The following is a 56349-nucleotide window of genomic DNA, read 5'->3' on the forward strand; positions in this document are numbered from 1 at the left end:
CAGGCCGATCTTGACGCCTGGCTCGTCCACCACAACACCGAACGACCCCATCTCGGATATCGCAACATGGGGCGCAGACCCATCGAAACTATCATGTCATTCGTTAGCCAAGAAGGTTAAGAAGACACCTGATGGAACAGGGGAACGCGGCGTGAAGTGAGGAAATCATGGCTGTCTCGGCGGCCGTGCATGATGCTTGACATAGTATGTCATAGGTACTTCCAGATAATCTGCGAGCGCGATTATTTTGAAGGGATGCTCAAATGGCAGCCGGGGAAGTTAAGACATCACCGCTTCTGGACTATTGCGCGGACGCAGTAGCTGCTCTCAGCGCCCAGTACGATATGACGAAGGTCTTGGGGTACAACGCAACCATGGGGGCCGCCCGAGAGAGTTTGATCCAGAATTTTCTGGTCGACCATCTTCCTGAAATGACAAGTGTGGTCAGCGGGGTGATCGTGGATGCAAAAGGAAATCGCTCGAAACAGCAGGACATAGTTCTGATGTTGAAATCGATGCCGCGGTTGCGCTTCGCGAGCGGCGATGACCTGATATTTCAGGAAGGTGCAGTCGCAACATTTGAGATTAAGACTTCAATTGACACTTCGGGAGTCATCAACAAAATTGGCGAGAATATTCAAAGCGTACGAACTTTGAGTTCTACCTCGTTGGAAGGTGTGAGAATAGGCGATCTTTCGTGGCACCACGACCGCATACTTACTGCCGTCCTCACCTATAACGGCACAGAACTTTCGACGATCGAGGAATGGCTGCATAGTGTTCCTATAACCGATAGACCTGACCTTTACCTCGATCTTTCAAAGGGGATTTTGCTGAAGAACGATGGGTCCTTCGCTCCGGTCGAGCAAAACGACTCCGAATACGTTATCATCGATAGCGCGTCGATCGGACTCGCGCGCTTTCTCACCATATTGGCAAGAATAACGGCTGTAGTTCAGCTACGTGAAGTGAAGTGGGAGGAGTATATCGGCTGATGGATGGTATTCGCCTCCGAGCGTGACTGCGAACCACTGACAGTCCGCATCAATACCAGTAATCGGAAAGCCCCTACAGCGCGATCTTGAGCAGGAGGTCGCGCTGCATCTTCAGTGGTGCGCCGTCGCCGTAGCGCTGGCGCTGCAGGGCGTGGCCAAACAGGTCGCGCGGATCCGCTCGTCAAAACCAGCTGCGAGCATCCGGTCCTCGAAGCTGTGCCGCAGGCCATACATCGTGTGCTCCGGCATGTCTTCGAGCAGGCCTTTCTCCCGCAGGTATTTGCTGACCGTCGCCGAGAGCGTCGCGGAATTGGCCCGGTAGCGGGGGAAGCCGTTCGGGTGTTCCCTGAACGCCTTAAGGCAGACGCCGACGAGCGGGATTTTCCGCCGCGAATGCGCGTTCTTCAACTGGCGGCCGATCGGCTTGATGCTGATATACGGCACCTCGGCATCCAAGACGATGTGCTCCCGCAGCAGGCCTGCCGCCTCGCTCGGCCGATAGCCGGTGTTCACCATGCCGAGAAGGATCCGCGCGCCTCCGGGTTGAGGCCGTCCAGTGCGCCGGGCGCGAGGAGACTGTCGCGGATCCACTCGACCGGGAAGGGGCGGCGGTGTTCCTTGTGGTCATCCGGGATCGCGAGGCCGTCCGTCCTGAACCGCAGTTCCATATCCTCGACGCGTGCGACATGCTTCAGCGTCGAGGTCAGGTGGATGAAGTCCTTGTTGGCGCTGTTGGGGGTGAGGTCGTCCTCCTCCATCTTTTCCAGCCACCAGTTGCGGAAATCTACCAGATCCGCCGTGACGATCGCGCCGACCTCCATGTCGCCCTTGACCTTGATGAAGTTGGCGATGGCCTTCTTGCGCGGGTTCTCCCACCGACGCACCTGATCCGCGCTCTTGCCGCGGATCTTGTTCCTTCGTGACTTCCCAGTATCGCTTCAGCGCCTTGCTGACGGTCAGCTTGGGCGGATTGACGGTGCCAAGCAGCGCGTCGGCCTCCATGAGGTCGGGCTTTCCCGGTTTTGAGGCGGCCTCGACAGCCTCGATACGGGCGAGCAGATCGGCGACGGGCAGGCGGGCGACATCCGATGCCATGAGGTATCGGTGGCCGCGCACGGCCGCCAGCTCCTTCGCCGCCGCGAACCGCGCTTCTGCATCGGCGGTGTCACCGTGCAGCCGCGCTTCCCATGCCTCAATGAGTTCATCCCAGATGCGCGGGGCCTTCTCCTTCGCCACCACCAGGTTGTCGGTCGAGAGCGATATCTTCACGCAAGTCCGGTCAACGACCGCAGCGTAGCGTGTCGGAACGCGCCGGCGCAGGATATACTTTCCGCCTCGAAGGACGATCCCTTCCACGATTCGCGCTGTGCCCTGTTTCGTGACCCGACTGGATGTCTAGGCATTATTCGCCCTGATTGGCCCTGAAGGGCAAGTATACAGTTTGCGACTCTGAATGTATCCCAAATCAGGATAGACCAACGCACCCATCTGATTTTTTATTTTGAAAAGTCTTTTAAAATCAATATGTAGTGGCGATTTAGGGGGCGAAAATATGGCGGACGGGAAGGGATTCGAACCCTCGAGACGGTTCCCCGCCTACACACTTTCCAGGCGTGCGCCTTCGACCACTCGGCCACCCGTCCGGGGCCGGGTTTATCCGTATTTTCGGGGGCAAGACAAGGGGCCAATCCATCGGAAGTGAAAATAATCCGGGGATGAGCCGAGCTTCTGCTGGATCGCTCAGGCGGCAGTGATCCTGCTGTTTCGCAAAGCAATTTTCGACGTGGCCCGAGGCAGGGGGTGAAACTGAAAAGGCCGCCCCGAGGGGGCGGCCATGTGGTCCTGCCTGTCGGAAGGATCAGATCTCGTCGAGGGCTTCGATCGCCTTCTGCAGATCTTCCTTCGACACGTCCTTGTCGGTCACATCGGCACCGCCGACGATGAAATCGACAACCTTGTCTTCAAAGATCGGGGCGCGCAGTTGCTGTTGCATCTGCGGGTTCTGCTGGACGAACTGGAAGAACGCCTGTTCCTGACCCGGATACTGGCGCGCCTGGTTCAGGACGGCCTGGGTGAATTCCGCATCGGTCACCTCGATGTCCTGCTTGCGGCCGAGCTCGGCCAGCAGCAGGCCAAGACGCACACGGCGTTCGGCGAGCTTGTTGTGTTCATCCGACGGTTCGATCGAGCCGTGATTGTGGTCGTGATCTTCCGGATGCTCTTCGTGGTAGAGCTGGTGGGCGATCTGATGGGCTTCCGCCTCGACCAGCGAGGGCGGCAGGTCGAACTTCACCTTGGTGTCCAGCACGTCGAGCAGGTTGCGCTTCAGCACTGCGCGGGCCGCGCCCTTGAATTCCGCTTCCAGACGTTCGGCGATCTGCGCCTTGAGGGCCGCCAGATCGTCGGCGCCGAACTTCTTCGCCAGTTCGTCATCGATCGGGGTGTCGACCGGGGCCTTCACCGCCTTGACCGTGGTCTTGAAGGTCGCTTCCTTGCCGGCAAGGTTCTTGGCGCCGTAGTTTTCCGGGAAGGTCACCTTGACCTCGACCTCGTCGCCCGCCTTGGCGCCGGTGAGCTGGTCCTCGAAGCCCGGGATGAAGGTGTTGGAGCCGAGCACGAGCGGGTAATCCTCGCCCTTGCCGCCCTCGAAGGCTTCGCCGTCGATGAAGCCTTCGAAGTCGATCACGATCTGATCGCCTTCCTTCGACTTGGTGCCCTTCTTGCGGTCCTCGAAGGTCTGCGCGGTCTTGGCGAGGTTCTTCAGCGCGTCCTCGACGGCCGAATCCTCGGCCTTCACGACCAGACGTTCCAGCTTCACATCCGACAGATCGACGTCCGGGATCTCCGGCAGCGCCTCGTAGGAAACGTTGACCACGACGTCATCGCCTTCCTTCCAGGTCTCGCCGCCGTCCATCTCGACCTTCGGCTGAAGGGCAGGGCGGTCGCCCGTCTTTTCGAAATGTTCCTTCATCGCGCCGTCGACGGCTTCCTGCATCGCGTCGCCCAGAACGCGCGCGCCGAAGGTCTTCTTCAGCATCGGCAGCGGCACCTTGCCCTTGCGGAACCCCTTGAGCTCGACCTCGGGCTGGGCTTCCAGAAGTTTCTCGGTGACCTTCGCATCCAGCTCGGAGGCGGGGATGGTGATGGTGTAGCCGCGCTTCAGGCCTTCGTTCAGCGTCTCGGTGACCTGCATGGGGTGTCCTCATAAGCAAGGCGCGCCTGCGGGCGCGCGTCAATCCTGAATTTCAGGCGCCCTTCTATTGTCGCGGGCCCCGGGAGGCAAGGCGAAAAGCGGGCGCGGGCGGTACAAGGCGGGCGAAAGCGCCGTATCCGGCTATATAATATATAGTGTGTGATCCGCATTCCGTAAGGTCACCCCCGCCCGGCGTTCCTGCCGCCGGGGCAACGTTGCCCGGACGACGGGCGGAATTGCACTTTCGGTCAAAATCTGCTGCTGTCCGGATGCGGCGGATGCTGCCGCGGGGAAGAGACGATGCGCCCGGCGCGGCTTGATGACGCAGGCTTCAGGTCGGATTTTCCTTGAACAGGGGATGTATCTTTGGCTGGATTGACAACAGCCAGAGGGGGGCGCAATCCGGCGGGGTCTATCGATCCCGTGCGGGTTGGGTGCGGTTCCAAGTCTGTCAAGGGGGGATGAGATCGAAAACCTGTCACAGATTCCGCGACAACCTGTCGCACGTTGTTCCTTTGGCACGATCCCGGGTGCGGCAGTTGTTGCGTCCTCGCCGGCATTCTGCCATAGCATCGCCATCATGATCACGACCCGGTGTGCCAGTCGCGTGCACCGGGTTGATCCTGCCCCAAGAGGCCCGATTTGTTGAAACTCCCAAAATTCCTCCTGATGCTGCCCGTGGCGGTGTTGCTGGCGGGGTGTCAGTACGACGTGCTGGTCCCCACGGGATGGGTCGGCGCGCAGCAGCGTGACCTCCTGCTCATCTCCGTTCTTCTGATGCTGATCGTGATCATCCCCGTGATGGTCATGGTCGTCTACTTCCCCTGGAAGTATCGCGCGACGCGCAAGGACAATTCGGACTATGAGCCGGATTTCTCCCATTCCACGAAGATCGAGGTCTTCGTCTGGGGCGTGCCGATCCTCATCATCCTGGCGCTCGGCACCTATACCTACATCTATACGCATCGGCTGGATCCCTATCGTCCGCTCGATCACGTCTCGTTCAATGAAGAGCCCCTGCAGATCGAAGCGGTGTCGCTCGACTGGAAATGGCTGTTCATCTATCCGCAATACGGTGTCGCCACGGTCAACGAGATCAAGATGCCCGTCGGCCGTCAGGTCGAATTCCGGCTGACCTCCTCGACGGTGATGAACACCTTCGTGGTGCCGAAGCTGGGCGGGATGATCTATTCGATGACCGGCATGCAGACCAAGCTGCATCTGGTCGCGGACGAACCGGGTGTCTTCGCGGGCCGTTCGGCGCATTATTCGGGTCCGGGCTTCTCGGGCATGTCGTTCAACGCGACCGCGCTCGGCACCCCGGGCGACGAGGCGGGCAACGACGCGCTGTTCAACGACTGGATCGAAGAGGTCCGCGCCCAGGGCACCGACCTGACCGACGAGGCGTTCCTGCAACTCGAGAAACCCTCGATGGCCGATCCGGCGCGTCCCTCGGTGCCGATGCCGGTGACCTATTACCGGACCGTTTCGGACAATCTGTTCGACCGGATCGCCGGCATGTGCGTCGAGCCGGGCAAGGTCTGCATGTCCGAGATGATGATGCAGGACCGCGCAGGCGGCGGCGGCGAGGCGGGCCTCGGCGACAAACACAGATACGAATACGACAGCGAGCGGGCCGTCGATGGTTTCGGCAATGCCATGCCGCCGCAGGCCGCGCCTTTCGCGCCGGCCCGGCACGGCGCCGCCGGGCACGACCATGTTTCCGCTGTCGAAACGGAAGGGCACACCAATGGCCAATGACGCAATCAATCCCTATCTGGGGCCGGTTTCGCCGATTTTCGGCCGGCTGACCTGGGACTGGATCCCGTATCACGAACCGATTCTGATCGGCACCTTCGCCGGTGTCGCGCTCGGCGGTCTCGTGGTGCTCGCACTGATGACCAAATTCCGGCTCTGGGGGCCGTTGTGGCGCGACTGGGTCACCACCGTCGACCACAAGAAGATCGGGATCATGTATATGGTCCTCGGCTTCATCATGTTCGTGCGCGGCTTCGCCGACGCGATCATGATGCGCGCGCAGCAGGCTCTGGCCGCGGGCGGGGCGGAAGGCTATCTGCCGCCGCACCACTTCGACCAGGTCTTCACCGCCCACGGGGTCATCATGATCTTCTTCGTGGCGATGGCCTTCATCACCGGCATCATGAACTTCGTGATGCCAACGCAGATCGGCGCACGAGACGTGGCCTTCCCGTTCCTGAACAACTTCTCGTTCTGGATGACGGTGGCGGGCGCGCTTCTGGTGAACATCTCGCTGTTCATCGGGGAGTTCGCGCGTGTCGGCTGGCTGGCATTCCCACCCTTGTCGGGCAAGGATTTCTCGCCCGGGCCGGGGGTCGACTATTACATCTGGGCGCTGCAGATCGCCGGCGTGGGCACCACGCTGTCCGGCATCAACATGATCACCACGATCTTCAAGATGCGCGCGCCGGGGATGAAGCTGTTCGACATGCCGGTCTTCACCTGGACCACGCTCTGCGCGAACTTCCTGATCGTCGCGGCGTTCCCGGTGCTGACCGCCACGCTCGCGCTGCTGACGCTCGACCGTTATGTGGGCACGCACTTCTTCACCAATGACCTTGGTGGGAACCCGATGATGTATATCAACCTCATCTGGATCTGGGGTCACCCGGAAGTCTACATCCTGATCCTGCCGATCTTCGGCGTCTTCGCCGAAATCGCGCAGACCTTCTCGGGCAAGCCGCTGTTCGGCTACAAGACGATGGTCTGGGCGACGATCTCGATCATGATCCTGTCCTTCCTCGTGTGGCTGCACCACTTCTTCACCATGGGGTCGGGGGCGAACGTCAACACCTTCTTCGGGATCGCGACGATGATCATCGCCGTGCCGACGGGCGTGAAGGTGTTCAACTGGCTGTTCACGATGTACAAGGGGCATGTCCGTTTCGAGGTGCCGATGATGTGGACCATCGCGTTCATCATCACCTTCACCATCGGCGGCATGTCGGGCGTCATGCTGGCGATCCCGCCGGTCGACTTCCAGCTGCACAACACGCTGTTCCTCGTTGCGCACTTCCACAACGTGGCCATCGGCGGCGTGGTGTTCGGCGTCTATGCGGCGGTCGCCTTCTGGTGGCCGAAGGCCTTCGGCTTCAAGCTGGACGACCGCTGGGGTCACCGTTCCTTCTGGCTGTGGGTCATCGGTTTCTATCTGGCCTTCATGCCGCTCTATGCGCTTGGCCTGATGGGCGCCACGCGCCGGGTCAACGCCTATCTGGACATCGGCTGGCAGATCTACTTCGTGGTCGCTGCCGTGGGCGTGGTCTTCATCCTGGCGGGTATCCTGTGCGGCTTCTACGGCATGTTCTATTCGGTCATGCACCGCAAGGAACTGGCCTGCGGTCCGGACCCGTGGAATGCGCGGACGCTCGACTGGGCGACCTCGTCCCCGCCGGCGCCCTACAACTTCCCGCAGACGATCCATGTGCGCGGCCTCGACGAGTTCTGGCGCATGAAGAAAGAGGGCTTCAAGTGGTCGACCCACTATCAGCCGATCCACATGCCGCATTACACCGCGGCGGGGGTTCTGCTGGCGGCGGCAAGCCTGGTCTTCGGCTTCGCCATGGTGTGGTGGATGTGGTGGCTCGCTGCCCTGTCCTTCGTCGCCATCCTGGTGATCGCCATCGGTCATACGTTCAACTACAACCGTGACTACTACATTCCTGCGGAAGAGGTTGCGGAGATCGAAGCCAAGGGAGCAGCCGCATGAGCGTGACCCAGACCACTTCCCTCGGCGGGGCGCACAGCCCCGCCCATGAGGAGCACCATCACGAGAGCCCGACGCCGATCGGCTTCTGGATCTACCTGATGAGCGACTGCATCATCTTCGGGACGCTCTTCGCCACCTATGCGGTGCTCGGCTACAGCTACGCGGGCGGTCCTTCGCCCAAGGACCTGTTCGAACCGGGCTTCGTGCTGATCGAAACCGCGCTGCTGCTGATCTCTTCGGTCACCTTCGGCGTGGCGATGCTGCGGGCCTCGGCCGGGCAGCTCGGGTCGACCGTCAACTGGCTGATCGTCACCGGCCTCTTCGGTGCCGGTTTCATCGCGATGGAAATCTACGAGTTCAACCACCTGATCCATATCGGGGCGGGTCCGGACCGTTCGGCCTTCCTCTCGGCCTTCTTCGCGCTGGTCGGCACGCACGGGCTGCACGTGACCTTCGGTCTCGTCTGGCTGATCACGCTGACGGTTCAGTTGAAGATCCACGGGCTGAACGAGGCGAACATGCGCCGCATGGGCACGCTGAGCATGTTCTGGCACTTCCTCGACCTGATCTGGATCGGGGTGTTCTCCTTCGTCTATCTGGTGAGGATCATCTGATGTCCGATCATTCCAACGCGCATTCGCACGGCACGATGAACCAGCTGATGACCGGCTTCGCCATGGCGGTCGTGCTGACGCTGGTGCCCTTCGCGCTGGTCATGTCGGGCGTCGAGATGGACCGCACGCTGCTGATCGGCATCATCATGGGTCTTGGCGGGGTGCAGGTTATCGTCCACCTCGTCTATTTCCTGCATGTCAACTCGAAGGTCGAGCAGGGCTGGACCCTGACCGCGACGATCTTCGCGGTGGTCATTCTGGGGATCGTTCTGGCGGGCTCGCTCTGGGTCATGCACAACATGAACGCGAACATGCTGCCGATGGACCATGACGCGCTGATGGGCGGCCAAGGCATCGGCCTGTCGCCCGAGGTCGATCATTCGAACATGCCGGGCATGGATCATTCGACCACCGGGAACTGATCGTTCCCGCACGCATCACGAACGGGGCCGGAGCTTCCGGCCCCGTTTTCATGACCGCACCCCGGGGAGGGACCATGACCCATTCGCCGCGCTGGCCGCGCCTTGTGATCGTCACCCTGATCGCCGTGATCGGGATTGCCGGATTTGGCAGTCTCGGCATCTGGCAGGTGAACCGCCTGCACTGGAAGCTGGATCTGATCGCGCGGGTGGACAGCCGCATCCATGCCGATCCGGTTCCCGCGCCCGGCCCGTCGGACTGGCCGGATCTGACGGCCGAGAATGCCGAATACCGCCGGGTGGAGCTGCACGGCACCTTCCTCAATCAGGACGAGGTGCAGATCTACACGCCTTCCGACTGGGGGCCGGGCTACTGGGTGCTGACGCCGCTGCAACGCGAAGACGGCACGATCGTGATGATCAACCGCGGCGTGGTGCCCGAGGCGTTCCGCGATCCCGCCACCCGCCCGGCGCCCGAGGGCGAACAGACCGTCATCGGCCTGCTGCGCATATCGGAAAGCCATGGCTGGCTGTTCTCGCGTCAAAGCGATCCGGCGGCGCGGACATGGTATCGGCGCGACATCGGCTCGATCACCCAGACGCTGGGGCTTGCGAATGCGGCGCCCTATTTCGTCGATCAGGAACTGACCGACCCGCAGGGCTGGCCGCGCGGCGGGCGCACGGTGGTCAGCTTCCGCAACAGCCATCTGAGCTATGCGCTGACCTGGTTCGCGCTGACGGCTCTGGTCCTTGGTGCCTGGGTTCTGGTGATCCGCAGCGAATTGCGCCGCGACGACCGCGCCGAAGAGCCCTGAGCCGGGGGCTCAGCGCTCCTCGTCCGGGCGGGTCAGCGTGACCGGGGCGATCCGCGTCGCGCCACCCATCGGGCGCGGTCCCGGCACGTTGCGCACATGTTCGCGCATCAGCGTCATCGCGCCCGAACCGATGATCAGCACCATGCCCACGAACATCGGCATGTCGACCGTATCGTCCCAGATCAGCCAGCCCAGCAGGATCGCCCAAAGCATCTGGCTGTATTGCGTGGTCGAGATCAGCGCCGCGGGCGCCAGCCGCGCGGCGTGCATCAGCAGGATATTGGCGAAGGCGGCCAGCAGCCCGTAGCCCGCCAGCATCAGCCATTCCACCCCGTCGGGCCAGCGGAACGCCGGGAACGAAACCACCCCGCAGACGATCACCCCGCCCATGATCCCCGCACCGATCAGCGACAGCCGGCGTTCCTCGGGTACCGCCCGATAGGTGACGATCGAGATGGCGCCGGCCAGCCCCGCGAACATCGCGCCCAGATGGCCGATGGTCAGTTCACGAAAGCCGGGCCGCAGCACGATCAGCACGCCGATGAAGCCGATGGTCACCGAAAGCCAGCGCCGGATGCCTACCGGCTCCTTCAGCCAGATCACGGAAAACACCGTCACGAAGGCGGGTTGCAGGAAGATCAGCACGAAGGCCTCGGCCATCGGCAGATGGGTGAAGGCGGTGACCGAGCCGATGATGCCGATCGGATAGGCAAGGAAGCGCAGCAGCCACAGCGGCCGATTGACCGTGTGGAAGATGTCCGAAACCCTGTCGCCCTTGCGCATCACGAAGGGCAGGGCGGTCAGCCCGAAGACCGCCCCGATGAAGGCGGATTCGTAAGGCGGCAGCCGCCCCTCGATCAGCTTCACGCAGGCATCGGAAAAGGAAAAGGCGGCAAAGCTGGCGAAGGCCAGCAATACCCCCGGCAGCACCGTTTCTACGGTGGCGGAAGACGTATCGGGACGGGACATGACGGATCCGGGATCAGGGGAGGGCCGGGGGAGGCCGGCGGTCGTGTGGTGGATTGGGGGAGGTGTCGTGGAGCACGTAATGGCGCGCGGCGGAGGATCCGTCCAGCGGGCACGGATCCTCGGGGATAGGACATGGTGTCGCGGTCGGGCTCAGCGGCCCTTCCAGATCCAGCCGCCGCCAAAGATCCGGCTGCTGTCGGTGTCGTAAAGGACGCAGGCCTGACCGGGGCTGACGCCTTCCTCGGGGGAAAGCAGCTCGACCTCGGCCTCGGTGTCGCTGATCGGGCGCAGGATGGCCTCGCGCGGCGGGCGGGTCGAGCGCACCTTGACCGACAGATGCCATTCCGCGCGCGACATCATCGGCGCATCGCCGAGCCAGTTGATCTCGCGCACCGGGATGATGCGGGTGGACAGCGCCTCCTTGGGCCCAACGACGACACGGCGGTTGTCGGCGTCGAGCTTCACCACATAGAGCGGATCTTCCAGTCCGCCGATGCCAAGGCCACGGCGCTGGCCGATCGTGTAATGGATCACGCCGCGATGCGTGCCCAGCACATTGCCCTGCAGATCGACGATCTCGCCCGGATCGGCGGCGCCGGGGCGGAGCTTTTCGATCACGCTGGCATAGTTGCCGTTCGGCACGAAGCAGATGTCCTGACTGTCGGGCTTGTCGGCGACGGGCAGGCCGTATTTCGCCGCCAGCGCCCGGGTTTCCGCCTTGGACGCCAGATGGCCGAGCGGAAAGCGCAGGAAGCCGAGCTGTTCGCGCGTGGTGGAGAAGAGGAAATAGCTCTGATCGCGGTTCGGATCGGTGGCGCAATGCAGCTCCGGCCCCGCGGCGCCCATCCTGCGCCGGATGTAATGCCCGGTCGCCATGCAATCGGCATCGAGGTCGCGCGCCGTTTCCAGCAGGTCCTTGAACTTCACCCGCTCGTTGCAGCGGATGCAGGGCACCGGCGTCGCGCCCGCCAGATAGGCATCGGCGAATTCCTCGATCACCGCCTCGCGGAAGGTGTTTTCGTAATCGAGCACGTAATGCGGAAAGCCCATGGTTTCCGCCACGCGGCGCGCGTCGTGAATGTCCTGCCCGGCGCAGCAGGCGCCCTTTTTCGCCAGCGCCGCCCCGTGGTCATAAAGCTGCAGGGTGACGCCGACGACATCGTAGCCTTCCTCCTTCAGCATCGCCGCCACGACGGAGCTGTCGACGCCGCCCGACATGGCGACGACGACCCGCGTCTGGCCCGGCGGTTTCGGCAGGCCAAGCGAGTTCAGCGGCGGATCGAGGGGGAAGTCCTTGCTCATCGGAGGCGTCCTTTGTCAGACCCGCAGCAATATATGAAAATGCTATCGACTCTCAAGCCCGCGTTTCATCGCTCGTTAAGTGCCACGCGCGCATTTTGACGCCCACCAGGGGAATTGGGGGTGCGATATGTATCTGAAGAAAGTGGATGGACCAAGGTCCGTGACCTTGCCGGATGGCACGATCCTGACGCGGGCGGACCTGCCTGCGCGGGACACACGGCGTTGGGTGGCCTCGCGCAAGGCGGTGGTGGTGCAGGCGGTGACCCACGGTCTGGTCTCGCGCGACGAGGTTCTGGAACGCTACGGGATCTCGGAAGAGGAATTCGAGCTGTGGACGGAGGCGGTCCGCAAGCATGGAGTTCAGGGCCTGAAAGTCACAGCCATTCAAAAATTCAGGCAACTTTAGGTTGCGTGAATGATTATTTCTGCGAAAGTAACCAGGTATTAACTAATTGCGTCCGAATATAGGGTAATTACCTGATTAACGCGGAGTTCCATTATGCGTATTTTGTTGGTGGAGGACGATCCGACTGTCTCCCGCAGCATCGAGCTGATGCTGACCCATGCAAATCTCAACGTCTATTGCACGGATCTGGGAGAAGAGGGGATAGATCTGGCCAAGCTCTATGACTATGACCTGATCCTTCTGGATCTCAACCTTCCGGATATGAATGGTCTGGAAGTCCTCCGCCAATTGCGTCTGGCGCGTGTGGAAACACCCATCCTGATCCTGACCGGGGCCGACGATACCGAGAACAAAATCAAGGGCTTCGGTTCCGGCGCGGATGATTACATGACCAAGCCCTTCCACCGGGAGGAATTGATCGCCCGGATCCATGCGATCATCCGCCGGTCGAAGGGGCATTCGCAATCCGTCATCCGCACCGGAAAGATCGCGGTGAATGTCGATGCGAAAACCGTTCAGGCCGGTGGAAAGTCGGTTCATCTGACCGGCAAGGAATATCAGATGCTGGAATTGCTGAGCCTGCGCAAGGGCACCACGCTGACCAAGGAAATGTTCCTCAATCATCTCTATGGCGGGATGGATGAACCGGAATTGAAGATCATCGATGTCTTCATCTGCAAGTTGAGAAAGAAATTGTCCGAGGCGACCGAAGGGGACAATTACATCGAGACGGTCTGGGGTCGGGGCTATGTCCTGCGCGATCCCGAGGTGGACGGCCTCGGCCGGCGGATCGCGGCCTCGGCGTGAGCTTGCCCTCTGGACGACCCCTGCGGCTGATCCTATTCCTTTGGAACAGCCGAGGGAGTGCCCATGACCGACAATACCACGCCGACAAACGACCTCGCCGTTGATCCGACCGGCGCGGTGGGCGCCGATGTCTCGCAGGTGACGCGGGAGGCCGTCCCGGCGGAAATGTCGCGGCTCGCCACGGCGATCGAGGCGGCGAACACCGCCTATCACACGCTCGACGCGCCCGAGATTTCGGATTCCGACTATGATTCGCTCAAGCAGCGGCTGATCGCGCTTGAAGCCCGCTTCCCGGATCTTGCCCGTCCGGACAGCCCGACCCGCAAGGTCGGCGCCACCGTCGCCGAGGGTTTCGGCAAGGTCGTGCATGAAGTCCGGATGATGAGCCTTGAAAACGGCTTCTCCGAAGAGGATGTCCGCGATTTCGACGCCCGCGTGCGCAGCTATCTGGGGCTCGGCCCGCAGGATCCGCTGACCTATACCGCCGAGCCGAAGATCGACGGCCTGTCCCTGTCCCTGCGCTATGAAAACGGCCTGCTGGTGCGCGCGGCGACCCGGGGCGACGGCGAGGTGGGCGAGAATGTGACCGAGAACGCCCGCACCATCGCCGACATCCCGCATCGCCTGACCGGCGCGCCCGACCTGCTTGAGGTGCGGGGCGAGGTCTATATGGGCCACGCGGATTTCGAGGCGCTGAACGCCCGGCAGGCCGAAAGGGGCGAAAGAACCTTTGCCAACCCCCGCAACGCCGCCGCCGGGTCGCTGCGCCAGCTTGATCCCAAAGTGACGGCGGGGCGGGCGCTGCGCTTCTTTGCCTATGCCTGGGGGGCGCTGTCCGCGCCGCTCTCCGACACGCAACTGGGCGCGATCGCGCGGTTCCGGGCGCTCGGCTTTTCGACCAATCCGCTGACCGTCCTGTGTTCCGGTCCCGACGAGATGCTGGCCCAGTATCGCGTGATCGAGGAGCAGCGCGCCACGCTCGGCTATGATATCGACGGGGTGGTCTACAAGGTGAACGACCTTGCGCTGCAACGCCGGCTGGGGTTCCGCGCGACCACGCCGCGATGGGCGCTGGCGCATAAATTCCCCGCGCAACTCGCCTGGACCCGCCTTGAAAAGATCGAGATCCAAGTCGGCCGCACCGGCGCGCTCAGCCCCGTGGCCCGGCTGATGCCGGTGACGGTGGGCGGCGTGGTCGTGTCGAACGCGACGCTCCACAACGAGGATTACATCGCCGGGCGCGATTCCCGCGGGGAACAGATCCGCGGCGGCAAGGACATCCGCGAAGGCGACTGGGTGCAGGTCTATCGCGCCGGCGACGTGATCCCCAAGGTCGCCGATGTCGATCTGTCGCGCCGCCCGCCGGATGCCGTGCCCTATGTCTTCCCGACCGAATGCCCGGTCTGCGGATCCGCCGCGATCCGCGAAGAGGGCGATGCCGTGCGCCGCTGCACCGGGGGGCTCAACTGCCGCGCGCAGTCGCTCGAAAAGCTCAAGCATTTCGTCTCCCGCTCGGCCTTCGACATCGAGGGACTGGGGCCGAAGCAGCTTGAGATGTTCTTCGGCGACCCGATCCTGTATATCCGCGAACCCGCCGACATCTTCACCCTTGCCGCCCGCGACGCCGAAACGCCGCTGCGCCAGTTGAAGAACCGCGACGGCTGGGGCGAGAAATCGGCCACCAACCTGTTCCGCGCGATCGAGGACCGCCGCCGCATCCCGCTCAACAAGCTGATCTTCGCGCTTGGCATCCGTCATATCGGCGAAGAGACGGCGAACTTGATTGCCCGCCATTACGGCAACTGGGACGCGTTCATCACCGCCATGCATGCCGCCGACGACCCCGAGGGCGCCGCCTGGACGGAGCTGATGGCGATCGACGGCATCGGCGAAACCACGGCGCGCTCGCTCGTCACCTCGCTCAACCATTCGGTCGACCGGCCGGCGATCGAACGGCTGATGGTGCATGTCACGGCCGAGCCGGTGGCGCAGCGGACGGCCTCGGGCAGCCCGGTTTCCGGGCTGACGATGGTGTTCACCGGCACGCTCGAACGGATGACCCGGGCCGAGGCCAAGGCCCGGGCCGAGGCGCTTGGCGCCAAGGTCGCCGGCTCGGTTTCGGCCAAGACGGATATCGTCGTCGCCGGTCCCGGTGCCGGGTCCAAGGCCAAGAAGGCCGCCGATCTGGGCATCCGCGTGATCGACGAGGACGAATGGCTCGCCCTCGCGGGGGAGACATGAGCGGGCGCCCCGTCCTTCTCTTTCCGCTTTTCGCCGGCGTCGACTCCCTGCCCGGTATCGGCGCGAAGACGGCGCAGGCGCTGGCGCAGGGGGAGATCACGCGCCCCCGCGATCTGGCCCTGACGCTGCCCTACAGCGTGATCGACCGCCGCCCGGTGCGCAGCGTCCGTGGGGTGCAGCCGCCCGCGGTGGTGACGGTGGAGGTCACGGTCCTGTCGCACAGTCCCGCGCGGCGCAAGGGCGGCCCTTCGCGCGTTCTGGTGCAGGATGCCGAGGCGGACTTCGCGCTGATCTTCTTTCACGCGCGCGGCGACTATCTGGAAAAGACCCTGCCGGTGGGGGCGCGCCGGATCGTCTCGGGCCGGATCGAGGCGTTCGAGGGCAGCTTTCAGATGGTCCATCCGGATTATATCCTGCCCCCCGATCAAGCCGCGAGCCTGCCGCGGTTCGAGCCGGTCTACCCCCTGACCGCGGGCGTGACGCAGCGCCTGATGGCGAAGGGGGTCGAGGGGGCTTTGGCGTTGCTGCCCGCGCTGGAGGAATGGATCGACCCGGGGCTGAAGGCGCGCGAACACTGGCCCGACTGGGGCGCGGCGCTGCGGGCCGCCCATGCGCCCGAGGGGCTCGAAGACATCGCCCCCACCGCGCCCGCCCGAACGCGGCTGGCCTATGACGAGCTTTTCGCCCATCAGCTGACCCTCGCGCTGGCCCGCCGGTCCGAGCGGCGGCTGAAGGGGCGGGTGACACGCGGCGACGGGCGGCTGCGGGCGCGGGTTCTGGCGGCGCTGCCCTTCCGTCCGACCGGCGCGCAGGATCGTTCGGTGGCCGAGATCACCGCCGATATGGCGGATGGCCGGCGGATGAACCGGCTGCTTCAGGGCGATGTCGGATCGGGCAAGACGCTGGTGGCGCTGCTCGCGCTGCTGAACGCCGTCGAGGCGGGCGGGCAGGGCGTGATGATGGCCCCGACCGAGATCCTCGCACGTCAGCATCACGAGGGGCTGGCCCCGCTGGCGGAGGCTGCGGGCGTGCGGATCGAGGTGCTGACCGGCCGCGACAAGGGGGCCGAGCGGGCGGCGAAGCTTACCGATCTGGCCGCCGGGCGGATCCATATCCTGATCGGCACCCATGCGGTCTTCCAGAAGGACGTGGAGTTTCACGACCTGCGCCTTGTGGTGATCGACGAACAGCACCGCTTCGGCGTCGCGCAAAGGATGGAGCTGGGTGCCAAGGGCGACAAGGTCGACGTGCTGGTGATGACCGCAACGCCAATCCCGCGCTCGCTCGCGCTGGCGCAATATGGCGACATGGATGTCAGCCTGCTTGACGAAAAGCCGCCGGGGCGCAAGCCGGTGCGCACGGCGCTGATCCCCACCGACCGGCTGGGCGAGGTGGTCGAGCGTCTGCGCGCCGCCGTCGCCGCCGGGCGGCAGGCCTATTGGGTCTGCCCGCTGGTCGAGGAAAGCGAGCGCAGCGACCTCACCTCGGCCGAGGATCGGTTCCGCGCGCTCCGCGCCGCCTTGGGCGAGGGGATCGTCGGGCTGGTCCACGGGCAGATGCCGGTCGCGGAAAAGGACGCAGCGATGGCGGATTTCGTCGCCGGGCGCAGCCGGATTCTGGTGGCGACGACGGTGATCGAGGTGGGGGTGAACGTGCCCAATGCCTCGATCATGGTGATCGAACGGGCCGAGATCTTCGGCCTTGCGCAGTTGCATCAGTTGCGTGGCCGCGTCGGGCGCGGCGCGGCGGAATCGACCTGCCTGCTCCTGTATCAGGCGCCCCTGTCCGAAGGCGGCGCGCGGCGGCTGAAGATCCTGCGCGAGACCGAGGACGGCTTCCGCATCGCCGAGGAAGACCTGTCCATGCGAGGCGCTGGCGATGTGATCGGTACGGCGCAATCCGGCCTGCCGCGCTTTCGCATCGCGGATATCGAGCGTCAGGCGGGCCTGATGGCGATCGCGCAAAGCGACGCCCGCGCGCTGCTGGAACGCGATCCGGGGCTTGAAACCCCGCGCGGCAAGGCGGCGCGGGCGCTGCTGTGGCTGATGGAGCAGGACCGGGCGTTCCGTCTGCTGGACGTCGGTTGAGGGGCCCGCAATTAACGAATCCTAAGATGTTCCTAAAAAGTTCTTGATCGACTCGGGGAATCGTGAGAACAAACTGGCAACAAGCATCACGGAGGTTTCGGAAATGCACAAGGATCTGCCCGCCATTTTCACCCCTCGGCCGGGGAACTTGCTGCACGACGCGCTTGGCGCGCTGTCGATCTGCGTGACCTTCGTCGGTGTTTTGTATCTGCCGGGCCTGTTCTAGGTCCGGGCTCTCTGCCTCGCGCTTTCCGCCGCTCTGTCCCGCGGCCCTGTCCCTGTGAAAGCGCTTCCTGCCGCCATCTTCGGATGGCGGCTTTTTCATGTCCGCTCGAGGGCTTCGAGCGTCGCCTGCGGTGCCAGCAGGATCGAGGCATGGCGGTTCGGAAAATCCTTCGCCGGGGCCAGCGCCGCATAACCCGCGAAGGGCGGCGCGGGGACGGGACCGCCTTGAAGCATCGCCGCGAGTTCGGTGCAGAGCGTGGCGATCTGGTCGCGCGAACAGCCGATCACCGCCTCGCCGAAGATCGCGGCCGAGGCCTGACCGAGCGCGCAGGCCCGCACCGTCTGGCTGAAGGTCGCGATGCGCCCGTCCTGCGTGGTCAGCGCCACGGCCACGGTCGAGCCGCACAGCGGCGAGCGGCGCTGCGCCTGCGCCCCGGGCGCCGCGATCGGATCGGTATGCGGGATCGCCGCCGCCAGCCCGAGGATCCGCTGCGAATAGAGGCCGAAAAGATCGCCGTCGCTCATCTGTATCTCCGCGCTTTTCACCGCTGGCGTGGCGTCATAGATAGGTCCGGTGCAGCCAGGAGGAAACCCCCGATGACATTCGATCCCGCCAGCCTGAACTATGACGCCCACGGCCTGATCCCGGCGATCGCGCAGGATCATGCGACGGGCGAGGTGCTGATGCTCGCGTGGATGAACGCCGAGAGCCTGGCCGAGACCCTGCGCACCGGGCAGGTGACCTACTGGTCCCGTTCGCGGAAGGAGCTTTGGGCAAAGGGGGCGACCTCGGGTCATGTGCAAAGGCTGGTCGAGCTGCGGCTGGATTGCGACCGCGATTGCCTGCTGCTGCGCGTCGATCAGACGGGGCCTGCCTGCCATACGAACCGGCGGAGCTGTTTTTACACCGCGGTGCGGGAGGGCGAGGAGGTCGAGATCCTCAAGCCCATGGCCTGAGTTCTTGCGGAGGGGGCGCAGGGGGCCAGCCCCCTCTTTGCGCTGACGCGCAAATTCACCCCCGGGATATTTATGGAAACACGACGGGCAGACGATGTGAGCGGGGCGCGCTATAGCCCGATCATGCGGCGGATGTCGGCGGGGGTGGCGCCCTCGGCGCGGTAGAGGGCGATGGCGCGGGCGTCGTCGCGTTTGGCGAGCCGCTTGCCGTTTTCGTCGCGGATCAGCGGGTGGTGGTAGTAGACCGGGACGGGCAGGTGCAGGGCGTTCTGCAAGGTGACGTGGATCGCCGTGGCCTCGAACAGATCCTCGCCCCGCACGACATGGGTGACACCCTGTGCCGCGTCATCGAGCACGACCGAGAGGTGGTAGGAGGTTCCCATGTCCCGCCGGGCCAGAACGACATCGCCGACCTCGCGGATCATGTGGTCGCGGGTGATGGTCTGGTGGCCGTGGTGCGCCTCGCCGGTTTCGTCGAAGTGGCAATCCGTCGCGATGCGATCCATGTAAAGGCGCAGGGCGGCGTCGGGCAGCGGCTCGCCGGGGCGCCGCGCGCCGCTGGCGCGGCAGGTGCCGGGATAGACCACCCCGTCGGGGCCGCGCGGGACGCCCTCCTGCGGGGCGGAAACCGCCGCCTCGATGTCGCGGCGGGTGCAGGAGCAGCGGTAGAGCAGGTCCTGTTCCCAAAGCTCGGCGAGGGTCTGGCGGTAGATGTTCAGCCGCTCCGACTGCCGCATCACCGGCCCGTCCCATGTCAGCCCGAGCCAGCGCAGGTCGTCGTAGATCTGCGCCTCCCATTCCGGTTTCGCGCGGGCGCGGTCGATGTCCTCGATCCGCAGCAGAAAGCGCCCACCCGACGCGCGGGCCATGTCATGCGCGCGGATCGCGCTGTAGGCATGACCCAGATGCAGGGGCCCGGTGGGCGAGGGCGCGAACCGGGTGATCACCTCAGCCTTGTCCCGCAAGCCATTGGCTGAACGTCTCTTTGGCGCGATCGGTATAGGCCTTGTAGCGGTCCTTGCGGCCGCGCCGGCCACCCTTTGCCTCGATCGGCGGGAACAGCCCGAAATTCACGTTCATCGGCTGGAAGGTCTTTGCCTCGGCCCCGCCGGTGATGTGATGCACAAGGCTGCCCATGGCGGTGTCCGGTCCCGGCGGGGGCAGGTCGCGCCCCAGAATTTCCGCCGCCGCCATGCGCCCGGCCAGTAGGCCCATCGCCGCGCTTTCGACATAGCCCTCGACCCCGGTGATCTGCCCGGCGAAGCGCAGGTTCGGGCGCGCGCGCAGCCGCATCCGGTCGTCCAGAAGCGTGGGCGAGTTCAGGAAGGTGTTGCGGTGGATCCCGCCAAGCCGCGCGAAACTCGCGTTCTCCAGCCCCGGAATCATTCGGAAAACGGCGGTCTGCGCGCCATATTTCATTTTGGTCTGAAAGCCGACGATATTGTAGAGCGTGCCGAGCGCATTGTCCCGGCGCAGCTGCACCACGGCATAGGGCTTCACGTCGGGCTGATGCGCGTTGGTCAGGCCGATGGGTTTCATCGGGCCGAAACGCAGTGTCTCGCGCCCGCGTTCGGCCATCACCTCGATCGGCAGGCAGCCGTCGAAATAGCCCGCCGTCTCGCCCTCGTGGAAGGCGGTCTTTTCCGCCGCCAGAAGCGCGTCGATGAAGGCCTCATACTGATCCCGGGTCATCGGGCAGTTGAGATAGGCCTTCTGCTCCTCCTCGGTCTCGCCCTTGTCGTAGCGGCTTTGGCGCCAGGCGATGGTCTCGTCGATACTGTCGGCATAGACGATGGGCGCGATGGCGTCGAAGAAGGCGAGGCTTTCGGCCCCCGTCACCGCGCGGATGCTTTCGGCCAGTGCCCCCGAGGTCAGCGGCCCGGTGGCGATGATCCAGTGCCCGTCGGTGGGCAGGTCGGTGATTTCCCCATCGGCGAAGGAGATCAGCGGATGCGACCGCAGGGCGGCGGTGACCGCCTCGGAAAAGGCCTCGCGGTCCACCGCCAGCGCGCCGCCGGCGGGCAGCTGGTGGCGATCCGCCATCTGCATGATGAGCCCGTTCGCCACCCGCATTTCCCAATGCAGCAAGCCCACGGCATTGCGTTCGTCATCGTCCGAGCGGAACGAATTCGAACAGACCATTTCCGCGAAATTTCCGGTCTGATGCGCGAAGGTGCCGACACCCGGACGCATCTCGTGCAGCACCACGGGCACGCCCATCGCGGCCGCCTGCCAGGCGGCCTCCGATCCGGCCATGCCGCCGCCTATGATGTGAAGCGTTTCCATGGGCGGGTGATAGCCTCCCGCCCATGCTGTTGCAATCGGTCCGTAACCCGCGTCAGTAACCGGGCAGGATTTCCTGCAGGCCGCGCCCGCCGAAGGTCACGCCCTGTCCGGGGCCGAAGGTCGCCTTGACGCCAAGCGTCAGGAACACTTCCTTGTCGGAATTCTTCGGATCGGCATAGCCCAGTTCGCCGTTGACCGCGTAGCCGGGGGCGAATTCGTAGCTTGTCGTCGCGCTCAGGCGCGGCATCCCCATATCGGTGTTCAGCGTGTCGAAGCGGCCGCCGACGGTCAGCTGGTTGGTCAACTGGTAATCGCCGCGCAGGCCGACGCCATAGCCGTCTTCCTTCTCGCCGTCGAAATACAGGCCATATCCCTCGACCGCGATCGGGCCGAGCGACTGGCGCGCCTCGAAGCCGTAGAATTCGCCGCCGTTGTCATGGCTCAGCCAGTCCTTGCCGACGAAGCCGCCGATGGCGGTGTCGGGGCCGGCGTGGAAGATGCCGTGGCCGGTGAAGGTCGTGCCCTTCCAGTTGGCGAAGCCGTAGTAGCGCTGCGCCAGATCGCCCTGAAAGGCGAATTGCGGGGTGATGGCGAATTCCAGCGCGCCCCCCAGCGTCGCCTTGTGCGCGTCGCGCGCATCGGCATCGCCGAAGGTGGAATAGTCGAGACCGATCTCGGCACTGGTGATCTCTGCCTGCGCCATGCCGGGAAGCGCAGCCGTGGCGCAGAGCGCCCAAGCAAGAGCCTGTTTCATCGTTTACCTCTTTTGCGGGCCGTCTGATGCGGCTGTTCTGCTCTGCCCGCGGGGCCGGGGCCCCGCGGGCGGTTCTCATTCTTCCTCGCCGTCGTCCTGTTCGGCGATCCGGGCGACCGAGACGACTTCCTCGCCGGGGGCGGTGTTGAAGACCTTCACCCCGCCCGCCGAGCGCGACCGGAAGGAGATGCCATCGACCGGGCAACGGATCGACTGCCCCGTCGAGGTGGCAAGCATGACCTGATCGGTCAGGTCGACCGGGAAAGAGGCGACCAGCGGCCCGCCGCGCATCGATTTCTCGAAGGCGGTGACGCCTTGGCCGCCGCGACCGCGCACCGGATAGTCGTGCGAGGAGGTCAGCTTGCCCAGCCCCTTGGCGGTGATCGTCAGGATCAGGTCCTGCGCCGACAGCATGTCGTCATAGCGCTCGTCCGACAGGGTGCCCTCGGCGACGGGGGCTTCGTCGTCGGTCTCGACCTCTTCGGCCTCATCGGCGCCATGTTCCGCGCGGTAGCGACGGACGAAGGCGGCGCGTTCCCAGGGTTCCGCCTCGAAATGGCGGATGACGGACATCGACACGACCTTGTCGCCCTCGGCCAGCCGCACGCCGCGCACGCCGGTCGAATCGCGGCCCTTGAAGATCCGCACCTCCGGCACCGGGAAGCGGATCGCCCGCCCGCCCGCCATGACCAGCATGATGTCGTCGTCTTCGGTGCACATGCGGGTGTCGACCAGCGTCACCCCCTCGGGCAGCTTCATCGCGATCTTGCCGTTGCGCTTGACGTTGGCGAAATCGGACAGGGCATTGCGGCGCACGTCGCCGTCGGAGGTGGAGAAGAACACCTGATAGCCGTCCCATTCCGCCTCGGGCGCATCGACCGGCATCAGCGAGGCGATGGTGACGCCCTGCGGGATCGGCAGGATGTTGACGATCGCCTTGCCCTTGGACGTGCGCCCCGCCAGCGGCAGACGCCAGCATTTCAGGCTGTAGACCATGCCGTCGGTGGTGAAGAACAACAGCTGCGTATGGGTGTTCGCCACGAAGAGCGTGGTGACCACGTCGTCTTCCTTGGTCTGCATCGACGCAAGGCCCTTGCCGCCGCGCCGCTGCGCGCGGAACTCGATCAGCGGCGTGCGCTTGATGTAGCCGCCCGAGGTGATGGTGACGACCATGTCCTCGCGCTCGATCAGGTCCTCGTCGTCCAGATCGCCGGCCCAGTCGATGATCTCGGTCCGGCGCGGCACGGCGAATTGTTCCTTCACCTCGCGCAGCTCGTCCGAGATGATCGCCATGATCCGTTCGCGCGATCCGAGGATGTCGAGGTAGTCGCGGATCTTGCCGGCCAGTTCGACCAGTTCGTCGGTGACTTCCTGCACGCCCATCGCGGTCAGCCGCTGCAGTCGCAGATCGAGGATCGCGCGCGCCTGCACTTCGGACAGGTTGTAGGTGCCGTCCTCGTTCATCTCGTGCAGCGGATCGTCGATCAGCCGGATGTATTCGGCGATCTCATGCGCGGGCCAGCGCCGCGTCATCAGCTTGTCGCGCGCCTCGGCCGGGTCTTTCGAGGCGCGGATCGTCGCCACCACCTCATCGACGTTCGACACGGCAACGGCAAGGCCGCACAGGATATGGCTGCGCTCGCGCGCCTTGCGCAGCTCGAACGCCGTGCGCCGCGCCACGACTTCTTCGCGGAAGGTGATGAAATGCGTGAGGAAATCGCGCAGCATCAGAGTTTCGGGCTTGCCGCCGTTCAGCGCCAGCATGTTGCAGCCGAAAGAGGTCTGCAGCGAGGTGAAACGGTAAAGCTGGTTCAGCACCACATCGGGCGTCGCGTCGCGCTTGAGTTCGATCACCACGCGCACGCCGACCCGGTCGGATTCGTCGGCGATGTTGGAAATGCCTTCCAGCCGCTTGTCGCGCACCAGTTCGGCCATCTTCTCGATCATCGCCGACTTGTTCACCTGATAGGGGATTTCGTCGACGACGATGGCATGGCGGTCCTTGCGGACCTCTTCGATATGGGTCTTCGCCCGGATCAGGACGGAACCGCGGCCCTCCAGATAGGCCTTGCGCGCGCCCGAGCGGCCCATGATCTGCGCCCCGGTGGGGAAGTCGGGGCCGGGGATGATCTCCATGATCGCCTCGGTCGACATGTCGGGATTGTCGATCAGGGCAAGCGTCGCGTCGATCACCTCGCCAAGGTTGTGCGGCGGGATGTTCGTCGCCATGCCGACGGCGATGCCGCCCGCGCCGTTGACCAGCATGTTCGGGAAACGCGCCGGCAGCACCGTGGGTTCGCGGTCCTTGCCGTCGTAGTTGTCCTGAAAGTCGACGGTATCCTTTTCGATGTCGGCCAGCATGAAGGCGGCGGGCTTGTCCATCCGCACCTCGGTGTAGCGCATGGCCGCCGGGGAATCCCCGTCCATCGAGCCGAAGTTGCCCTGACCGTCCAGAAGCGGCAGCGACATCGAAAAGTCCTGCGCCATCCGCACGAGGGCGTCATAGATCGCCGCGTCGCCATGCGGGTGGTATTTCCCCATCACGTCGCCCACCGGACGCGCCGATTTGCGATAGGGCTTGTCCGAGGTGTTGCCGGTTTCGAACATCGCATAAAGGATGCGCCGGTGCACCGGCTTCAGCCCGTCGCGCAGATCGGGGATCGCGCGGGAAACGATCACGCTCATCGCGTAATCGAGATAGGCAGTCTTCATTTCCTCGGCGATCGAGACGGTCGGTCCGTCATAGGCGGGCCGTTTCGGTCCCTCGTCCAGGGTTTCCGGCGGATCGGGAATGTCGTTCACGCGGTTGCTCGTTTTTTCTGGATATTGTTGTCCCGACTTATAACCCCTCCAACGTCTTGAGCGCAATCGTCAAGGCGGCAGGTGCGGGGGGTGGCGCGGGGTTCAGCGCCGGGCAAGCCAGAAAGCGCGCAGCCACAGCGCCGCGAAGACCAGCGAGAAGAGCGCGTTCAGGTTCGGCATGGTGACGCCGAACATCTGCCAGGCGATCTCGTCGCAGCGGATGACGGGGCTGTTCTGGATATGGGCGAGCAGGTCCGCGGCCGACATCGACCCCACCGGCGCCGCCGTGCAGGTGTCCGGCCCGGCGATCAGGTGCCGCTCGACCAGCGAATGGTAGATGCCCATCCCCGCCGTCACCAGCGCCGCCAGCGCGCCCAGGAGCGCGGTCACCATCGGCAGCCGGAAGATCAGGATCGCCACGCCGAGGATCGCCGCTACCAGATGCGGCCAGCGTTGCAGGATGCACAGATGGCACGGCGCATAGCCGAGCGCCTGAAAGATCAGCGCCCCTACCAGGATCGCGGCCGAGCCGAAGGCTGCGGCGGCGACCAGCAGGCGCGACGAATTCAGGACGGTGACGATCAACGAACGAAGGGTCACGGGATCAGCCTTTCAGGAAATACCATGCGGCGATCAGCACGATCAGGACCGCCCCGGCGATCCAGGCCATGCGCTTTTCGATGAAATGCGCGATGCTGGCGCCGTAGCGCGACAGGAGCCAGCCGAGCCCGTAGAACCGCGCCGACCGCGCGACGATCGCCGACAGGATGAACAGCACGGGATCGAAGCTGATGACACCCGCAAGGATCGTCACCACCTTCATCGGCGGCACATGCGCAAGCCCCGATGTCACCAGCATCGCAAGGATCGCCAGATCGCCGGTGGTGCCCTGCAGCCTCTCGAAGCTGTCCATCTTGCCCATGGCTTCCAGCATCGGCCGCCCGATCATGTCGAAGGCGTAATGGCCCAGAAGCCAGCCGAAGATCCCGCCCAGCACCGAAAACAGCGAGGCGATGAAGGCGTAGTGCCACACCCGGTCGGGCCGCGACAGGCACATCGGCACGAACAGCACATCGGCCGGGATCGGGAAGAACGAGCTTTCGACGAAACTGACGCCGCCGAGCGCCACATCGGCGCGCGGATGTCCCGCGAGGCCCAACGTCCAGTGATAGAGCTTGCGGAACATGCACTTCCCTCCGTTTGCCGTTGCATCGCCTCTTAGGGCGGGCGCGTCAAGCCGATCAGGCCTTTTGCCCGCCGCCCGGGGGCGCTAATCTCGGTTTCGTGAGATCGGATGCCTGTCCGGTTTTTCCAAACACGGAGGATCGGCGATGAAGTGGCAGGGACGGCGCGGCAGCGGCAATATCGAGGACCGGCGCGGGCAGGGCGGCGGCGGCATGCGCATCGGCGGCAGCGCCGGTCTGGGCGTTCTGGCGGTGGTTCTGGTCGGCTGGTTCTTCGGCGTCGACTTGACGCCCCTGCTGACCGGCCAGCAGGACGGGCAGGTGGTGCAGACCTCGGGCGAGCTGACCGAGGAGGACCGCCAGATGGGCGATTTCGTCTCGGTCACGCTGGCCGATACCGAAGAGGTCTGGGCGAACATCTTCGAAACCCAGCTCGGCCGGACCTATACGCCCTCGACGCTGGTGCTTTACAGTCAGGTCACGCCGTCTTCCTGCGGCACCGCCTCGGGCGCGACGGGGCCGTTCTACTGCCCCGAGGACAAGAAGATCTATCTGGACACCGATTTCTTCGCCACCCTGTCGCGGCAACTGGGCGCGCAGGGCGATTTCGCCGCCGCCTATGTCATCGCGCATGAGGTGGGCCACCACGTGCAGGACGAACTCGGCATCCTGTCACAGGTCAACGCCGTCCGCGCCCGCAGCTCCGAAGCCGAAAGCAAAGCGCTTTCCGTGCGGGTCGAGCTGCAGGCGGATTGTTTCGCGGGCGTCTGGGCGCGCCATGCGGCGGAACAGTTCGGCTCGCTCGACGAGGGCGACATCGCCGAGGCGATGAACGCCGCCTCGAAGATCGGCGACGACACGCTGCAACGCAACGCCGGCCGCCGGCCGATGCCCGACAGCTTCACCCACGGCACCTCGGAACAGCGGCAGCGCTGGTTCGCGGCGGGCTTCCGCACCGGCGAGATCGGCTCCTGCGACACGTTCTCGGCGCAAGGTCTGTGAGCCGGGGCGGGAAATTTGCTTTGATTTCTGCAAAACCCGCTTGTAGACAACCCGCATGAGGGGCCAGCCGCCCCAAGACGTTCAGCGGTCCCGTAGCTCAGCTGGATAGAGCAGCCGCCTTCTAAGCGGCTGGTCGGGGGTTCGAGTCCTCCCGGGATCGCCAATGTCTTTTAATGCCAACGCGGCATAAGAATGCACACTTTGGCCGTTTTCATGCACACCCCTGTCAAGTGATATTTTCGAGATCAGAACCGTGGCTGCGCAAGCCGTCCCTAGCGGCCTTGCCACCTGGTCGCCGAACGTCGCTTTGGAGCCCATAGCGGTCATTGGCATGTTGAAGGCAAATTTCCCTGATGCGCTCACACGATGGTAGCCGAGGCAACTTTTAAGGCCATTCTATGTCGATATTTCTGATGAAGTCCTCAAGCCCGGGTTGCTCTTTGCAGTTCTCAAACCGGTCACCAGACTATGTTGATGTGACTATCGAAACCCCAAATCTGCGCGCTATGAAGCGTGTTTTCATCTACGACTACACCTCGTCCGGCGGTTTTGTTGAATATTTTCAGATTCTGGCAGGGCACTCGCGCCGTTGGGAGGGTGAAAAAGCTTGGGAAACGTTAGAGGGAGAACTCCATCTGGGGGCTACCTGCGATGCCTGGGGCCATGTTCAACTGGAGATAGTGCTGCGGGACTACCAACTCGACTGGTCGGTTAGGTGCAGTTTACTCTTCGATTTGGGAATGCTGTCAGAACACGCAAGTGATGCTGCAAGCTTCATGGCTTCGCCACCGAACTGATGACCACTTCGTCCCGCATAGCCACCCCCTCCCAGCATGGAGTGCATGCTTATGCCGTAACGGTATCTGTGTTCAGAACCGATGGCGGCTGTGCAGGTTGCGCCCGTTCACGAAGGCCGCGGCGATCAGCAGGGCCAGGAGGGCGAGGACGCCGCTCCATCCCAGCAGATCCCAGCCCAGCCCGCCAAGCGTTCCGGCGATGCTGGCGCCGACGTAGAACGAGATCTGATACATCGAGGTCGCCTGCGCGCGCGCCGAATGCGCCGTGCGCGCGACATAGCCCGTCGCCGTCGAATGCGCGCCGAAGAAGCCCATCGTGAACAGTAGCGTCCCCACCGCCAGCACCGGGAACGCCGGCGCCGCCGTCAGCGCAAGGCCCAAGGCCATCACCGCGATCGAGGCCAGATGCGCCTTTTGCGCGCCGTAGCGGTCGCTCATCCGTCCGGCAAGGATCGCCGCATAGGTCGCGGGCAGGAACACCAGCGACACCAGCCCCACCGCCGTCTGGCCCAGATGGAACGGCGCGCCCAGCAGGCGGAAGCCGATATAGTTGAAGAAGGTGACGAAGGCCCCCATCAGCAGGAACCCCGCCAGAAAGGCCGTGGGCAGCCCCGGCGTATGCAGGTGCAGCCGGTAGTTTTCCAGCGTCTGCGCAAGGCTCAGCCGCGCCGGGGTGAAATGCCGCGAGGCGGGCAGCCACAGCCACAGCAGCGCCGCCGCGATCAGCGACAGCACCCCGACCGTGGCGACGGGATAGTGCCAGTCCATATGCTCGGCCGCGACGCCGACGCCGACCCGCGAAATCATGCCGCCGACCGAGTTCCCCGCCAGCACCAGCCCGACGGCGCGGCCAAGGCTGTGCGGCGTGACCTCTTCGGCCAGATAGGTCAGGTTGATCGCGGTGATGCCGCCGAGCAGCAGCCCGATCAGCGTGCGGATCACCAGCAGCACATGCCAGTTCGGCGCAAAGGCCAGCGCGATCATCAAAAGCCCGGTGGAGACCATCGAGAACAGCATCACCGGCTTGCGCCCCAGCGAATCCGAGATCGGCCCGGAAAACACCAGCCCCACGGCCAGCGCGATCGTCGTCAGCGTCATGGCAAGGCTGCTCGACGCCGCGCCGATGCCGAAATCGGCGGCCAGCACCGGCAGGATCGGCTGCACGCAATACAGCGCCGAAAACGCGCAGAACCCCGACAGGATGAGCGAGATGCAGACCCGCCAGAATCCGGGCATATCGAAATCGAGCTGCGGCGGGGCGGAGATATTTTCGGCAAGCGACATCGGAGGTCCCGGTCAATGGTGAGTGCCCGGCACATGTATTGCCTGCCGGGCCGTTGCGAAATTATAATGCCGGCATGTCGAGTATATCAGGATTGTATGGACATGGAGCTGCACCGGCTCAGGACATTCGTCGCCGTGGCGGAGATCGGATCGCTCAGCGGGGCGTCTGACGTGCTGCGCATCGCGCAGCCGGCGCTGTCGCGGCAGATCCGTCTGCTGGAGGAAGAGGTGGGCCAGCAGCTCTTCACCCGTTCCCATGCCGGGATGCGGCTGACGCCGGCGGGCGGGGAACTGCTGGGGCGCGTCTCGGGCCTGTTGCGGCAACTGGAACAGAGCCTCGACGAGGTGCGATCCTTCGCGCAGGACCCGGCGGGGGAGGTGACGATCGCCATGGTCCCCACCGTCTGCGCCGTGGTGGCCGAGGCGCTGGTGCGCCGCGTCGCGCGGGAATTGCCGCAGGTGCGGTTGCGGCTGATCGAGGGATATACGAGCCATATCCTCGACTGGCTGCACCAGCGCGAGGTGGACATGGCTGTGATCTACGGCCCGGCCATCGACCTGCATCTGCGGGCGCGGATCCTTGCGACGGATGAGCTGGTGCTGATCGCGGCGGCGGGGCAGGGACCGGCGCCCGGCCCGGTCGCGGTCGCCGATCTGGCGGAAAAGCCGCTGATCCTGCCCGGATCGCAGCACGGGCTGCGGCTGGTGATCGAAAAGGCGGCGGAGGAGCGATCGGGCATCCGGCTGACCATCGCGGTCGAGGCCGGCGCCTTCGCCACCAGTCTGGAACTGGTCGCGGCGGGGCTGGGCTGGACGGTGCTGCCGGGCTCGACCGCGGCGCGGTTCGCCGCCGACGGCCGGTTCGAGATCCGTCCCTTCGCCCCCCGGCTCAGCCGTCAGGTGGTGCTGGCCGAACCGCCCGGCCAGCCCGCCACCCGCGCCATCGAGCGGGTGACGGCCATTCTGTCCGAGGAAACCGAACGCCTGCTGCGCTGATCCCGCTTACAGCCGGGTCTTCAGCCCGGCGAGGATGTGACCGGCCAGCGCCTGATAATCGCCGTCGAAATGGTGGCCGCCGGTAAGGCCGACCATCTCATAGCCGCGATCTGTCAGCTCGTGGCAGGCGTCGTCGTCATCGCCCGCGCCGTAGATGCACTGGACGATCTTTGCGGGCACTTTTTGCAGGTCCTTCGTGGGGTCGTTGGCCGAGCCGCTCGACATGCCGAGCCAGCCCGTCACATGGATCGCATCGTCCCGTTCATGCGACAGCGCCATCAGCGTCATCTGCGACACCGCCGCCTGATCGCGCGCGGGCAGCAGGCTGTAGCTGACGGGCAGGATATCGGCACCGAAGGAATAGCCGATCAGCAGGACATGCTTCACGCCCCATTCGGTCTGGTAGTGGCGGATGATGCGGGACAGGTCGTCCGCCGTGTCCTGCGGTTTCCGCGCGTTCCAGAAATAGCGCAGGGAATCGACGCCGATCACCGGCACGCCCGCCTTTTGCAAGGTGGCGCCGACCTCGCGGTCAATGTCGCGCCAGCCGCCGTCGCCGGAATAGATGATCGCCATCGTATCCTGCGCGGGCTTCGGCACAGCCATTTCGGTGATCGGCAGGTTGAGCGGCCCCTCGGCCTTCTCGATCGCGTCGAGCCGCGCCGAAAGTGCCGCCGTCAGCGCATCCGCGGGCGCGTCGGTCGAAGAGGTGACGGTGATATCCGGGTAATCCTTGGCCAGCGCCGCGACGTGATCCTGCGCCTCCTGCGTCGCGGCGGGGGTGAAGACCACATCGACCGGGTCGTTCAGCTCCCCGGCCGTCAGGCCGTAGGTGGTGCGCCCGCCCGTGGTTTCATGCGGCGCATCGGTGCAGAGCGGCGCGGCCAGTGCGATCGCGGCGGAAGGATCGGCCACCACCGTCGCCTCGATGGTCGAGGCCGGGGTCTGCGCGGCAAACGCCAGCGCCAGCCCGCCGCCGTCGCCCCGCCCGGCGATCAGCGGCAGGTGGTAATCCCCCTCGCCGCCCGCCTGAAGGCGCTTCGACAGTTCCTCGATATCCGCGATGGCATAGGCGCAGGTGTCGTCGTCCGGATGCTTTTCCAGCCCCTTCAGATAGCTGGGCAGATCAAGCCCGACGACGGCCATGCCGCGCCCGGTCAGGGCCTTTGCCTCGGCCTCGTCCGCCGCTCCCCAGCCCTGCGCGTCCGAGATCAGGAAGACCACGCCCCGCGGCTGACCCATCGGGCGGTAGATCTGCGGATCCGCGATCATGCCCGTGTCGAAGCCCGCAGGCGGCACCTGAATATCGGTCGTGCTCTGCGCCGCCGCGCCGGTCGCGGCCATCAGGGCGCACAGCGCCAGCGCGGTCTTGATCTTGCCGGTTCTCATTTTCCGACGACTCCCTTGAGGCCGCCGCCGATCAGCAATGTGACGTCCAGAAGGGCGGCGACGGGTGAAATTCCTCCCCCGACGATCAGATAGCGGGGCTCCCAGTCGGGGTTGTATTTGGCCTTGAAGGCGCGCAGTCCGCGAAAGTTGTAGAACCGCTCGCCGTGGGTGAAGATCGCCTGCCCGAAGTGGTTCCACATCGGGGCCGAGGCATGGGTGGCGAAGCCCGAAAGCGGCGCCATGCCGAGGTTGAAATGCCGGTAGCCGCGCTCTTTCGCTTCGTTCAGCAGGGCGCAGAACAGGAAATCCATCGCGCCGCGCGGGGCGGCGGGGCCGAAGCGCATCAGGTCGACCGTGGCCTCGGCCTTGGTGTCGGTCAGCATCAGCGTGGCGAAGGCGACGATCTCGTCGTTGAAGCGCAGCACGGCGACGGGTTGCGTGGCGACATAGGCGCGGTCGAACCGGCCAAGGGCAAAACCCTTTTCGCGCGCCTCGTGCTGCGCGAGCCAGGCGCCCGAGATCGCCTCCAGCTGATCCAGCACCGGGGGCACCGCCTCGGGGGGCAGGATCTCGATCCGCATCCCCTCGCGTTCGCCCTTGGCCAGCGCGCGGCGCTGTTCGCCCCAGCGGCTGGCCTTCAGGTCCATCTTCGTCAGATCGACCCGCGCCATTTCGCCCAGCTTCAGCGCCCTGAGCCCGACATCGGCATAGGCGGACAGCAGGTCGGGCGGCACCTCGTAGAAGACCGCCTTGCCGCCGGCGGCGCGGGCCGCCTCGACAAAGCGCCAGATCAGTTCGGGCTTGGCATCGTCCGCGCCGATCGGCCCGAAGAGCGAAATCCACGACCGCCCCTGCACCGCATACATGATGAAGGCGCGGCGATCCTCGGAGAACAGCACCGCCTTGTCGCCCATGCGGATCAGGTTGCCGCCGCTTTCGTCCTGCGTCGCGGTGATGGCGACGGCGCGGGCGATGTCCTCGGCCGTGGCGACGGGGGGCCGGGCGCGGGCCGGGCGCAGGAGGCTTGCAAGGCCGATGGCGATGGCGGCGATGGTCAGGCCCATCATCGCGCGCAGGCCGCGCGGCGCCTCTTCGGAAAACTCGAACTGCCACCAGAGTTCCGCGCTGTAGCCGACGTCGCGGTAGACGAAGAACAGCACCGTCAGCGCGGCGACAAGGATCACCGCGATCGCGGCCAGCCATGCGGGGGTCAGCGGCTCGGCCAGCAGCCGGGCGCGCCGGTCGAAGCAGCGCCGGTTGACCGCAAGCCCCGCCACCAGCACCGCCAGCGCCGCCGCCTCATAGGGCGCCAGCGCCTTGGGGATGGTGAAGGCGATGGCGATCAGGCCAAGGATCAGCCCCGCCCACCATGCGCCGTCCAGCCGGTGCACCAACCCGCGCGCCACCACGATGAGCATCAGGCCCAGAAGGCTGGAAAAGAAATGCGCGGCTTCGAGGATCTGGATCGGCACCCATCGGGAAAGCTGGTCCAGATTGGCCTGCGGCGTCGGCAGGACCGAGGAAAACACCAGCATGACCCCGCAGACCAGCGCCAGCATCGCCAGCAGCGGCGGCATCACGGCGGAGGCAAGCTCATGCGTCCAGATCGCCCGGACGCGGCCCCGGTATTCCAGCATCTCGCCCGCCGCCAGCACCGGCACCGCCAGAAACAGCGGCAGCACGTGATAGATCAGCCGGTAAAGCACCAGCGCCCCGATCACCTGATCCGTCGGCACCGGGCCGAGGCCGCCGATGATCACCGCCTCGAACACGCCAAGCCCGGCGGGGACGTGGCTCAGCACGCCAAGCCCGATCGCCACGCAGAACAGCGCCGCGAAGGCGGGCCAGTGCAGGCCCAGATCGCCCGGCAGCAGCACGTAAAGCACGCTGGCCGCCGCCGCCACGTCGAGCGTCGTCAACAGCAGTTGCAACAGGCAGTTCCCGGCCGAGGGCAGGCGGATCCGGGCCGCGCCCGTCACCTCGTCCGCCGTCACCGGGCGGCCGCGCCAGAGCCAGACCAGCGCCCCGGTCACCAGCGCCAGCAGCACCGCCGCCGCAAGGCGCAGCAGGTCGGCGTTCACGTCGATCAGATGGCCGACCTGCCAGGCGAAGACCAGCGTCGACATCCCCGTCAGCACCGCGAGCCCAAGCCCGAAGGCGACGGTCACATAGGCGATGACGCGGGCGATCTCTTCGCCGCTGAGGCCAAGGCGGCTGTAGCCGCGATAACGGATGGCGCCGCCGCTGAGCGGGCCGAAACCGGCGGTATTGCCGACCGCATAGGCGCTGAACGACACCACCGCCACCTGCGGCCACGGCAGGTGCCGGCCGATATGGCGCAGCGCGTTGAGGTCATAGCCGATCAGGCAGGCAAAGCTGACGGCGGTCAGCCCGATCGCCAGCGCGATGCTGGACCACGGCGTGCGGGTCAGCGCCGCCTGCACGGTGGGGTAGTCCACGTCCTGCGTGATGCGGCTGATGGCGATGGCGACGAAGCCGAAGGCCAGCGTCGACAGCAGGCCGATCACCGCGCCGCGGTTCCGGCGCAGGCCCGAGGTCAGGCGGTTGAGGACGGATCCGGCGGCAGGGTGGGATTTGAGGGGAACTTCGGCCAAGGCTATTCATCCGACAAGCAAGCGGCCCGTCATCGGTCCGGTGCGACGGGTCCGGTGCGACGGAAACGGGGAACGATCCACCCGATCGTGCGCTATGTGGCGGTATCGCGGCAAGACGGCAAATCACGACTTGCTCATCGGTGGGGGACGGGGCGTGAACCGGACGGCGCAGCCTTGCCGGAGCACGGAAATCGAATCATTTTCGCCCGGTTGGAGCCCGGCATCTGCCCCGTGACGGGGCCGCGATCCTAGGGTTTTTGGCATCGGCGGAAATTAGCCGATCGCGATCCGCTGCTGGGTGAGGTCAATTGGTATCGAAACGGAAACAACAATGACGGATAAGTCCTGATCAAGGACTATCGTCAACCTATCGAAAACAATAACACCCCCTCCCGCCGAATATGGCGAAGCCTCTGAAAATGGCCGGTTTTCGGCCCGCCCGAACGCGGTTGCGGGCGGGGTTACCAAAGTCCTAACTGCCGTCGTTTGATGGTGAGTTAGGGAAATTTTATAATGAAATTCACTGTTTCTGGTATTTGTCTGGCCGGGTTCATGGCCGTCGGCCCGTTCGGGGCGGCGCAGGCCGCGTCGCTGAGCGCGGTGGAGCTTCTTCAGCAATACAACCTCGTCGTGAAGGGGGACCTGAATTCGATGCAGGAGGTCGAGGGGAACGTCTATGTCGGCGGAAACCTGACCGGCTCGGCCCTGCAGGCCGTCAAGAAAAAGGCACCGGTGCCGGATGCCGGGCTGGCGAATGTGGTGATCCTCGGCAACAACAACGAGGTCACGCTGAACATCAACGATCCGGATGTGACCGTGGTGATCGGCGGCACCAATACGGGCGTCGTCAACGAGGCGGGTACCGTGATCGTCGGCAGCACGCCGGCCGAACTGGTGCCGGACGCGAGCACGGTGTTCTCGACGCTGGACCAATGGTCCACGGATCTCTCGCATCTGGCGACGACCGGCACCTATACCGAGGGCGAGCAGGGCTATACCTTCGGCGCGGGCGTCTACAACATCTCGCTCGATGATTTCCGCAAGATGGCGTTCACATATGATCTCGCCGAGGGCGAAACGATCGTCTTCAATGTTTCGGGCACGGATCTGGCGATCCACAAGAACTGGCCGGGCGTGCCCTTTGAACTGGGCCGGCAGGTCGTGTGGAACTTCTACGAGGCCGAAAACATCTCGATCGACGCAAAGGTGATCGGCTCGGTTCTCGCGCCGAAAGCGACGCTGTCGGGGTTCTCTGGCTCGCTCGAAGGGTCGGTCTTCGCGCTGGCGGTCAACCTGACCAATGGCGAGATCCACCTGCAGCAACCGGACTTCGACATCGACACGCCGGTCGTTCCGGTGCCGGCCACCCTGCCGCTGCTGATCGGCGGTCTCGGCGCGCTGGCGGTGCTGCGCCGTCGCAAGGCGGCCTGACGATTTCCCGCCGGCCCGGAACGTTCCGGGCCGGGGGCATCCTGTTGGCCGGGCTTCCGGCCGGCAGGCATTTCGGGGGATCCGCTCCCCGGCCCCGTTTCCCCCGGACAGGCGCCGCCTCGCGTGCTTGTGGCCGGGGGGCGGGTCGTCTAGAACAGGCCGCAACGGTGACGGCGCAGAGCCGGCCCGGGGGCGGCGGCTTGGCCCCCGACTGCCTGACAGCTGTCCGGGACCGCATCAGGAAAGGCAATCCAGCGCATGAGCCCCGAAACCTCCGTCACCTTCCTTGTCACCCATTCGGGCGGTTTTCATGCCGATGAGCTGCTGTCGAGCGTGATCCTCTCGCGCCTCTTTCCGCAGGCCCGGATCGTGCGCAGCCGGGACGAGGACTGGACCACGCCCGCGCCGGATCGCATCATCTACGACGTGGGCCGCGACTATGATCCGGCCCGGCAGATCTACGATCACCATCAGCGCAACGCCCCGACCCGCAGCGACGGCCGGCCGCTCAGTTCCTTCGGGCTGATCTGGATGCATTACGGGCGCGATTATCTGCGGGCGTCGGGCGTGGCCGAAGCGAATCTGGACGGCATCCATGCCGCCTTCGACGCGGAGTTCGTGCTGCCGGTCGATCTGATGGACAATGGCGCGCTCAGCCCCGCGACGGCGGGGCCGCTGCTGTCCGGGCTGACACTGCCGGTGCTGCTGGAAACCCTGAAACCCGTCTTCGATGAACCCGACCCGGGGGCCGAGGACCGTGCCTTCGGCGCGGCGATGGCCGTCGCCCGCGCCTTTGTCGAGGCGAACATCGCCCGCAAGACCGCCAAGCTGCGGGCCGAGGCGATCGTGCTCGACGCGGTGGCGCGCGCCGGGGAAAGCCGGATCCTCGAATTGCCGATGGGGATGCCGTTCCGCTCCGCCATCGACAAGGCCGGGGCGGATCATCTGCTGTTCGTCGTCAATCCGCGCGACAAGGACTGGAGCCTGTCGGGCATCCGCCGCGCAAACGACGGGTTCGAGCTGCGCGCCGACCTGCCTGTGGCCTGGGCCGGGCTGACGGACGCGGCGCTTGAGGCCGCCTCGGGCGTGCCGGGCGCGCGGTTTTGCCACAACGGCCGGTTCATCGCCGTGGCCGCGACGCGGGAGGCGATCCTGCGCATGGCGGAGCTTGCGGTGGCGGAGGCAGAGGCCGTCGCCGCGGCGGAGGGGCGCGATCCCTGACGGTCAGGGGCGCTTGCCGCTCAACTCCTCGAGGATCGCGCAGTCGGGCTGATCGTCGCCGTGGCATTGCGCGATCAGCGCCCGGAGCTGCGCTTCCAGCGCGCGCAGACGGGCGATCCTGTCCTGCACCGCCGCAAGGTTCTTTTGCGCCAATGCCCGGACCTCGCGGCTGGCGCGGCCGGGATCGGCGTTCAGCGCGGCGAGCCTGCGGCATTCGTCCAACGAAAAGCCCATGTGTCGCGCCTGCGCGATCAGCATCAGCCGGTCCAGATCGGCCGCGGAATAGTCGCGATAGCCGTTTTCCGCCCGAGCGGGGGCGACAAGGCCGATATCCTCATAATAGCGCAGGGTTCTGGCCGGGATCCCGGTCCGCTGCGTGATGTCGCCGATATTCATCTGCGGCCCTCCTTCGTCGATCCGGCCGGAACGGCCTTGACCTTCCACCTGCTGGAAGCATTACCTGACCGGGCGAGGAAACCAAAGGCGGTTATCATGACGTCGCAACACCAGCACCATCATCCCGCAACCCCGGCCGAGGCGGTCACCCGCGATCCGGTCTGCGGCATGACTGTGGACCCGGCCGCGGGCAAGCCTTCGCACGCGTATAACGGGCAGACCTGGCATTTCTGCTGCATGAAGTGTCACGACAAATTCGTGGCCGATCCCGAAAGCTATGCCACGGCGCGCGATCCGGTCTGCGGCATGACCGTCAACCGGGGCACGGCGGCGCATATGCTGAAACACGACGGCGCGCGCCATTATTTCTGTTCGGACCATTGCCTGAAGAAGTTCGAGGCCGATCCGGCGGCCTATCTGGGCGAGGCCGCAAAACCGCAACCCGTCCCCGAGGGCACGATCTACACCTGCCCGATGCACCCGGAAATCCGGCAGGACCATCCGGGCGACTGCCCGATTTGCGGCATGGCGCTGGAACCGCTGCACCCGACCGCCGACAGTGGCCCGAACCCGGAACTGGTCGATTTCCGCCGCCGGTTGTGGCTGATGGCGCCGCTTGCCGCCGCGGTCGCGGTGCTGGAGATGGGCGACCACGTGGGCATCCCCTTCGCCGACTGGATCGGGCATCGCGCCTTCCTCTGGCTGCAATTCGCGCTCTCGACGCCGGTTCTGCTGCTGGCGAAGCCGTTCTTCGTGCGGGGCTGGAAGTCGGTGGTCAACCGCTCGCCCAATATGTGGACGCTGATTTCGCTGGGCACGCTGGCGGCGTGGCTGTTCTCGCTTGTCGGGCTGCTGGCGCCCGGCGTCTTCCCGCCCGCGATGCGCGATCATCATGGCCTGCCGCCGGTGTATTTCGAGGCTGCGGCGATGATCCTCGTCCTCGTGCTGGTCGGCCAGATCATGGAGCTGATGGCGCGCGAGCGCACCGGGGACGCGATCCGGGCGTTGCTCAACCTCGCGCCCCGGACGGCGCGGCGCATCACCGCGACGGGGGAGGAGGACGTGCCCCTCGATCAGGTCGGCACCGGCGACCGGCTGCGGGTGCGGCCGGGTGAATCCGTGCCTGTCGACGGGGTGGTGGCCGAGGGTGGGTCCTCCATCGACGAAAGCATGCTGACGGGGGAATCGCTGCCGGTCGCCAAGGCGGTGGGTGACGAGGTCACCGGCGGTACGCTGAACGGGCAGGGCAGCTTTGTGATGGAGGCCCGCGCCGTCGGCGCCGACAGCACCCTTGCGCGGATCGTCGCGATGGTCGGGCAGGCGCAACGGTCGCGCGCGCCCATTCAGGGGCTGGCCGACCGGGTGGCGATGGTCTTCGTGCCCGCCGTGGTGGCGGTGGCGGTTCTGGCCTTCGTCGGCTGGATGATCTTTGGCCCGTCACCGGCGCTTGGCTATGCGGTGGCGGCGGCGGTATCGGTGCTGATCATCGCCTGCCCCTGCGCGCTGGGCCTGGCGACGCCGATGTCGGTCATGGTGGGCACCGGGCGCGGGGCGCGCGCGGGCGTCCTGATCCGCGACGCCGAGGCGCTGGAGCGTTTCGCCAAGGTCGATACGCTGATCGTCGACAAGACCGGCACGCTGACCGAGGGCAAGCCCGCCCTGACCGATGTGATCGCGCAAGGGGTCACGCAGGACCGGCTGCTGACGCTGGCCGCCGCGCTGGAACGCGGCTCCGAACACCCGCTGGCCGAGGCGATCGTGACCGGCGCGGGCGACGTGCCGAAGCTGGTGCCCGAGGCGTTCGAGGCGGTGACCGGCAAGGGCGTCCGCGCGCGGGTCGAGGGCGCGCGGGTCGCGCTTGGCAATGCGGCGCTGATGGCGGAGGAGGGGGCCGACATCTCGGCCCTGACCGAAACCGCCGAGCGGCTGCAATCCGAGGGCAAGACGGCGATGTTCCTGTCCGTCGACGGGCAGGCGGCGGGGATCGTCGCGGTGGCCGACCGGATCAAGGAAACCACTCCGCAGGCGATCCGCGACCTTCAGGCCGAGGGGCTGCGCATCGTCATGGCGACGGGCGACAGCCCGCGCACCGCGCAGGCGGTGGCGCGGCAGCTTGGGCTTGCCGATGTGCGGGCCGGCGTCTCGCCCGAGGGCAAGGTGGCGATCCTGAACGAGCTGAAGGCAAAGGGCGCCTCGGTCGCGATGGCGGGGGACGGGGTGAACGACGCCCCGGCGCTGGCCTCGGCCGATGTGGGGATCGCGATGGGCACGGGGGCGGATGTGGCGCTGGAAAGCGCCGGGCTGACGCTGGTGAAGGGCGACCTGACCGGCATCCTGCGCGCCCGCCGTCTGGCCGAGGCGGTGATGCGCAACATCCGCGAAAACCTGTTCTTCGCCTTCGTCTACAACGCGGCGGGGGTGCCGATCGCGGCGGGGGTGCTGTATCCGGTCTTCGGGATCCTGCTGTCGCCGGTGATCGCCGCGCTGGCGATGAGCCTCAGCTCCGTCTCGGTGATCGCCAATGCGCTGCGCCTGCGGAATGTGCGGCTGTGAAAAGGGGCCCCTCGGGGCCCCGTCCTGCCGGTTTTCATCAATGTCAGGAAGGGGATGGTGCGGTCGAGAAGACTCGAACTTCCACGGGAGTTACCCCACAGCGACCTCAACGCTGCGCGTCTACCAATTCCGCCACGACCGCATATCTTGGCTTGGTGAAGCGCATTTAGCCGAGCCTTCCGCGAATGAAAAGCGGATTTTTCGCCTTGCGACGATTTTCCCGGTCTTTCCCCGCGCGCAGCCTTTTGCCGCGGGGATCCGGGCTTGAGGGGCGGGGCCGCATGGCCTAGTGATCAACCGTCTGACCGTGCGCAGCAGGAGACAGCCATGCCCGAGTGGATCCGTTCCGACCGTCCCGTTCCCTATCCGGAGGCGCTGGCCTTCATGGAGCGGCGCGTGGCCGAGATCGCGACGGGGCGCGCGGAAGAGGCGATCTGGCTGCTGGAACATCCGCCGCTGTATACCGCGGGCACCTCGGCCCGGGCCGAGGATCTGATCACCCCGGACCGCTTCCCGGTCTATCAGGCCGGGCGGGGCGGGCAATACACCTATCACGGGCCGGGGCAGCGGATCGTCTATGTGATGCTCGACCTCAACCGGCGGGGCAAGGACGTGCGCTGCTTCGTGCGGCATCTGGAAAGCTGGGTGATCCGCACGCTGGCCGAGTTCAACCTGCGCGGCGAGATCCGCGATGGCCGCGTCGGCGTCTGGGTCGCCCGGCCGGACAAGCCCCGCGGGCCGGACGGCACTGTGGCCGAGGACAAGATCGCCGCGATCGGGGTCAAGCTGCGCCGCTGGGTAAGCTTTCACGGGATCTCGATCAACGTCGAGCCGGATCTGGAACATTTCTCCGGCATCGTGCCCTGCGGCATCCACGATCACGGGGTCACCAGCCTTGTCGATCTGGGCCTGCCGGTCGGCATGGGCGATCTGGACGCGGCGCTGGAGCGTGCCTTCGCCGAGGTCTTCGGCGAGGTTACGCCGGGCCTTGCCGGATGCGACCTTCTGCACGCCGGCTGAGAACTCTGAGGATGATGCGATGAAGAACAGCCTTCCTGCCATTCTTGCTGCGCTTGCCTTTGTCGCCGCGCCCGCCCTTGCGGCGGATCCCGAGGCGGGGGAGAAGCTTTTCGTCCGCTGCAAGGCCTGCCATTCCATCACCGCCGCCGACGGCACGGCGATCGTCAGGGGCGGCAAGGTCGGCCCGGATCTGTTCGGGGTGGTCGGGCGGCCGGCCGCCTCGGTCGAGGGATATGCCTACGGAGCGGGGATCCTTGAGGCGAAAGAGGCGGGGCTGGTCTGGGACGAGGCCCTGCTGGCCGAATACCTGCGCGATCCGACGAAATTCATCGACACCCATGGCGGGTCGGGTGCGTCGAAGATGGTGTTCAAGCTGCCGAAAGGCGGCGAGGATATCGCGGCCTATCTGGCCGGGCTGAAATAGCGGCACGCGCCCGCGATCCGGCCGGAAATTCCTCACGACCATATGCGGCAATGCCGCGAACGGCGTCCTGTTCCGCAGAGATCCTGCGGAATACGCGGATTCGGCATATTTGCCTAAATTTTACGCACATTACCCATCTCATGCCCGCTTGCTGCGCGATGAAGGCATACCTTCGCGCGGGATCGGCAAATGACGCAAGAAATGCCTCCGGAACCCTGCGCCGACACGAGAATACCGCGATAATGTGCATGGTCACGAAAAGATCGCCGCCCGATCGTGCCGAATTCGCCAATCGATAAGGCAGGTCAGAAATGCCGGAGCTGTCGCTCATGGGCATTTTTGTGTCGCTTTTCATCGGTCCCGTTTCTGTCTCCCGGGCGGTCCGGTCCTGCGCGGCGGGGCGGGCAATTGTCCGGTTGAAATCGGTGAAATCGGTCGCTTAACTTGCCTCACGGGAAAACGAACCAGAAAATTACGGGGAGCCCGAATTTGGCCACAGCTGCGACCGACGAAGGTTTCGTCGTATTTGATCACGTGCAGAAGAGCTACGACGGCGAAAACCTCGTCGTCAAAGACCTGAATCTCAACATCGGCAAGGGGGAATTCCTGACGATGCTCGGCCCGTCGGGCTCGGGCAAGACGACCTGTCTGATGATGCTCGCGGGATTTGAGACCGCCACGCGCGGCGAGATCCGGTTGAGCGGCGTCGACATCAACCACGTGCCGCCGCACAAGCGCGGCATCGGCATGGTGTTCCAGAATTACGCGCTGTTCCCCCATATGACCGTGGCGGAAAACCTGTCCTTCCCGCTTGAAGTGCGCGGCATGGGCAAGTCCGAACGCGACGCCAAGGTGACCCGCGCGCTCGACATGGTGCAGATGGGCAAGTTCGCCAACCGCCGGCCGGCGCAGATGTCGGGTGGTCAGCAGCAGCGGATCGCGCTGGCGCGGGCTCTGGTCTTCGATCCGGAGCTGGTGCTGATGGACGAACCGCTCGGCGCGCTCGACAAGCAGCTGCGCGAGCATATGCAGTTCGAGATCAAGGGCCTGCACGACCGGCTCGGCATCACCGTGGTCTACGTGACCCACGACCAGGGCGAGGCGCTGACCATGTCGGACCGCGTCGCCGTGTTCAACGACGGGCGGATCCAGCAGCTTGCCCCGCCGGATGAGCTGTATGAACGCCCGAAGAACAGCTTCGTCGCGCAGTTCATCGGCGAGAACAACAAGCTGCCCGGCAAGGTCGAGACCCTCGACGGCGACAAATGCACCGTGCGGCTCCAGACCGGCGAGTTGATTTCCGCCACGCCGGTCAACCTGCGCCATGTCGGGCAGGAGACGCTGGTCTCGATCCGGCCGGAACGGGTGGAATTCAAGCCCGAGATGATGCCCGCCGACGCCTATCAGATCGAGGCCGAGGTGATCGAGGTGATCTACATGGGCGACATCTTCCGCACCCGGATGAAGGTCGCGGGCACCGACGATTTCGTGATGAAATGCCGCAATACGCTTGGCCAGACCCGGCTCAAGGCCGGCCAGAAGCTCAAGATCGGCTGGCATCCGCAGGATGCCCGCGCACTCGACCCCGCATGAGGGACCGCCCTGCGCGCCGGATACAGGCGCGGGGGCGTCAAACAGACTAACAGCACAGGGAGCTGAAATTCATGAAGAAACTTTTCCTCACCACGGCACTGACCTGCAGCACCGCCTTTGCCGCACAGGCAGAGGTGGTGGTCATGAGCTGGGGCGGATCCTACGGCGCCGCGCAGACCGAGGCGCATGTGAAGCCGTTCATGGCCGAAAGCGGGATCAAGACCACGATGATCGATTCCGACAACCCGGCGGTTCCGATCAAGGCGCAGGTCGAGGCGGGCAACGTCACCGTCGATGTCGTCTCGCTCGAATATGCCGATGCGATCCGGCTGTGCGACGAAGGTCTGCTCGAACCGATCGACCCGTCCTCGCTGCCCGCCGGGTCCGACGGCACGCCGGCGATCGACGACTTCCTGCCCGGCGCGATCACCGAATGCGGTGTCTCGACCGACATCTGGTCGAACATCTACGCCTATGACAGCACCAAATTCCCGGATGCGAAGCCCACGACCATCGCCGATTTCTTCGACACCGAGAAGTTCCCCGGCAAGCGCGGCCTGAAGAAGGGCGCCAAGGCGGTTCTGGAAGTCGCGCTGATGGGTGACGGCGTCCCGGCGAGCGAGGTCTACGAGACGCTGAACACCCCGGAAGGCATCGACCGCGCGTTCAAGAAGCTCGACTCGATCAAGAAGGACATCATCTGGTGGGAAGCGGGCGCGCAGGCGCCGCAGCTGCTGGCCGACGGCGAAGTCGTGATGACCACCGCCTACAACGGCCGGATCTTCAACGCCGCGATCGACGAGAACAAGCCCTTCGTCATCGTCTGGGACGGCCAGATCTACGAAAACGAGATGTATTCGATCCCGAAGGGCGCGCCGCATATGGAAGACGCGATGAAGTTCATCGAATACGCGACCTCGACCGAAGGGCTGCGCGCCTCGGCCGAACAGATCTCCTACGGTCCGGCGCGGAAATCGGCGAACCTTGGCGGCGACATCATCTACAAGGACGGCAAGACGGTCATGGGGCCGAACCTGCCGACCTATCCCGCCAACCTGGAAAACGCGCTCGAATCCTCGTTCGAGTTCTGGGTCGACCACGATTCCGAGCTGAACGAACGCTTCAACGCCTGGCTGGCAAGCTGATCCGGCCCGCAAGAAACCCGGTCGGCGGAAGGATCCCGCCGGCCGGGGCGTCGTTTCCGGCCACGCCCGGCAATGATCCGCTGCCGCGCAGCCTTTCAGATGAGGGATCGCATGACTGACGCTTCCGCTCCACTGACCATGAACGCCCCCGCTTCGCTGATCACGGATGACGGCAAGCCGCTCAAGGCCGCGCTTGCAAGCTCGCTTGCCGTGCGGCGGCGCCGGGCGCTGCTTCTGGTCGCCCCGCTTTTCCTGTTCATCTTCGTGACCTTCATCGTGCCGATCGGGCAGATGCTGTTCCAGTCGGTGCACAACGATTCCTTCCGCGCCAACGCGCCGGCGCTGGTCGAATGGTTCGGCCAGAACCCGCAGGGATCCGAACTGGACGAAACCGCCTATGCGGCGCTGGCCTCGGATCTGCGCACCATGCAGCAGAACCGTTCGGCCGGGGTCGCGGGGACGCGGATCAACTATGACGTTCCCGGCACGCGGTCGCTGTTCACCTCGGCGGTGCGGAATGCCGGGCAGCTCGAACCGCCCTACAAGGAGGCGCTGATCGCGCAGGACCGGAAATGGGCCGATCCGAATGTCTGGCGCGCGATGCGCTCGGCCTCGGCCGCCTTCACCGGGGACTTCTTCCTGAACGCCGTCGACCTGACGCGGGATGAGAACGGCAAGATCGTTTCCGTTCCCGAGGGGCAGGCTGTCTACAAGGGGCTGTTCTGGCGCACCATCGTCATGTCGCTGGAAATCACCGCGCTGTGCCTGATCCTCGGTTTTCCGATCGCCTTCCTGCTGTCCTCGGTCAAGATGAAGCATGCGATGCTGCTGATGATTCTCGTGCTGCTGCCGTTCTGGACCTCGCTTCTGGTGCGCACGACCTCGTGGATGGTGCTGCTGCAACAGCAGGGTGTGGTGAACGACATCCTCGTCTGGCTTGGCCTGATACGCAACGACCAGCGGCTGGAGATGATGTATAACGCCACGGGCACGATCATCGCGATGACGCATATCCTGCTGCCCTTCACCATCCTGCCGCTCTATTCGGTGATGAAGACGATCCCGCCCAGCTATGTCCGCGCGGCCCGGTCGCTTGGCGCGACCTCCTGGACGGCGTTCCGCCGGGTCTACCTGCCGCAGACGCTGCCGGGGGTCGGGGCGGGCGGGCTTCTGGTCTTCATCCTGGCGATGGGCTACTACATCACCCCCGCCCTTGTCGGTGGCGCCGACGGGCAGATGATTTCCAACATGATCGCCTTCCACATGCAGAGGTCGCTCAACTGGTCGCTGGCCGCCGCACTTTCGGCGATCCTTCTGGCGATCGTGCTGATCTTCTTCTGGATCTACGACCGCCTCGTCGGCATCGACAAGATGAAGCTGGGCTGAGGAGACACACATGGCACTTCCCGTCTACGCAAGCCCGCTCGAACGTGCCTGGCGCGGCACCTATCTGGCGATCTGCGTGATGATCTTCGTCTTCCTCATGGCGCCGATCCTCATCATCATCCCGCTCAGCTTCAACGCCCAGCCCTATTTCACCTTTTCCAAGGACATGCTGGAGCTGAAGCCCGAAGCCTACAGCCTGCGCTGGTATGACAGCCTGATCACCTTCGGCATGGCAAACCCGGACGCGCCGCGCAACTGGGCCTTCTGGGGGGATTTCTGGCGCAATGCCTCCTGGATGCAGGCGGCCAAGAACTCGGTCATCATCGGCGTCTTCGCGACCCTCGTGTCGACGGTGCTGGGCACGATCGCGGCGCTTGGCCTGACCCGGCCCGAGATGCCCTACCGCAAGCAGATCACCGCGGTGCTGATCTCGCCGATGATCGTGCCGATCATCATTTCGGCGACGGGGATGTTCTTCTTCTATTCGGCGGTGCGGGTCCCGGTGCCCAGCTTTTCGGGCGGTTTCCACATCGAATGGATGCGGCTTGCGGGCTCCTATCTGGGGATCATCCTTGCCCATGCGGCGCTTGGCATTCCCTTCGTCATCATCACCGTCACGGCGACGCTTTCGGGGTTTGACCAGTCGCTGGTGCGCGCGGCGGCAAGCCTCGGGGCCAATCCGCGCACGGCCTTCTTCAAGGTGGTGATGCCGCTGATCCTGCCGGGCGTGGTGTCGGGCGCGCTCTTCGCCTTCGTCACCTCGTTCGATGAGGTCGTGGCCGTGCTGTTCATCGCAAACCACGATCAGCAGACGATCCCGCGGCAGATGTGGAACGGCATCCGCGAACAGATCAGCCCGGCCATTCTGGCGGTGGCGACGATTCTGGTCATCATCTCGGTGCTGCTGCTGACAACGGTGGAGCTGTTGCGCCGCCGCTCGGAACGGCTGCGGGGCGTCACGCCGCAATAAAATACCGCTTCTGCCTTTCGTGTTTCCATAAATATCCCGGGGGTGAGCCCGGAACGGGCGAGGGGGCTGGCCCCCTTGCGACCTCTCAGCCCGCATTTCCATCCCCAAAACGCAAAAGGCCCGCATCGCGCGGGCCTTTTTATCAGCGCGACAGGAAGGCTTCGATCGCCGCCTCGGTCTCTCGCGGCTTTTCGGCGTGAAGCCAGTGGCCCGCGCCGGCGATGCCCTCGTATTCCGCTTGGGGAAACAGCGCCTCGATCGCCGGGCGATAGTCGCGGCGGAGGTAGCGCGACGTCCCCCCATACAGAAACAGCGCCGGCCCGGTGAACGGTCGCGCGCCGGCGGGCAGGGGATCGGGCCAGCCGACGATCCGGCCCATGTTCGCCTGCAGCGCATCAAGGTTCAGCTTCCAGTGCACCGGCCCGTCGCGCAGTTCCAGCGATTGCAGCAGGAAGGCGCGGGTGGCCGGGTCGGGCACGCCGGGGGCAAGGCGGCGGTCGGCCTCGCCGCGGGTGGTGAGATCGTCGATCTTCAGCGCCTTCATCGCCGCGATCAGCACCTCGTTCGTCCCGGTATGCGGGTAGGTGACGGGCGCGATATCGGCGACGATCAGGCGATGCACCAGTTCGGGCCGGGTCAGCGCCAGCATCATCACCGCCTTGCCGCCCATCGAATGGCCGAGCACGTCGAGCGGCCGTCCCTCGGCCTCGATCACCTCCGCCAGATCACTCGCCATCGCCGGATAGCTGTGATCGTCCGACCGGAAACTGTCGCCATGGTTGCGCTGATCGACAGCGATCACCAGCCGCTCGGTCGACAGGTGCTTGGCGACGACCCCCCAGTTGCGGGCGGAGCCGAACAGGCCGGGGACGATCAGCAGGGGCGGGCGGGCGGTATCGGAACCGTGGCGGATGGTGTGCAGCATGGCGCGACGCTAGCGCCGCCGCCGCCGGCTTTCCAGAGGAAGATTGCCTGTCCTGGGCCGTAAGGCTAGGGTCCGCCCGAACGGATGGGGGCGAAGATGCAGTCGACAGGCATTCAGCAGATGACCGCGCAGGTCTTTCGGCTGATGGGCGAGCGGTTGGGCGCGCATGGCGCGACGCTGGCGGACCGGCTGGAACATCGCGGCGGGGCCCTGCCGGCAAAGGTCCGCCGCGCGGCCGAGGTGCTGGCGCAGGCGGAGCAGATGGCGGCCTCGCCCAAGCTCGCGCGGCAGCTGAACGCCGACGAGATCGCCCGGGCGCACCGGACCTGCGTGAAATACCTGAAACGGCTGGGATCGGGCGAGCGCGCGCGGAGCCTTGCGCTGAATGTCGCGGCGACGCTGGTTCTGGGTCTGGTGATCCTTGCGGCGGGGATCATCACGGTGCTGCGGCTGCGCGGCTTCGTCTAGGCGCGGCGCAGGAAGGCCTCGAAGGCGCGCAGGGTCACGTCCGAGACATGGTGTTCCAGCCCCTCGGCATCGATCTCGGCGGTGTCCTGCGGCACGCCGACGGCGACCAGCAGATCGACCACCACCCGGTGCCGCGCCCGCACCCGCGCGGCCAGCGCCGCGCCCGCTTCCGTCAGGAACACGCCGCGATAGGGCCGCGACATCGCCAGCCCCTCGCGCTTGAGCCGCCCGACCGCCTTGATCGCCGTCGGATGGGTCACGCCCATCCGCGCCGCGATGTCGGTGATCCGCGCCTCGCCCAGTTCGGCGATCAGGTCGTCGATCATCTCGGCATAATCTTCCAGCACCGCGACCGATTGCGCCGCCCGCGCCTGATTGAAGCGTTCCGCGCCCTCATGCGGGGCGGGCTGAGTCGTGTCGTCGGTCACGGGGCCTCCTGCAGGCCGGGTCGTCCGGCCCCGGTCTTGTGTCGTGACGCTTTACAGCCTTGGCATTACTTTGAAAATGATAGGTCGCCTTGTCCGATAGTGTGGTCCGTTGACAAAAGTGTAGCCTGGGCTAGTAAACGCTGCGGATGCAGCGGCGGAGCCAGTTGTCCAATGATTCAGGGGTCCATGTCGGGGCGGACACAATCCGCCATGTCTGATGTGCTGACCGGCAAGCGCAAGGGGCGCTTCGCGGCGCTGGTCTTTGCCGGTCCGGCGATCGTCGCCTCGGTCGCCTATATGGATCCCGGCAATTACGCGACGAACATTCAGGCGGGGGCGGGCTACGGCTACACGCTGCTGTGGGTCGTGCTCTGCGCCAATCTGATCGCCATGCTGTTTCAGGCCCTGTCGGCGAAGCTCGGCATCGTCACCGGCAAGAACCTGGCGGAGCTGAGCCGCGACAACCTGCCCCGGCCGCTGGTCTGGGTGATGTGGGCGATATCCGAGATCGCCGCCATGGCCACCGATCTGGCCGAGTTCCTTGGCGGCGCGATCGGGCTGTCGCTGCTGGCGGGGATTCCGCTTCTGTGGGGGATGGTGATCACCGCCGTCGTGACCTACGGGCTGCTGACCTTTGAAAGCTACGGCTTCCGCCCGATGGAGTTGATCATCGGCGCGCTCGTCGGCGTGATCGGCCTGTGCTATCTCGTCGAGGTGCTGATCGCGCCGGTCGACTGGGGCATGGCCGCGGTCGGCATGGTGACGCCGCAGATGCCCGACGCGGGCGCGCTGACCATCGCGGTGGGGATCATCGGCGCGACGGTGATGCCACATGCGATCTACCTGCATTCCGGCCTGACCCAGCACCGCGCCGCGGTGAAGGATGACGCGCAGCGCCGCCGCGTGCTGCATTTCTCGAATGTCGAGGTGGTGCTGGCGCTGGCCGTCGCGGGCATGGTCAATATCGCGATGGTGATGATGGCGGCTTCGGCCTTCCATCAGGGCAATGCCGATGTGGCGGAAATCGAGACCGCCTATCACACGCTGACCCCGCTTCTGGGCGCGGCGGCGGCGGGCGTGTTCCTGGTGTCGCTGATCGCCTCGGGGATTTCGTCCTCGGTGGTGGGGACGATGGCGGGGCAGATGATCATGCAGGGATTTCTGCATTTCAGCGTGCCGATCTGGCTGCGCCGGGCGGTGACGATGGTGCCGGCCTTCGCCGTGGTGCTGGCCGGCGTGAATGCCACCGATGCGCTGGTGATGTCGCAGGTGGTGTTGTCCATCGCGCTACCGGTGCCGATGCTGGCGCTGATCTATTGCATCGGCAATCGCCGGATCATGGGGAATTTCGTCGCCCGCCCCCTGACGCGGATCATCGCCACGATCGCCGCGATGCTGGTGCTGACGCTGAACTTCGTCTTGCTCGCGGCCTTCTTCGGCGTGCCGATCCCGTTCATCGAGGAGTGATGCCCCACGCTTCCCGGAACCGCCCGAAACCCTTCCCCTTCATTCTTCCCCAAATATCCCGGGGGTGAGGCCGAAGGCCGAGGGGGCTGGCCCCCTGCACCCTCTCCACCTGCGCCCGGAGCCCCGACATCCGGACACCGGGTTGCCAGCGGCCGGGCGCGCCGCTACTCCTGAGGCAAACCTGTGGGGGATGACATGGCCAAGATGATCCATTCGATGATCCGCGTGCTGGACGAGGCGCGCTCGCTCGCCTTCTACGACACGGCGTTCGGGCTGAAGATCCGCGAGAGGCTGGAATTTCCGGACTTCACGCTGATCTATCTGGCGAATGACGAAACCACCTTCGAGCTGGAGCTGACGGTCAACAAGGGCCGGACCGAGCCCTATGCTCCGGGGAATGGCTATGGCCATCTGGCGGTCTCGGTCGCGGATCTGGCGGCGGAACATGCGCGGCTGACCGAGGCGGGCCTCGCGCCGCGCAAGATGGTGGATTTCGCCCCGGACGGGCAGGTGATAGCGCGGTTCTTCTTCATCGCCGATCCCGACGGATACCAGATCGAGGTCTTGCAGCGCGGCGGCCGTTACCTTTAGCGCCAGAGCGCGTGGAAATGATGGGTCGGCCCGTGTCCGTGGCCGACCTGCAGCCGGTCCGCGGCGGCGATGGCACCGGCGACATAGGCCTTGGCGGTGGACACCGCCTCGGGCAGGGGCAGGCCGCGCCCAAGCAGCGTCGCCAGCGTCGAGGACAGGGTGCAGCCCGTGCCGTGGGTGTTCTTCGTCGCAAATCGGGGGCCTTCGAACCACCGCGCCCCCTCGGACGTGACCAGCAGGTCGGGGGCGTCGGCTTCCGCCAGATGCCCGCCCTTCAGCAGCACCGCCCCGGGGCCGAGGTCCAGCAGAAGCCGCGCCTGCGCCGCCATCCCGTCGCGGTCCCGCGCCTCGTGCAGGGTCAGAAGATCGGCGGCTTCGGGCAGGTTCGGGGTGATGACGGTGGCGCGCGCCAGCAGGTGATCGCGCAGGGCCGCGACCGCCTCGGATGCCAGCAGCCTGTCCCCGCCTTTGGCCACCATCACCGGATCGAGGACGATGGGCGCCGTCAGACCGTCCAGCGCCGCGACCACCGCCGAGATGATCGCGGCACTGCCCAGCATGCCGATCTTGACGGCGTCGATGCGGATATCGGCGCGGATCGCGGCGATCTGCGCTGTGACCATCTCCGGTGAGACCAGATCGACCGCCCAGACCCCTTGCGTGTTCTGCGCCGTCAGCCCGGTCAGCACCGCCATCGCATAGCCGCCATTGGCCGAGATCGCCTTGATGTCGGCCTGAACGCCCGCGCCGCCCGAAGGGTCGGAGCCGGCGATCGACAGGATGTTGGGGATCATGCGTCCTCCCATTCGCGCAAAAGGGCGCGGGTTGCCGCCTCGGCGTTCGGGGCGCGGGTGATGGCGCTGACGACGGCGACGCCCGCGGCGCCTGCCGCCTTCACCGCCGCCAGATCGCCCGCATGGACACCGCCGATGGCGACGACGGGGCAGGGGGCGGCGGCTACGATCCGGCGCAGACCGTCAAAGCCGATCGGCGCCGCGTGATCGGGTTTCGAGGCGGTGGCGCGCACCGGCCCGACGCCGAGGTAATCGACCACGCCCGGCGGCAGGGTGGCCAGATGCGCCTCTTCCTCGACCGACAGGCCAAGGATCATTCCGGGGCCGATGCGTTCGCGGATGTGCATCGGGTCGCCGTCGCCTTGCCCGATATGCAGCCCGTCGGCGCCGATGGCACAGGCGATCTCCACCCGATCATTGACGAAGAAGGTCACGCCAAGCGGCCGCAGCATCGCCTGCAACACCTGCGCCTGCGCCGCAAAGGCGGCGTCCGGGGCGTGCTTGTCGCGCAACTGCACCGCCCATGCCCCGCCGCGCGCCGCTGCCAGCGCCTGATCCATCACCGGCAGCCCGGCCTCCGCTTCCGTCACCAGATAAACCGCGCCGATCATGCTGCCTCGATCCTCGCGCCCTGGGTGACATCCTCGGGCGTCAGCGCGTAGAGCGCGTCGAGGAAGGCCGGCTGGAACGTGCCGGGGCCGGCGCAGACCGCCGCCGCCCGTTCGCCCGCAAGCCCGTAATAGGCCAGCGCCGCCGCCGTGGCCTCAAGCGGCGGCTGGTCCACCAGAAACGCCGCGATCACGCCGTTCAGCGAACAGCCCGAAACGGTGATCTTCGCCATCATCGGATCGCCGTTCGCCACCCGCAGGGCGCGGGTGCCATCGGTCACGTAATCCACCGGCCCGGTCGCGACGACGATATGCCCGGTGCGCCCGGCGAGTTCCCGCGCCGCCGTCTCGGCCGAGGCGACGCTGTCCACCGCATCGACCCCGCGCGCGCCCTTGCCCCGCCCCGCCAGCGTCAGGATCTCCGAGGCGTTGCCGCGCACCACCGTCGGGCACAGGGCCAGAAGATCGCGGCACAGGTCGTTGCGGAACTGCGTCGCGCCGACGCCGACCGGGTCGAAGACCCAGGGCCGCCCGTGACCGTTCATCGCCGCCCCGGCAAGCCGCATCGACATCGCCTTGAGGCTGTCCGCCGTGCCGATGTTCACCGTCAGCGCATCGGCAAGCGCGGTGAACTCCACCACCTCCTCGGCCGCATCCGCCATGGCGGGCGAGGCGCCGGCCGCGATCTGGACATTCGCCATCATGTTCATCGCGACGTTGTTGGTGATGTTCTGCACCAGCGGCGCGCGCGCCCGCATCCGTTGCAGATAGTGGCCTGTGTCTTCCATGTCCTCACTCCCCGCCGACGGGGAACGGACGGAAGGCGGCAAGGGGCCACCCGCGTCACGACTTCCTCCGCCGGCATGACCCGGTTCAGGTTCCAAGGGTTCTTCTCAGCCCGTCTGAACGGACGCCCCTGTCGCGGGGGCAGACTGCGGCGGCGGGGGCACCGCTGTCAAGGGGGCGGGGCATCATATCCCGGTGGCCATCGCCGCGGCCTTCGGGTAACACGGACCGGCATCCGATGGCGCGCGGCCCGCGGATGCCGCGACACCCGCCCGCGATGACCCGGAGGCTTCCATGCGCCTTTTCCCCGTATTCCTCGCATTGGCGGGCCTTGCCGGTTGCGCCGCGCTGTCCTATCCGCCCGAGCCGGGGCGCGTCTCGCTCAGCACCGAGCGGCTGACGGTGCATTTCGTCGATGGCTCGTCGTGCAGCGCCGATATTGCGCGCGAGCCCTCGGGCCGGTTCGCGGATTGCGGGCAGGTGATGGACTATGCCGTCGACATCCAGCGCCCGTCCTTCGTCGCGGGAACGCCGCTCGAACCGCTGTTCGAGCCCTACGGCACGATCACCCTGATCCGCCCCGCCGATGGCCGCCGCTGGTTCTGGCGCACCCCGCAAGAGGACCGGACGGCCGGAAATCCCGGCCCCGGACAGGCCAGATCGCACTGACCGGGCGGCAATGATGGCGTTTCGCACGCGCCGGTGGCTTGCGGCCGGGGCGCCTGCTGGCTTATAGAGACGCCAAATTTCATGAATTTCCGACGGAGAAGGGCATGGCAGGCCATTCCAAATGGGCGAACATCCAGCACCGCAAGGGCAAGCAGGATGCGATCCGTTCCAAGATGTTCTCGAAGCTGGCGAAGGAAATCACCGTCGCCGCCAAGATGGGGGATCCCGATCCCGAAAAGAACCCGCGCCTGCGTCTGGCGGTGAAGGCCGCGAAGGCGCAGTCGATGCCGAAGGACGTGATCGACCGCGCGATCAAGAAATCGCAGATGGGCGACGCGGCGGATTACACCGAAATCCGTTATGAGGGCTACGGCCCGAACGGCATCGCGATCATCGTCGAGGCGATGACCGACAACCTCAACCGCACCGCCTCGAACGTGCGCAGCTATTTCACCAAGGCGGGCGGAAACCTCGGGCAGACCGGCTCGGTCAGCCACGGCTTCGACCGGATGGGGGAAATCAGCTATCCGGCCTCCGCGGGCGATGCCGACACGGTGCTGATGGCGGCGCTCGAAGCCGGGGCCGAGGATGTCGAATCGGACGACGAGGGCCACTGGATCTACACCTCGGTCGAGAACCTGTCCGACGCGGCCGATGCGCTGGAAAAATCGCTCGGCGAGGCGACCGAGGCGAAGCTGATCTGGAAACCGCAGGTGACGACGGAAGTTGACCTCGACACCGCGCAGAAGCTGATGAAGCTGATCGACGCGCTGGAAGAAGACGACGACGTGCAGAACGTGACGCATAATTTCGACGTTCCCGAAGACGTGGCGGCGCAGCTCTGATCCTGCGCGTTCCACAAGGCGGGCGTCCCGTTCCGACACAGGACCGGGGCGCCCCTTTTCATTGGAGGAAGTGACATGGATTACGGCAAATCGGGCGGCCCGAAGGTGGCGAAAAACGCTCCGCGCCACCTCGAACACAACCAGAAGGGATCCGAGAAGAACCCCTTCGGCGAGACCGACCCCAAAAGCAAGGCGGCGCTGCTCGAACGGATGAAGTCCGCGGCGGAAAAGCGCAGGAAATAGGAATCTCTCCCTTGGGGGAGAGATCTCTGCCCGTCGTTTTTCCATAAATATCCCGGGGGTGAATTTGCCGTAAGGCAAAGAGGGGGCTGGCCCCCTTTCCCCGCTCTCCGCATGCGGTCCGCCGGTCGGCTGCCTCCGTCTGTGCGGATACAATCCCGCGCTTGCGGCCCGCACGCGGGCAGCGCAGAAAAGGCGGATGATCCGATCCTCCGTGCCTTTCGTCTCCGCCCCGGACCAGCCCGTGCAGGGCGTGCTGTGGATGCTCGCCACGACCATCAGCTTCGTCGGCGTCAACATCATCGTGCATTTCATCGGCACCTCGATCCCGACGGTGCAGAACGCCTTCGTGCGGTTCGCCTGGGGCTGGCTGTTTCTGGCGCCGGCGATCCTCGCGCTGCGGCACCGGCGGTTTCCGCCGCGGGTCTGGGGGCTGTTCGGCCTGCGCGGCGCGGTGCATGCGGTCGCGGTGATCCTGTGGTTCTACGCCATGGCGCGGGTGCCGATGGCCGATGTCACGGCGATCGGCTATCTGAACCCGATCGTGGTGACGATCGGCGGGGCGCTCCTGCTGGGCGAGGGGTTCGCGTGGCGCCGGGGTCTGGCGATCGTCATCGGGCTGATCGGCGGGCTCATCATCCTGCGCCCCGGCCTGCGCGAGATCGAGCCCGGCCATATCGCCCAGCTCGGCGCGGCCCTGTTCTTCGGTATCGCCTATATCGTCGCCAAGGGCCTCACGCGCTTTGCCAGCCCGGGCGACATCGTGGCGATGATGACGGTCACCGTGACGCTGGTGCTGGCCCCCTTCGCCATCGCGGTCTGGGTGCCGCTGACATGGGCGCAGGTCGGCTGGATCGGGCTGACGGCGGCTTTCGCGACGCTCGGGCACTATTGCATGACGCGGGCCTTCGCCTGCGCGCCGGTGACGGTGACGCAGCCCGTCACCTTCCTGCAACTGGTCTGGGCCTCGATGGCGGGCTGGCTGCTGTTTGGCGAAACGGTCGACCCTTACGTCATTCTGGGCGGCGGGCTGATCATCACCGCGGTCAGCTACATGACCTGGCGGGAGGCCGCGACCCGCCGCCAGCTCACTCCGGTGGTGCCGGCGACCAAGGTCTAGCCCGCGTTGCGCGGGTCCAGCAGCCGCGTCATGACCCCGGCCCGGGTGATCCGCCGCCCGTCGGCGAGGGGCAGGCTCTCGGCCGCGCAGAGCTGGGCCATCACCTCGCGCACCGGGGTCTTTGGATCCACGGGCGCGCCCTCGGTCGAACCCGGCTCCGCCAGATCCGCCGCCGTCAGCACGTTCAGCGGGTTCATATGGGCGACGAAATCCTCGACATAGGCGTCGATCGGATTGGCGATGATGTCGCGCGCGGTGCCGATCTGCACGATCCGCCCGCCTTCCATCAGCGCGATGCGGTTGCCGATCTTGAACGCCTCGTCGAGGTCATGGCTGACGAAGATGATCGTGCGGCGCAGCGTCTTTTGCAGGTCCAGCAATTCATCCTGCAACTTCGCGCGGATCAGCGGGTCGAGCGCGGAAAACGGTTCGTCCATCAGCAGGATCGGCGCATCGGTGACGAAGGCGCGGGCAAGGCCGACGCGCTGCTGCATGCCGCCCGACAGATCGCCCACGCGCCGCTCGGCCCAGTCGGAGAGACCCACGAGCGCAAGCTGTTGGTCCACCTTTTCTCGCCATACGGTCTTGGGCAGGCCCGCAAGCTCCAGCCCCAGCCCGACGTTCTCGCGCACGGTGCGCCAGGGCAGCAGGCCGAACTGCTGGAACACCATCGCCACCCGGTTCAGCCGCAGCCGCCGCAGCGTCGCCGCATCGGCGCGGGTGACAGAGGTCAGCTTGCCGCCATCCAGAATGCGCACATTGCCCCGGCACACCGGGTTGAGCCCGTTCACCGCGCGCAGCAGCGTCGATTTCCCCGACCCGGACAGGCCCATGAGCACGAGGATCTCCCCCTCCGCCACGCTGAGGGTGCAGTTATGGACGCCCAGCACCTGCCCGGTGCGCTCCTTGATCTCGGCGCGGCTCAGCCCCTGATCCATCAGCGGCAGGGCCTTTTCCGGCGCATCGCCGAAGACGATGTTAACGGCGTCGAATTCGACGGCTGTGCGGCTCATTTGCGGTCTCCTTTCCGCAGCATCCGGTCGAGGATGATCGCGACGATGACGATGACGAAGCCCGATTCAAATCCAAGCGCGGTATTGACCGAGTTCAGCGCCCGCACCACCGGCACGCCCAGCCCGTTCGCGCCGACCAGCGCTGCGATCACCACCATCGACAGCGACAGCATGATGGTCTGGTTCAGCCCGGCCATGATCTGCGGCATGGCATAGGGCAGCTCGACCTTCCACAGCAACTGGCGCGGCGTGGCGCCAAAGGATTTCGCCGCCTCGATCAGCGATTGCGGGGTCGAGGACACGCCCAGATGGGTCAGCCGGATCGGCGCCGGCAGCACGAAGATCACCGTGGCGATCAGCCCCGGCACC

Annotated in this window: 54 protein-coding genes, 3 tRNA genes, 2 pseudogenes and 1 riboswitch (1 of these 60 only partly in view); of the genes and pseudogenes, 33 read left to right on the forward strand and 26 right to left on the reverse strand. The window is 65.6% G+C overall.

The genetic code is table 11. The features are described from left to right. Both D2T30_RS00005 and D2T30_RS00010 read left to right on the forward strand, forming a co-directional pair. Positions 1-120 (forward strand): annotated as a pseudogene (locus D2T30_RS00005) (IS481 family transposase); the annotation flags it as partial. 143 nt (positions 121-263) lie between these two features. Beyond that, entirely contained in the window at positions 264-995 is a 732-nt protein-coding gene (locus D2T30_RS00010; protein WP_128207137.1) for a DUF6602 domain-containing protein, read from the forward strand. 111 nt (positions 996-1106) lie between these two features. Here the strand turns inward: D2T30_RS00010 and D2T30_RS23990 are convergent, their stop codons facing one another. The 5 genes and pseudogenes from D2T30_RS23990 to tig all read right to left on the reverse strand — a co-directional run bounded on the left by D2T30_RS23990 (position 1107) and on the right by tig (position 4188). After that, the gene (locus D2T30_RS23990) at positions 1107-1511 is read right to left on the reverse strand and encodes a site-specific integrase (RefSeq protein ID WP_338325424.1); all 405 of its coding nucleotides are present in this window, start codon (positions 1509-1511) and stop codon (positions 1107-1109) included. Continuing rightward, positions 1505-1879, reverse strand: a complete 375-nt coding sequence (locus D2T30_RS23995) for a hypothetical protein (protein WP_338325427.1) — start codon at positions 1877-1879, stop codon at positions 1505-1507. Before D2T30_RS23995 ends, D2T30_RS23990 begins: the two co-directional genes overlap by 7 nt. 355 nt (positions 1880-2234) lie before the next feature. After that, positions 2235-2351 (reverse strand): annotated as a pseudogene (locus tag D2T30_RS24000) (hypothetical protein); the annotation flags it as partial. Positions 2352-2548: 197 nt separating this feature from the next. Next, positions 2549-2638, reverse strand: a tRNA-Ser gene (locus D2T30_RS00020). A 215-nt stretch (positions 2639-2853) separates the two neighbouring features. Next, positions 2854-4188 (reverse strand): trigger factor, encoded by a 1335-nt coding sequence (gene tig / locus D2T30_RS00025; RefSeq protein ID WP_128207138.1) that lies wholly within the window; start codon positions 4186-4188, stop codon positions 2854-2856. Positions 4189-4830: 642 nt separating this feature from the next. Between tig and cyoA the strand changes: the two genes are divergently transcribed. From cyoA to D2T30_RS00050, 5 genes are all read left to right on the forward strand, one after another. After that, complete coding sequence (gene cyoA / locus D2T30_RS00030; protein WP_241565193.1) at positions 4831-5949, forward strand: ubiquinol oxidase subunit II; 1119 nt, start codon at positions 4831-4833, stop codon at positions 5947-5949. Continuing rightward, positions 5939-7936, forward strand: coding sequence for a cytochrome o ubiquinol oxidase subunit I (gene cyoB / locus D2T30_RS00035; RefSeq protein WP_128181898.1), 1998 nt, complete (start codon positions 5939-5941; stop codon positions 7934-7936). The genes cyoA and cyoB overlap by 11 nt, the downstream gene beginning before the upstream one ends. Beyond that, positions 7933-8550, forward strand: coding sequence for a cytochrome o ubiquinol oxidase subunit III (cyoC, locus tag D2T30_RS00040; protein ID WP_128207139.1), 618 nt, complete (start codon positions 7933-7935; stop codon positions 8548-8550). The genes cyoB and cyoC overlap by 4 nt, the downstream gene beginning before the upstream one ends. After that, the gene (gene cyoD, locus D2T30_RS00045) at positions 8550-8972 is read left to right on the forward strand and encodes a cytochrome o ubiquinol oxidase subunit IV (RefSeq protein ID WP_128207140.1); all 423 of its coding nucleotides are present in this window, start codon (positions 8550-8552) and stop codon (positions 8970-8972) included. Before cyoC ends, cyoD begins: the two co-directional genes overlap by 1 nt. A gap of 74 nt (positions 8973-9046) precedes the next feature. Beyond that, positions 9047-9784, forward strand: a complete 738-nt coding sequence (locus tag D2T30_RS00050; RefSeq protein WP_128207141.1) for an SURF1 family protein — start codon at positions 9047-9049, stop codon at positions 9782-9784. A 9-nt stretch (positions 9785-9793) separates the two neighbouring features. Here the strand turns inward: D2T30_RS00050 and D2T30_RS00055 are convergent, their stop codons facing one another. Further along, positions 9794-10753, reverse strand: a complete 960-nt coding sequence (locus D2T30_RS00055; protein WP_128207142.1) for a DMT family transporter — start codon at positions 10751-10753, stop codon at positions 9794-9796. A 150-nt stretch (positions 10754-10903) separates the two neighbouring features. Continuing rightward, positions 10904-12055 (reverse strand): tRNA 2-thiouridine(34) synthase MnmA, encoded by a 1152-nt coding sequence (mnmA, locus tag D2T30_RS00060; RefSeq protein WP_128207143.1) that lies wholly within the window; start codon positions 12053-12055, stop codon positions 10904-10906. Between the two features lie 127 nt (positions 12056-12182). On the opposite strand from mnmA, the gene sciP reads away from it, so the two are divergent. The 5 genes from sciP to D2T30_RS23895 all read left to right on the forward strand — a co-directional run bounded on the left by sciP (position 12183) and on the right by D2T30_RS23895 (position 17822). Beyond that, positions 12183-12461, forward strand: coding sequence for a CtrA inhibitor SciP (gene sciP / locus D2T30_RS00065; RefSeq protein ID WP_128181910.1), 279 nt, complete (start codon positions 12183-12185; stop codon positions 12459-12461). Positions 12462-12554: 93 nt separating this feature from the next. Then, the gene (gene ctrA / locus D2T30_RS00070; protein ID WP_128181912.1) at positions 12555-13268 is read left to right on the forward strand and encodes a response regulator transcription factor CtrA; all 714 of its coding nucleotides are present in this window, start codon (positions 12555-12557) and stop codon (positions 13266-13268) included. A gap of 63 nt (positions 13269-13331) precedes the next feature. Next, positions 13332-15509: an NAD-dependent DNA ligase LigA gene (gene ligA, locus D2T30_RS00075; protein ID WP_128207144.1), complete on the forward strand. Its 2178-nt coding sequence runs from the start codon at positions 13332-13334 to the stop codon at positions 15507-15509. Continuing rightward, entirely contained in the window at positions 15506-17596 is a 2091-nt protein-coding gene (recG, locus tag D2T30_RS00080; RefSeq protein ID WP_128207145.1) for an ATP-dependent DNA helicase RecG, read from the forward strand. Before ligA ends, recG begins: the two co-directional genes overlap by 4 nt. A 103-nt stretch (positions 17597-17699) precedes the next feature. Beyond that, complete coding sequence (locus D2T30_RS23895; RefSeq protein ID WP_277749142.1) at positions 17700-17822, forward strand: hypothetical protein; 123 nt, start codon at positions 17700-17702, stop codon at positions 17820-17822. A gap of 95 nt (positions 17823-17917) precedes the next feature. Here the strand turns inward: D2T30_RS23895 and D2T30_RS00085 are convergent, their stop codons facing one another. Beyond that, positions 17918-18346, reverse strand: coding sequence for an iron-sulfur cluster assembly scaffold protein (locus tag D2T30_RS00085; RefSeq protein ID WP_128207146.1), 429 nt, complete (start codon positions 18344-18346; stop codon positions 17918-17920). Positions 18347-18418: 72 nt separating this feature from the next. On the opposite strand from D2T30_RS00085, the gene hisI reads away from it, so the two are divergent. After that, the gene (gene hisI, locus D2T30_RS00090) at positions 18419-18778 is read left to right on the forward strand and encodes a phosphoribosyl-AMP cyclohydrolase (protein ID WP_128181920.1); all 360 of its coding nucleotides are present in this window, start codon (positions 18419-18421) and stop codon (positions 18776-18778) included. Positions 18779-18888: 110 nt separating this feature from the next. On the opposite strand, the gene gluQRS is transcribed toward hisI, so the two are convergent. The 6 genes from gluQRS to D2T30_RS00120 all read right to left on the reverse strand — a co-directional run bounded on the left by gluQRS (position 18889) and on the right by D2T30_RS00120 (position 25806). Beyond that, positions 18889-19725: a tRNA glutamyl-Q(34) synthetase GluQRS gene (gene gluQRS / locus D2T30_RS00095; RefSeq protein ID WP_128207147.1), complete on the reverse strand. Its 837-nt coding sequence runs from the start codon at positions 19723-19725 to the stop codon at positions 18889-18891. Between the two features lies 1 nt (position 19726). Continuing rightward, positions 19727-21064 carry a methylenetetrahydrofolate--tRNA-(uracil(54)-C(5))-methyltransferase (FADH(2)-oxidizing) TrmFO gene (trmFO, locus tag D2T30_RS00100; RefSeq protein WP_128207148.1) on the reverse strand — a complete coding sequence of 446 codons (1338 nt, stop codon included), beginning with the start codon at positions 21062-21064 and terminating at the stop codon, positions 19727-19729. 52 nt (positions 21065-21116) lie between these two features. Next, positions 21117-21818: a hypothetical protein gene (locus D2T30_RS00105; protein WP_128207149.1), complete on the reverse strand. Its 702-nt coding sequence runs from the start codon at positions 21816-21818 to the stop codon at positions 21117-21119. Positions 21819-21893: 75 nt separating this feature from the next. After that, positions 21894-24620: a DNA gyrase subunit A gene (gyrA, locus tag D2T30_RS00110; RefSeq protein WP_128207150.1), complete on the reverse strand. Its 2727-nt coding sequence runs from the start codon at positions 24618-24620 to the stop codon at positions 21894-21896. Between the two features lie 102 nt (positions 24621-24722). Then, positions 24723-25220 carry a disulfide bond formation protein B gene (locus D2T30_RS00115; protein ID WP_241651143.1) on the reverse strand — a complete coding sequence of 166 codons (498 nt, stop codon included), beginning with the start codon at positions 25218-25220 and terminating at the stop codon, positions 24723-24725. A gap of 4 nt (positions 25221-25224) precedes the next feature. After that, a complete protein-coding gene (locus D2T30_RS00120) occupies positions 25225-25806 on the reverse strand; it encodes a YqaA family protein (protein ID WP_128207151.1) in 582 nt (193 codons plus the stop codon). A gap of 145 nt (positions 25807-25951) precedes the next feature. Between D2T30_RS00120 and ypfJ the strand changes: the two genes are divergently transcribed. The 3 genes from ypfJ to D2T30_RS00135 all read left to right on the forward strand — a co-directional run bounded on the left by ypfJ (position 25952) and on the right by D2T30_RS00135 (position 27603). Further along, positions 25952-26806, forward strand: a complete 855-nt coding sequence (ypfJ, locus tag D2T30_RS00125; protein ID WP_128207152.1) for a KPN_02809 family neutral zinc metallopeptidase — start codon at positions 25952-25954, stop codon at positions 26804-26806. A gap of 86 nt (positions 26807-26892) precedes the next feature. Beyond that, positions 26893-26969: transfer RNA gene (locus tag D2T30_RS00130), tRNA-Arg, on the forward strand. A gap of 235 nt (positions 26970-27204) precedes the next feature. Further along, positions 27205-27603: a DUF6228 family protein gene (locus D2T30_RS00135; protein WP_128181934.1), complete on the forward strand. Its 399-nt coding sequence runs from the start codon at positions 27205-27207 to the stop codon at positions 27601-27603. A gap of 72 nt (positions 27604-27675) precedes the next feature. On the opposite strand, the gene D2T30_RS00140 is transcribed toward D2T30_RS00135, so the two are convergent. Then, positions 27676-28887, reverse strand: coding sequence for an MFS transporter (locus D2T30_RS00140; protein ID WP_128207153.1), 1212 nt, complete (start codon positions 28885-28887; stop codon positions 27676-27678). Between the two features lie 102 nt (positions 28888-28989). On the opposite strand from D2T30_RS00140, the gene D2T30_RS00145 reads away from it, so the two are divergent. Beyond that, positions 28990-29883 carry a LysR family transcriptional regulator gene (locus tag D2T30_RS00145; RefSeq protein ID WP_164884163.1) on the forward strand — a complete coding sequence of 298 codons (894 nt, stop codon included), beginning with the start codon at positions 28990-28992 and terminating at the stop codon, positions 29881-29883. A gap of 6 nt (positions 29884-29889) precedes the next feature. Here D2T30_RS00145 and D2T30_RS00150 read toward each other — a convergent pair whose 3' ends face one another. Beyond that, entirely contained in the window at positions 29890-31272 is a 1383-nt protein-coding gene (locus D2T30_RS00150) for an AcvB/VirJ family lysyl-phosphatidylglycerol hydrolase (protein WP_128207155.1), read from the reverse strand. Continuing rightward, complete coding sequence (gene mprF, locus D2T30_RS00155) at positions 31269-33887, reverse strand: bifunctional lysylphosphatidylglycerol flippase/synthetase MprF (RefSeq protein ID WP_241651144.1); 2619 nt, start codon at positions 33885-33887, stop codon at positions 31269-31271. The genes D2T30_RS00150 and mprF overlap by 4 nt, the downstream gene beginning before the upstream one ends. 513 nt (positions 33888-34400) lie before the next feature. Between mprF and D2T30_RS00160 the strand changes: the two genes are divergently transcribed. Continuing rightward, positions 34401-35318 carry a collagen-binding domain-containing protein gene (locus tag D2T30_RS00160; RefSeq protein WP_128207156.1) on the forward strand — a complete coding sequence of 306 codons (918 nt, stop codon included), beginning with the start codon at positions 34401-34403 and terminating at the stop codon, positions 35316-35318. A gap of 258 nt (positions 35319-35576) precedes the next feature. Further along, a complete protein-coding gene (locus tag D2T30_RS00165) occupies positions 35577-36539 on the forward strand; it encodes an MYG1 family protein (protein WP_128207157.1) in 963 nt (320 codons plus the stop codon). Positions 36540-36542: 3 nt separating this feature from the next. On the opposite strand, the gene D2T30_RS00170 is transcribed toward D2T30_RS00165, so the two are convergent. Next, positions 36543-36935, reverse strand: a complete 393-nt coding sequence (locus D2T30_RS00170) for a MerR family transcriptional regulator (RefSeq protein ID WP_128207158.1) — start codon at positions 36933-36935, stop codon at positions 36543-36545. 96 nt (positions 36936-37031) lie between these two features. Between D2T30_RS00170 and D2T30_RS00175 the strand changes: the two genes are divergently transcribed. After that, complete coding sequence (locus D2T30_RS00175; RefSeq protein ID WP_128207159.1) at positions 37032-39488, forward strand: heavy metal translocating P-type ATPase; 2457 nt, start codon at positions 37032-37034, stop codon at positions 39486-39488. 55 nt (positions 39489-39543) lie between these two features. On the opposite strand, the gene D2T30_RS00180 is transcribed toward D2T30_RS00175, so the two are convergent. Further along, a tRNA-Leu gene (locus D2T30_RS00180) sits at positions 39544-39630 on the reverse strand. 122 nt (positions 39631-39752) lie between these two features. On the opposite strand from D2T30_RS00180, the gene lipB reads away from it, so the two are divergent. From lipB to D2T30_RS00210, 6 genes are all read left to right on the forward strand, one after another. Beyond that, positions 39753-40508: a lipoyl(octanoyl) transferase LipB gene (gene lipB, locus D2T30_RS00185; RefSeq protein WP_277749543.1), complete on the forward strand. Its 756-nt coding sequence runs from the start codon at positions 39753-39755 to the stop codon at positions 40506-40508. 19 nt (positions 40509-40527) lie between these two features. Next, on the forward strand, positions 40528-40932 hold the full coding sequence (locus tag D2T30_RS00190; protein WP_128207161.1) for a c-type cytochrome: 405 nt from the start codon (positions 40528-40530) through the stop codon (positions 40930-40932). A gap of 489 nt (positions 40933-41421) precedes the next feature. Beyond that, positions 41422-42525 carry an ABC transporter ATP-binding protein gene (locus D2T30_RS00195; RefSeq protein WP_128182070.1) on the forward strand — a complete coding sequence of 368 codons (1104 nt, stop codon included), beginning with the start codon at positions 41422-41424 and terminating at the stop codon, positions 42523-42525. 71 nt (positions 42526-42596) lie between these two features. Beyond that, positions 42597-43670, forward strand: coding sequence for an ABC transporter substrate-binding protein (locus D2T30_RS00200; RefSeq protein WP_128207162.1), 1074 nt, complete (start codon positions 42597-42599; stop codon positions 43668-43670). Positions 43671-43781: 111 nt separating this feature from the next. Then, on the forward strand, positions 43782-45056 hold the full coding sequence (locus D2T30_RS00205; RefSeq protein WP_128207163.1) for an ABC transporter permease: 1275 nt from the start codon (positions 43782-43784) through the stop codon (positions 45054-45056). 10 nt (positions 45057-45066) lie between these two features. Continuing rightward, complete coding sequence (locus D2T30_RS00210; RefSeq protein ID WP_128182076.1) at positions 45067-46026, forward strand: ABC transporter permease; 960 nt, start codon at positions 45067-45069, stop codon at positions 46024-46026. Between the two features lie 142 nt (positions 46027-46168). On the opposite strand, the gene D2T30_RS00215 is transcribed toward D2T30_RS00210, so the two are convergent. Then, on the reverse strand, positions 46169-46951 hold the full coding sequence (locus tag D2T30_RS00215; RefSeq protein ID WP_128207164.1) for an alpha/beta fold hydrolase: 783 nt from the start codon (positions 46949-46951) through the stop codon (positions 46169-46171). A gap of 96 nt (positions 46952-47047) precedes the next feature. Between D2T30_RS00215 and D2T30_RS00220 the strand changes: the two genes are divergently transcribed. Further along, the gene (locus D2T30_RS00220) at positions 47048-47419 is read left to right on the forward strand and encodes a hypothetical protein (RefSeq protein WP_128207165.1); all 372 of its coding nucleotides are present in this window, start codon (positions 47048-47050) and stop codon (positions 47417-47419) included. On the opposite strand, the gene mntR is transcribed toward D2T30_RS00220, so the two are convergent. Next, on the reverse strand, positions 47416-47847 hold the full coding sequence (mntR, locus tag D2T30_RS00225) for a manganese-binding transcriptional regulator MntR (protein WP_128207166.1): 432 nt from the start codon (positions 47845-47847) through the stop codon (positions 47416-47418). The two genes, D2T30_RS00220 and mntR, sit on opposite strands and share 4 nt — an antisense overlap. A gap of 210 nt (positions 47848-48057) precedes the next feature. On the opposite strand from mntR, the gene D2T30_RS00230 reads away from it, so the two are divergent. Beyond that, a complete protein-coding gene (locus tag D2T30_RS00230; protein ID WP_241651145.1) occupies positions 48058-49314 on the forward strand; it encodes an Nramp family divalent metal transporter in 1257 nt (418 codons plus the stop codon). Between the two features lie 195 nt (positions 49315-49509). Then, on the forward strand, positions 49510-49905 hold the full coding sequence (locus D2T30_RS00235) for a VOC family protein (protein WP_128182086.1): 396 nt from the start codon (positions 49510-49512) through the stop codon (positions 49903-49905). On the opposite strand, the gene thiD is transcribed toward D2T30_RS00235, so the two are convergent. From thiD to thiM, 3 genes are read right to left on the reverse strand one after another with little or no spacing between them, the layout of a single operon-like run. Continuing rightward, the gene (thiD, locus tag D2T30_RS00240; RefSeq protein ID WP_128207168.1) at positions 49902-50699 is read right to left on the reverse strand and encodes a bifunctional hydroxymethylpyrimidine kinase/phosphomethylpyrimidine kinase; all 798 of its coding nucleotides are present in this window, start codon (positions 50697-50699) and stop codon (positions 49902-49904) included. The genes D2T30_RS00235 and thiD overlap by 4 nt on opposite strands. Then, positions 50696-51310 (reverse strand): thiamine phosphate synthase, encoded by a 615-nt coding sequence (gene thiE / locus D2T30_RS00245; protein WP_128207169.1) that lies wholly within the window; start codon positions 51308-51310, stop codon positions 50696-50698. The genes thiD and thiE overlap by 4 nt, the downstream gene beginning before the upstream one ends. Next, positions 51307-52095 carry a hydroxyethylthiazole kinase gene (gene thiM, locus D2T30_RS00250; RefSeq protein ID WP_128207170.1) on the reverse strand — a complete coding sequence of 263 codons (789 nt, stop codon included), beginning with the start codon at positions 52093-52095 and terminating at the stop codon, positions 51307-51309. The genes thiE and thiM overlap by 4 nt, the downstream gene beginning before the upstream one ends. 45 nt (positions 52096-52140) lie before the next feature. After that, positions 52141-52235, reverse strand: a riboswitch (TPP riboswitch). Positions 52236-52387: 152 nt separating this feature from the next. Here thiM and D2T30_RS00255 point away from each other — a divergent pair. The 4 genes from D2T30_RS00255 (at position 52388) to D2T30_RS00265 (ending at position 54967) form a co-directional block, all read left to right on the forward strand. Continuing rightward, on the forward strand, positions 52388-52762 hold the full coding sequence (locus tag D2T30_RS00255; RefSeq protein ID WP_128207171.1) for a hypothetical protein: 375 nt from the start codon (positions 52388-52390) through the stop codon (positions 52760-52762). Positions 52763-52866: 104 nt separating this feature from the next. Then, positions 52867-53607, forward strand: coding sequence for a YebC/PmpR family DNA-binding transcriptional regulator (locus D2T30_RS00260; protein ID WP_128182096.1), 741 nt, complete (start codon positions 52867-52869; stop codon positions 53605-53607). 75 nt (positions 53608-53682) lie between these two features. Beyond that, entirely contained in the window at positions 53683-53850 is a 168-nt protein-coding gene (locus tag D2T30_RS22960; RefSeq protein ID WP_164884164.1) for a hypothetical protein, read from the forward strand. Positions 53851-54046: 196 nt separating this feature from the next. Beyond that, entirely contained in the window at positions 54047-54967 is a 921-nt protein-coding gene (locus D2T30_RS00265) for a DMT family transporter (RefSeq protein WP_241651146.1), read from the forward strand. On the opposite strand, the gene choV is transcribed toward D2T30_RS00265, so the two are convergent. Together choV and choW are read right to left on the reverse strand one after the other, a co-directional pair. Next, positions 54964-55980: a choline ABC transporter ATP-binding protein gene (gene choV / locus D2T30_RS00270; RefSeq protein ID WP_128207172.1), complete on the reverse strand. Its 1017-nt coding sequence runs from the start codon at positions 55978-55980 to the stop codon at positions 54964-54966. The genes D2T30_RS00265 and choV overlap by 4 nt on opposite strands. Then, a protein-coding gene (gene choW / locus D2T30_RS00275; RefSeq protein ID WP_128182100.1) for a choline ABC transporter permease subunit crosses the window boundary here: on the reverse strand, positions 55977-56349 show its final stretch. The gene runs 464 nt beyond the window's last position; the window shows 373 of its 837 coding nt (coding positions 465-837); its start codon lies off the right edge, out of view — the gene reads right to left on this strand; it ends in the stop codon at positions 55977-55979. Before choW ends, choV begins: the two co-directional genes overlap by 4 nt.

It is taken from the genome of Paenirhodobacter populi (assembly GCF_004022215.1).
Classification (GTDB): Bacteria; Pseudomonadota; Alphaproteobacteria; order Rhodobacterales; family Rhodobacteraceae; genus Rhodobacter; species Rhodobacter populi.

Coding starts and splice junctions, on each gene's coding strand:
- D2T30_RS00010 (WP_128207137.1), top strand. CDS start 264: ATGGCAGCCGGGGAAGTTAAGACATCACCGCTTCTGGACTATTGCGCG.
- D2T30_RS23990 (WP_338325424.1), bottom strand. CDS start 1,511: ATGGTGAACACCGGCTATCGGCCGAGCGAGGCGGCAGGCCTGCTGCGG.
- tig (WP_128207138.1), bottom strand. CDS start 4,188: ATGCAGGTCACCGAGACGCTGAACGAAGGCCTGAAGCGCGGCTACACC.
- cyoB (WP_128181898.1), top strand. CDS start 5,939: ATGGCCAATGACGCAATCAATCCCTATCTGGGGCCGGTTTCGCCGATT.
- cyoC (WP_128207139.1), top strand. CDS start 7,933: ATGAGCGTGACCCAGACCACTTCCCTCGGCGGGGCGCACAGCCCCGCC.
- cyoD (WP_128207140.1), top strand. CDS start 8,550: ATGTCCGATCATTCCAACGCGCATTCGCACGGCACGATGAACCAGCTG.
- D2T30_RS00050 (WP_128207141.1), top strand. CDS start 9,047: ATGACCCATTCGCCGCGCTGGCCGCGCCTTGTGATCGTCACCCTGATC.
- D2T30_RS00055 (WP_128207142.1), bottom strand. CDS start 10,753: ATGTCCCGTCCCGATACGTCTTCCGCCACCGTAGAAACGGTGCTGCCG.
- mnmA (WP_128207143.1), bottom strand. CDS start 12,055: ATGAGCAAGGACTTCCCCCTCGATCCGCCGCTGAACTCGCTTGGCCTG.
- sciP (WP_128181910.1), top strand. CDS start 12,183: ATGTATCTGAAGAAAGTGGATGGACCAAGGTCCGTGACCTTGCCGGAT.
- ctrA (WP_128181912.1), top strand. CDS start 12,555: ATGCGTATTTTGTTGGTGGAGGACGATCCGACTGTCTCCCGCAGCATC.
- ligA (WP_128207144.1), top strand. CDS start 13,332: ATGACCGACAATACCACGCCGACAAACGACCTCGCCGTTGATCCGACC.
- recG (WP_128207145.1), top strand. CDS start 15,506: ATGAGCGGGCGCCCCGTCCTTCTCTTTCCGCTTTTCGCCGGCGTCGAC.
- D2T30_RS23895 (WP_277749142.1), top strand. CDS start 17,700: ATGCACAAGGATCTGCCCGCCATTTTCACCCCTCGGCCGGGGAACTTG.
- D2T30_RS00085 (WP_128207146.1), bottom strand. CDS start 18,346: ATGAGCGACGGCGATCTTTTCGGCCTCTATTCGCAGCGGATCCTCGGG.
- hisI (WP_128181920.1), top strand. CDS start 18,419: ATGACATTCGATCCCGCCAGCCTGAACTATGACGCCCACGGCCTGATC.
- trmFO (WP_128207148.1), bottom strand. CDS start 21,064: ATGGAAACGCTTCACATCATAGGCGGCGGCATGGCCGGATCGGAGGCC.
- D2T30_RS00105 (WP_128207149.1), bottom strand. CDS start 21,818: ATGAAACAGGCTCTTGCTTGGGCGCTCTGCGCCACGGCTGCGCTTCCC.
- D2T30_RS00120 (WP_128207151.1), bottom strand. CDS start 25,806: ATGTTCCGCAAGCTCTATCACTGGACGTTGGGCCTCGCGGGACATCCG.
- ypfJ (WP_128207152.1), top strand. CDS start 25,952: ATGAAGTGGCAGGGACGGCGCGGCAGCGGCAATATCGAGGACCGGCGC.
- D2T30_RS00135 (WP_128181934.1), top strand. CDS start 27,205: ATGTCGATATTTCTGATGAAGTCCTCAAGCCCGGGTTGCTCTTTGCAG.
- D2T30_RS00140 (WP_128207153.1), bottom strand. CDS start 28,887: ATGTCGCTTGCCGAAAATATCTCCGCCCCGCCGCAGCTCGATTTCGAT.
- D2T30_RS00145 (WP_164884163.1), top strand. CDS start 28,990: ATGGAGCTGCACCGGCTCAGGACATTCGTCGCCGTGGCGGAGATCGGA.
- D2T30_RS00150 (WP_128207155.1), bottom strand. CDS start 31,272: ATGAGAACCGGCAAGATCAAGACCGCGCTGGCGCTGTGCGCCCTGATG.
- D2T30_RS00160 (WP_128207156.1), top strand. CDS start 34,401: ATGAAATTCACTGTTTCTGGTATTTGTCTGGCCGGGTTCATGGCCGTC.
- D2T30_RS00165 (WP_128207157.1), top strand. CDS start 35,577: ATGAGCCCCGAAACCTCCGTCACCTTCCTTGTCACCCATTCGGGCGGT.
- D2T30_RS00170 (WP_128207158.1), bottom strand. CDS start 36,935: ATGAATATCGGCGACATCACGCAGCGGACCGGGATCCCGGCCAGAACC.
- D2T30_RS00175 (WP_128207159.1), top strand. CDS start 37,032: ATGACGTCGCAACACCAGCACCATCATCCCGCAACCCCGGCCGAGGCG.
- D2T30_RS00190 (WP_128207161.1), top strand. CDS start 40,528: ATGAAGAACAGCCTTCCTGCCATTCTTGCTGCGCTTGCCTTTGTCGCC.
- D2T30_RS00200 (WP_128207162.1), top strand. CDS start 42,597: ATGAAGAAACTTTTCCTCACCACGGCACTGACCTGCAGCACCGCCTTT.
- D2T30_RS00205 (WP_128207163.1), top strand. CDS start 43,782: ATGACTGACGCTTCCGCTCCACTGACCATGAACGCCCCCGCTTCGCTG.
- D2T30_RS00210 (WP_128182076.1), top strand. CDS start 45,067: ATGGCACTTCCCGTCTACGCAAGCCCGCTCGAACGTGCCTGGCGCGGC.
- D2T30_RS00215 (WP_128207164.1), bottom strand. CDS start 46,951: ATGCTGCACACCATCCGCCACGGTTCCGATACCGCCCGCCCGCCCCTG.
- D2T30_RS00220 (WP_128207165.1), top strand. CDS start 47,048: ATGCAGTCGACAGGCATTCAGCAGATGACCGCGCAGGTCTTTCGGCTG.
- D2T30_RS00230 (WP_241651145.1), top strand. CDS start 48,058: ATGTCTGATGTGCTGACCGGCAAGCGCAAGGGGCGCTTCGCGGCGCTG.
- D2T30_RS00235 (WP_128182086.1), top strand. CDS start 49,510: ATGGCCAAGATGATCCATTCGATGATCCGCGTGCTGGACGAGGCGCGC.
- thiD (WP_128207168.1), bottom strand. CDS start 50,699: ATGATCCCCAACATCCTGTCGATCGCCGGCTCCGACCCTTCGGGCGGC.
- thiE (WP_128207169.1), bottom strand. CDS start 51,310: ATGATCGGCGCGGTTTATCTGGTGACGGAAGCGGAGGCCGGGCTGCCG.
- thiM (WP_128207170.1), bottom strand. CDS start 52,095: ATGGAAGACACAGGCCACTATCTGCAACGGATGCGGGCGCGCGCGCCG.
- D2T30_RS00255 (WP_128207171.1), top strand. CDS start 52,388: ATGCGCCTTTTCCCCGTATTCCTCGCATTGGCGGGCCTTGCCGGTTGC.
- D2T30_RS00260 (WP_128182096.1), top strand. CDS start 52,867: ATGGCAGGCCATTCCAAATGGGCGAACATCCAGCACCGCAAGGGCAAG.
- D2T30_RS22960 (WP_164884164.1), top strand. CDS start 53,683: ATGGATTACGGCAAATCGGGCGGCCCGAAGGTGGCGAAAAACGCTCCG.
- D2T30_RS00265 (WP_241651146.1), top strand. CDS start 54,047: ATGATCCGATCCTCCGTGCCTTTCGTCTCCGCCCCGGACCAGCCCGTG.
- choV (WP_128207172.1), bottom strand. CDS start 55,980: ATGAGCCGCACAGCCGTCGAATTCGACGCCGTTAACATCGTCTTCGGC.